This is a genomic window from Streptomyces sp. CB02959, from assembly GCF_002803155.1.
GTDB lineage: Bacteria > Actinomycetota > Actinomycetes > Streptomycetales > Streptomycetaceae > Streptomyces.
The window spans coordinates 746,178-788,354 of the sequence record NZ_NNBP01000001.1 but is presented as its reverse complement, the minus strand read 5'-3'; the positions used below and the strand labels follow the sequence as shown (position 1 = coordinate 788,354).

Annotated in this window: 38 protein-coding genes and 2 pseudogenes (1 of these 40 cut by a window edge); 23 read left to right on the top strand and 17 right to left on the bottom strand. The window is 72.5% G+C overall.

Annotated elements, in window-relative coordinates:
* From CG747_RS47770 to CG747_RS03245, 15 genes and pseudogenes are all read left to right on the top strand, one after another.
* Positions 1 to 531, top strand: a pseudogene (locus tag CG747_RS47770) (hypothetical protein); the annotation flags it as partial.
* Between the two features lie 81 nt (positions 532 to 612).
* A pseudogene (gene cpaB, locus CG747_RS03305) lies at positions 613 to 1,308 on the top strand (Flp pilus assembly protein CpaB); the annotation flags it as partial.
* A gap of 36 nt (positions 1,309 to 1,344) precedes the next feature.
* Positions 1,345 to 2,808, top strand: coding sequence for an AAA family ATPase (locus tag CG747_RS03300; RefSeq protein ID WP_257980192.1), 1,464 nt, complete (start codon positions 1,345 to 1,347; stop codon positions 2,806 to 2,808).
* A gap of 3 nt (positions 2,809 to 2,811) precedes the next feature.
* Positions 2,812 to 3,216 (top strand): TadE family protein, encoded by a 405-nt coding sequence (locus CG747_RS49095; protein ID WP_257980179.1) that lies wholly within the window; start codon positions 2,812 to 2,814, stop codon positions 3,214 to 3,216.
* Entirely contained in the window at positions 3,213 to 3,629 is a 417-nt protein-coding gene (locus tag CG747_RS03295; RefSeq protein ID WP_100600034.1) for a TadE/TadG family type IV pilus assembly protein, read from the top strand. The genes CG747_RS49095 and CG747_RS03295 overlap by 4 nt, the downstream gene beginning before the upstream one ends.
* Positions 3,626 to 4,966, top strand: coding sequence for a CpaF family protein (locus CG747_RS03290; protein WP_100600033.1), 1,341 nt, complete (start codon positions 3,626 to 3,628; stop codon positions 4,964 to 4,966). Before CG747_RS03295 ends, CG747_RS03290 begins: the two co-directional genes overlap by 4 nt.
* Positions 4,963 to 5,910 carry a type II secretion system F family protein gene (locus CG747_RS03285; RefSeq protein ID WP_100600032.1) on the top strand — a complete coding sequence of 316 codons (948 nt, stop codon included), beginning with the start codon at positions 4,963 to 4,965 and terminating at the stop codon, positions 5,908 to 5,910. The genes CG747_RS03290 and CG747_RS03285 overlap by 4 nt, the downstream gene beginning before the upstream one ends.
* 29 nt (positions 5,911 to 5,939) lie before the next feature.
* Positions 5,940 to 6,833: a DUF5936 domain-containing protein gene (locus CG747_RS03280; RefSeq protein WP_100600031.1), complete on the top strand. Its 894-nt coding sequence runs from the start codon at positions 5,940 to 5,942 to the stop codon at positions 6,831 to 6,833.
* Between the two features lie 2 nt (positions 6,834 to 6,835).
* On the top strand, positions 6,836 to 7,300 hold the full coding sequence (locus CG747_RS03275) for a hypothetical protein (protein ID WP_100600030.1): 465 nt from the start codon (positions 6,836 to 6,838) through the stop codon (positions 7,298 to 7,300).
* 373 nt (positions 7,301 to 7,673) lie between these two features.
* The gene (locus CG747_RS47765) at positions 7,674 to 7,838 is read left to right on the top strand and encodes a hypothetical protein (protein WP_016573405.1); all 165 of its coding nucleotides are present in this window, start codon (positions 7,674 to 7,676) and stop codon (positions 7,836 to 7,838) included.
* Between the two features lie 17 nt (positions 7,839 to 7,855).
* Entirely contained in the window at positions 7,856 to 8,545 is a 690-nt protein-coding gene (locus tag CG747_RS03265; protein ID WP_100600028.1) for a pilus assembly protein TadG-related protein, read from the top strand.
* A gap of 78 nt (positions 8,546 to 8,623) precedes the next feature.
* Positions 8,624 to 9,211: a hypothetical protein gene (locus CG747_RS03260; protein ID WP_100600027.1), complete on the top strand. Its 588-nt coding sequence runs from the start codon at positions 8,624 to 8,626 to the stop codon at positions 9,209 to 9,211.
* Between the two features lie 10 nt (positions 9,212 to 9,221).
* A complete protein-coding gene (locus tag CG747_RS03255) occupies positions 9,222 to 9,824 on the top strand; it encodes an OmpA family protein (RefSeq protein ID WP_100600026.1) in 603 nt (200 codons plus the stop codon).
* A gap of 59 nt (positions 9,825 to 9,883) precedes the next feature.
* A complete protein-coding gene (locus CG747_RS03250) occupies positions 9,884 to 10,468 on the top strand; it encodes a TetR/AcrR family transcriptional regulator (RefSeq protein WP_100600025.1) in 585 nt (194 codons plus the stop codon).
* A 218-nt stretch (positions 10,469 to 10,686) separates the two neighbouring features.
* Positions 10,687 to 11,952, top strand: a complete 1,266-nt coding sequence (locus CG747_RS03245) for a Cmx/CmrA family chloramphenicol efflux MFS transporter (RefSeq protein WP_100600024.1) — start codon at positions 10,687 to 10,689, stop codon at positions 11,950 to 11,952.
* Here CG747_RS03245 and CG747_RS03240 read toward each other — a convergent pair.
* Positions 11,936 to 12,325 carry a DUF192 domain-containing protein gene (locus CG747_RS03240; RefSeq protein ID WP_100600023.1) on the bottom strand — a complete coding sequence of 130 codons (390 nt, stop codon included), beginning with the start codon at positions 12,323 to 12,325 and terminating at the stop codon, positions 11,936 to 11,938. The genes CG747_RS03245 and CG747_RS03240 overlap by 17 nt on opposite strands.
* Positions 12,326 to 12,365: 40 nt before the next feature.
* Between CG747_RS03240 and CG747_RS03235 the strand changes: the two genes are divergently transcribed.
* Positions 12,366 to 13,103: an A24 family peptidase gene (locus CG747_RS03235; protein ID WP_100600022.1), complete on the top strand. Its 738-nt coding sequence runs from the start codon at positions 12,366 to 12,368 to the stop codon at positions 13,101 to 13,103.
* A gap of 224 nt (positions 13,104 to 13,327) precedes the next feature.
* Here CG747_RS03235 and mgrA read toward each other — a convergent pair whose 3' ends face one another.
* Entirely contained in the window at positions 13,328 to 14,362 is a 1,035-nt protein-coding gene (gene mgrA / locus CG747_RS03230) for an L-glyceraldehyde 3-phosphate reductase (protein WP_100600021.1), read from the bottom strand.
* 139 nt (positions 14,363 to 14,501) lie between these two features.
* On the opposite strand from mgrA, the gene CG747_RS03225 reads away from it, so the two are divergent.
* From CG747_RS03225 to CG747_RS03210, 4 genes are all read left to right on the top strand, one after another.
* Positions 14,502 to 15,281 carry an isoprenyl transferase gene (locus tag CG747_RS03225; protein WP_100600020.1) on the top strand — a complete coding sequence of 260 codons (780 nt, stop codon included), beginning with the start codon at positions 14,502 to 14,504 and terminating at the stop codon, positions 15,279 to 15,281.
* A 605-nt stretch (positions 15,282 to 15,886) separates the two neighbouring features.
* Complete coding sequence (locus tag CG747_RS03220; protein WP_100600019.1) at positions 15,887 to 17,224, top strand: PhoH family protein; 1,338 nt, start codon at positions 15,887 to 15,889, stop codon at positions 17,222 to 17,224.
* Between the two features lie 409 nt (positions 17,225 to 17,633).
* Positions 17,634 to 18,329: a transglycosylase SLT domain-containing protein gene (locus CG747_RS03215; RefSeq protein WP_100600018.1), complete on the top strand. Its 696-nt coding sequence runs from the start codon at positions 17,634 to 17,636 to the stop codon at positions 18,327 to 18,329.
* Positions 18,330 to 18,464: 135 nt separating this feature from the next.
* A complete protein-coding gene (locus CG747_RS03210) occupies positions 18,465 to 20,057 on the top strand; it encodes an AI-2E family transporter (RefSeq protein WP_180985358.1) in 1,593 nt (530 codons plus the stop codon).
* 127 nt (positions 20,058 to 20,184) lie between these two features.
* Here the strand turns inward: CG747_RS03210 and CG747_RS03205 are convergent, their stop codons facing one another.
* Both CG747_RS03205 and CG747_RS03200 read right to left on the bottom strand, forming a co-directional pair.
* Positions 20,185 to 20,718 carry an alkyl hydroperoxide reductase gene (locus CG747_RS03205; RefSeq protein ID WP_100600016.1) on the bottom strand — a complete coding sequence of 178 codons (534 nt, stop codon included), beginning with the start codon at positions 20,716 to 20,718 and terminating at the stop codon, positions 20,185 to 20,187.
* A 5-nt stretch (positions 20,719 to 20,723) separates the two neighbouring features.
* Positions 20,724 to 21,278, bottom strand: a complete 555-nt coding sequence (locus CG747_RS03200; RefSeq protein WP_100600015.1) for a peroxiredoxin — start codon at positions 21,276 to 21,278, stop codon at positions 20,724 to 20,726.
* A gap of 142 nt (positions 21,279 to 21,420) precedes the next feature.
* Between CG747_RS03200 and CG747_RS03195 the strand changes: the two genes are divergently transcribed.
* Entirely contained in the window at positions 21,421 to 22,380 is a 960-nt protein-coding gene (locus CG747_RS03195; RefSeq protein ID WP_100600014.1) for a hydrogen peroxide-inducible genes activator, read from the top strand.
* A gap of 3 nt (positions 22,381 to 22,383) precedes the next feature.
* Here CG747_RS03195 and CG747_RS03190 read toward each other — a convergent pair whose 3' ends face one another.
* From CG747_RS03190 to CG747_RS03155, 8 genes are all read right to left on the bottom strand, one after another.
* Positions 22,384 to 23,010 (bottom strand): Uma2 family endonuclease, encoded by a 627-nt coding sequence (locus CG747_RS03190; RefSeq protein WP_100600013.1) that lies wholly within the window; start codon positions 23,008 to 23,010, stop codon positions 22,384 to 22,386.
* A gap of 95 nt (positions 23,011 to 23,105) precedes the next feature.
* On the bottom strand, positions 23,106 to 25,523 hold the full coding sequence (locus CG747_RS03185; protein WP_100600012.1) for an FtsX-like permease family protein: 2,418 nt from the start codon (positions 25,521 to 25,523) through the stop codon (positions 23,106 to 23,108).
* Positions 25,520 to 26,206 carry an ABC transporter ATP-binding protein gene (locus tag CG747_RS03180; RefSeq protein WP_100600011.1) on the bottom strand — a complete coding sequence of 229 codons (687 nt, stop codon included), beginning with the start codon at positions 26,204 to 26,206 and terminating at the stop codon, positions 25,520 to 25,522. The genes CG747_RS03185 and CG747_RS03180 overlap by 4 nt, the downstream gene beginning before the upstream one ends.
* Positions 26,203 to 26,727: a PadR family transcriptional regulator gene (locus CG747_RS03175; protein WP_016570296.1), complete on the bottom strand. Its 525-nt coding sequence runs from the start codon at positions 26,725 to 26,727 to the stop codon at positions 26,203 to 26,205. Before CG747_RS03175 ends, CG747_RS03180 begins: the two co-directional genes overlap by 4 nt.
* A 143-nt stretch (positions 26,728 to 26,870) precedes the next feature.
* Positions 26,871 to 29,249 carry an FtsX-like permease family protein gene (locus CG747_RS03170; protein WP_100600010.1) on the bottom strand — a complete coding sequence of 793 codons (2,379 nt, stop codon included), beginning with the start codon at positions 29,247 to 29,249 and terminating at the stop codon, positions 26,871 to 26,873.
* Positions 29,246 to 29,932, bottom strand: a complete 687-nt coding sequence (locus CG747_RS03165) for an ABC transporter ATP-binding protein (RefSeq protein ID WP_100600009.1) — start codon at positions 29,930 to 29,932, stop codon at positions 29,246 to 29,248. Before CG747_RS03165 ends, CG747_RS03170 begins: the two co-directional genes overlap by 4 nt.
* 155 nt (positions 29,933 to 30,087) lie before the next feature.
* Complete coding sequence (locus tag CG747_RS03160; protein ID WP_180985357.1) at positions 30,088 to 30,420, bottom strand: hypothetical protein; 333 nt, start codon at positions 30,418 to 30,420, stop codon at positions 30,088 to 30,090.
* Positions 30,417 to 31,367, bottom strand: a complete 951-nt coding sequence (locus CG747_RS03155) for an SPFH domain-containing protein (RefSeq protein WP_100600008.1) — start codon at positions 31,365 to 31,367, stop codon at positions 30,417 to 30,419. The genes CG747_RS03160 and CG747_RS03155 overlap by 4 nt, the downstream gene beginning before the upstream one ends.
* Before the next feature lie 272 nt (positions 31,368 to 31,639).
* On the opposite strand from CG747_RS03155, the gene CG747_RS03150 reads away from it, so the two are divergent.
* Entirely contained in the window at positions 31,640 to 33,955 is a 2,316-nt protein-coding gene (locus tag CG747_RS03150; RefSeq protein ID WP_100600007.1) for a transglycosylase domain-containing protein, read from the top strand.
* 74 nt (positions 33,956 to 34,029) lie between these two features.
* Here the strand turns inward: CG747_RS03150 and CG747_RS03145 are convergent, their stop codons facing one another.
* The 5 genes from CG747_RS03145 to CG747_RS03125 form a co-directional block, all read right to left on the bottom strand.
* A complete protein-coding gene (locus CG747_RS03145; protein ID WP_100600006.1) occupies positions 34,030 to 35,493 on the bottom strand; it encodes a catalase in 1,464 nt (487 codons plus the stop codon).
* A gap of 212 nt (positions 35,494 to 35,705) precedes the next feature.
* A complete protein-coding gene (locus CG747_RS03140; RefSeq protein WP_100600005.1) occupies positions 35,706 to 38,219 on the bottom strand; it encodes a SpoIIE family protein phosphatase in 2,514 nt (837 codons plus the stop codon).
* 87 nt (positions 38,220 to 38,306) lie between these two features.
* The gene (locus tag CG747_RS03135; RefSeq protein ID WP_100600004.1) at positions 38,307 to 38,990 is read right to left on the bottom strand and encodes a class I SAM-dependent methyltransferase; all 684 of its coding nucleotides are present in this window, start codon (positions 38,988 to 38,990) and stop codon (positions 38,307 to 38,309) included.
* A 243-nt stretch (positions 38,991 to 39,233) separates the two neighbouring features.
* Complete coding sequence (locus CG747_RS03130) at positions 39,234 to 39,971, bottom strand: DUF402 domain-containing protein (protein ID WP_374701731.1); 738 nt, start codon at positions 39,969 to 39,971, stop codon at positions 39,234 to 39,236.
* 56 nt (positions 39,972 to 40,027) lie between these two features.
* Complete coding sequence (locus tag CG747_RS03125; RefSeq protein WP_100600002.1) at positions 40,028 to 41,422, bottom strand: aspartate ammonia-lyase; 1,395 nt, start codon at positions 41,420 to 41,422, stop codon at positions 40,028 to 40,030.
* A gap of 588 nt (positions 41,423 to 42,010) precedes the next feature.
* Between CG747_RS03125 and CG747_RS03120 the strand changes: the two genes are divergently transcribed.
* Positions 42,011 to 42,177, top strand: the 5' portion of a protein-coding gene (locus CG747_RS03120; RefSeq protein ID WP_100600001.1) for a hypothetical protein. Its footprint extends 37 nt past the window's final position; 167 of the gene's 204 nt are visible here — the first part of the coding sequence; the start codon lies at positions 42,011 to 42,013; its stop codon lies beyond the right edge, outside the window.

The window sequence follows — 42,177 nt, the reverse complement described above, 5'->3', positions numbered from 1 at the left end:
CCCGCCGCGCCCGACCCGGCCGGCTCGCCGCTGCGGCAGCGCGGCCTGTCACCCGTGGCGCCCGCCGGGGTCCCCGGGGTGGTCGGCATCACCGGCGTGCCGGTGCCGGACCCGGCCGACGCGCCCCACGTCACGGAACCACCCCAGAGCCCGGGCACCCCTCAGGGCACCGGCGTCCCCCACAGCACGGGCACACCACCCGCCCCCGGAACGCCCTACGGCTCGGGAGCACCCCACGTCCCCGGCGGCCCGTACGGCACGGGCGCACCCCACGGCGCGGGCGCGCCGCCCGGCACCGGCGCCCCCGGCGTCACGGGCCTCACCGGAGTCCGCGGCGGCGCCCCCGGCGGCCGCGGCGGACCCGGGCAACTCGACGTCCGCGGACCGGACCTGATGACGGGTCCGGCAGTGCGGCCGACCGGCCCCCAGCCACCCGGCCCGCGCGCCCTGCCCGGACTGCCCGGCCAACCGGACCACCCCGACCTCCGCACCCTCCCCGGCGCCGCGCGGGCGGTGGCCCACGTGCGCTGAACCGCCCGTGCGCCGCGGCCCGTTCCCGTCCACCACCCGCCCTGACCGCCCCGCCCCCGTCCCGAACGAGGTCCCCCGCCCATGAACTCACGCCAGCGCCGCGGAGTGATCCTGCTGCTCCTGTCCGTCCTGTGTGCGGTCGGCGCCTTCATCGGCGTGCTGTCGGTGATCCGGAACGTCGAGTCCAAGGTCGGACCGGAACGGACCGCCTACCGGCTCAAAACGGATGTCGCGGCCTATAAAACGCTGGATCCCGGGCAGTTCGAAGAGGTGAGGATCCCCGAGCGTTGGCTGCCGCCCACCGCCGTGACCGACCTGGACAGGGTCAGCGGCAAGATCGCGGTGACCCCGCTGAGGAAGGGCTCGCTGCTCCAGGACGACATGGTCGTCGACCGGCCGGCGCTCCAGCCCGGCCAGCAGGAGATCGCCATCATGATCGACGCCGCCACCGGCGTGGCCGGCAAGATCAACCCCGGCTCCCGCGTCAACATCTTCGCCACCTTCGACGGCCGCCGCCCCGAGGACAAGCCGGTCTCCAAGGTCATCGTCGCGGGCGCCCAGGTCATCGACGTCGGCAAGCTGTCCCCCCTGGAGGCCAAGGACCCCGGCAGCACCGGCGCCACCAGCCGCCAGCCCGGCCAGGCCGTCCCGATCACCTTCGCCCTGGACACCCAGGACGCCCAACGGGTCGCCTACGCCGAGTCGTTCGCCTCCCACGTACGGCTCGCCCTGCTCGCCCCCGGCACCCGTACCACCATCCCGCCGGGCGAGCGCACCTACACCCTCGAGGCGACAAGTGACCCGGAGGCCCAGGTGACCATCCGCATCCTCCCGGCAGTCGGCGACCCGGACGCCGCCCGGACCCTGGCCGCGCTCCTCGACCAGATGCCGGACGCCGAACCGGCGCCCGCCGTCGCCGACGCCACCGCGCTGCTCAACGCCCTCGCCGGCGCCGCCGGACAGCCCGGCGCGACACCGTCGGCACCCGCCGGACCCGCCGCCGGCGCACCGGCCGCCGCCGTCCGGGCACTCCCCGAGGTCGTCCTGGTCCACGAGCGGATCGGCCCGGTCCCGGCACTGGAACTGATCCGCGAAGTGGCGCTCCGCTTCCCGGCCGTCGGCGTCGTCCTGATCACCGCCGACGCCGGCCCCGCCCTCTTCTCCGCCGCGATGGACGCCGGCGCCCGCGGCATCGTCGCCCTGCCCCTGGGCTACGACGAACTGGCCGCCCGGGTGCAGGCCGCGGCCCAGTGGGCGGCCGGGGTCCGCGTCCACCTGGGGGGCAACCAGGACGCACTGCCCGCGCCGACCGGCACCCTGGTCACCGTCACCGGCGCCAAGGGCGGCGTCGGCACCACCGTCACCGCCGTCCACCTGGCGCTCGCCGCCAAGGCCGCCGGCCGCCGGGTCGCGCTGGTCGACCTCGATCTCCAGTCCGGCGACATCGGCTCCTACCTGGACGTCCAGTTCCGCCGCTCGGTCGTGGACCTCGCCGGGATCCAGGACATCTCCGCCCGGGTCCTCCAGGACGCGGTGCACGCCCACCACACCGGCCTCGGCCTGCTGCTCGCCCCGGAGGAGGGCGAACGCGGCGAGGAGGTCGACGATCGCGCGGCCCGCCAGATCGTCACCGCCCTGCGCTCCCGCTACGACGTGGTGATCGTGGACTGCGGCTCCCAGATGCAGTCCGCCAACGCCGCCGCCGTCGAACTCGCCGACGTGGCCCTGCTGGTGACCACCCCGGACGTGGTCTGCGTCCGCGCCGCCAAACGCCAGGTGCGGCTCTGGGACCGGCTCCGGATCCGCAAGGCCGAGGACACCACCACCGTCGTCAACCGCCTCACCCGCCACACCGAGATCCAGCCGTCGCTGGTCGCCAAGGCCACCGGCACCCATGTCGCCCGGACCCCGGTCCCCGCCGCGTTCAAGGAACTCCAGCCCTGCGTCGACGCGGGCCGCATGCAGGACCTGGACGCCCGCTCCACCGTCCGCGCCGCCCTGTGGGAACTCGCCGGCGAACTGGGCCTGGCCGGCGCACCGGCCGCCCGGCCCGGCCGCGGCGGCCACCGCAGCCGCCCCATGCTCACCGGGCGCAAACGCAAGGCCCTCACCACCGGGGCGGCCCCCGTCCCCGGGACGGGGCAGGGTACGGGCCCGGGGGCGGCACCGGGGTCCGGCACCGGCGCCGGCGGCCGGTTCGGCGCCCGGTTCGGCGCCCCGACCGGATCCGGCGGCACCGGCCCGTTCGACCCGGCCGGGCCCTACGAGGAGGGCTGAGCGATGCGGCGTCCCGCAGGGCCCGGCCGGGCACCGGGCGACCGCGACCGCGGCCAGGTCTCGGTCGAGTTCCTCGGACTCCTCCCGCTGATCCTCGTCGTCCTCGCCCTGCTCTGGCAGTGCGCGCTGACCGGCTACACCTACGCACTGGCCGCGCACGCCGCCGACCGGGGCGCGCGGGCCGCCACCGCCACCGAGGACGGCGGCGCCGGCGCCTGCCGCACCGCCGCCGCCCACCAGCTGCCCCGCGCCTGGCAGGGCGGCGCCACCACCGCCTGCACCACCGGCACGGGACTGTGGACGGCCACGGTCCGGATCAAGGTCCCGGTGCTCTTCCCCGGCGCCGGCGACCTCCCGTGGACGGTCACCGGCACCGCCGGCGCCGCCAAGGAGGCACGCGACCGATGACCCTGCGGCCCCCCACCCCCGGCCGGAACCGCCGGCGCGCCCGCGGCGCCGACCGCGGCTCCGCCTCCCTGGAGTTCCTCGGCATCCTCCCGGTCCTGCTGGTCGTCGCCCTCGCCGCCGTCCAACTGGGCCTGGCCGCCTACGCCGTCCAGCAGGCCGGCACCGCCGCCCGCGCCGCGGCCCGCACCGCCTCGATGGACCGCGCCGACCAGGAGACCGATCCGCAGACCGCCGGCCGGGCCGCGATCAGCGGCTGGGTCGCCGACCACGCCTCGATCACCGTCGGCGGCTCCGGCGACAGCGTCAGCGCCACCGCGACCGTGCAGATCCCCTCGATCGTCCCCGGCGCGGACTTCGGCTCCGCGCGCCGCAGCGCCACCATGCCCCGCCCCGAAGGAGCACCACCGCGATGAGCCTGAAAGCCCGGATCGTCGCACCCGAACCGGCCGGCGGGGACCGCCAGGACGGCCACCTGGTCGCCGTCTACCGCGCCAAGCTGCTGGAGGAGATCGACCTCGCCGAGATGTCCTCGCTGTCCGCCGCCGAGCGCCGCTCCCGGCTGGAACGCGTCCTGGGGCACATCATCAGCCGCGAGGGCCCGGTCCTGTCCACCGCCGAACGCGCCCAGCTCATCCGCCGGGTGGTCGACGAGGCGCTCGGTCTCGGCGTGCTCGAACCGCTCCTGGAGGACGCCTCGATCACCGAGATCATGGTCAACGGCCCCGACCAGGTCTACGTCGAACGGCACGGCCGGGTCGAGCTGGTGCCCGTCCGCTTCGCCTCCCACGAGCAGCTCATGCAGACCATCGAGCGGATCGTCTCCACCGTCAACCGCCGGGTGGACGAGTCCAACCCGATGGTCGACGCCCGCCTGCCCACCGGCGAACGCGTCAACGTCATCATCCCGCCGCTGGCCCTCAACGGCGCCACCCTCACCATCCGCCGCTTCCCGCGCGCCTACACCCTCGCCGAGCTCATCGGCATCGGCACCCTCGACGAGCAGATGCTGATGCTGCTGGCGGGGCTGGTGCGCGCCAAGTTCAACGTGGTGGTCTCCGGCGCCACCGGAGCCGGCAAGACCACCCTCCTCAACGCCCTCTCCGGGCTGATCCCGGACGGCGAGCGGATCATCACCGTCGAGGACGCCGCCGAACTCCAGCTCCAGCAGACCCACGTCATCCGGCTCGAATCCCGCCCGCCCAACGTCGAGGGCAAGGGCCGGATCACCATCCGCGACCTGGTCCGCAACTCCCTGCGGATGCGCCCCGACCGGATCATCGTCGGCGAGGTCCGCGGCGGCGAGACCCTCGACATGCTCCAGGCGATGTCCACCGGCCACGACGGCTCGCTCGCCACCGTCCACGCCAACAGCGCCGAGGACGCCCTGATGCGGCTCCAGACCCTCGCCTCCATGTCGGACGTCACCATCCCCTTCGAGGCGCTGCGCGACCAGATCAACAGCGCCGTCGACTGCCTCGTCCAACTCACCCGGCACGCCGACGGCACCCGCCGGATCAGCGAGATCGCCCTGCTGGACTCCCGCGGCCACGAGGACTACCGGATCGTGACGGTCTGCCGCTTCGAGGCCGAACCGATGGGCGCCGACCGCGTGGTGCACGGCGCCTTCCGCTACTTCCCGCTGCCCCGCCGGGTCGCCGAACGCCTCTTCATGACCGGCGAACCCACCCCGCCCGCCTTCGGCGTGGCAGCCACCGACGACCAACTCGCCACCCGGAAGGCCACGTCATGACCGGCGGCAGCACCCTCGCCCTGCTCGCCCTCGGCGCCACCGTCCTCTGCGGCGCGCTCGCCGTCGCCGGGGTCCGCACCTACGCCTCCGGGCGCGCCCAGCGCCAGGCCATCGTCGACCGGCTCGACGACGCCCGCGGACTGCCGGTGGCCGGCCGGCGGCGCCGCTTCCCGTCCATCGACCGCACCCTGCGCTCCACCCGCTTCGGCCGCCGCCTGGAACTGCGCCTGACCGCCACCGGACTCGACCTCACCCCCGGCGAGTTCTTCGTCTACATGGTCGCCACGGTGATCGGACTGTGGGTGGCCGCGCAGGCCGTCCTCGCCCCGTTCTTCGGGCCGATCGCCGCGGCGATCGCGGTCTGGGCGGCGTTCGCCTTCCTCAACTGGCAGCGGCAGAAGCGCATCGAACGGTTCATCAACCAACTCCCCGAACTCTCCCGGATCCTCGCCAACGCCACCCAGGCCGGCCTCGCCCTGCGCACCGCCCTGGCGATGGCCGCCGAGGAACTGGAGGCCCCGGCCGGCGAGGAACTGGCGAAGGTCTCCGACAAGCTCGCCGTCGGCCACTCCATCGACGACGCCCTCGGCGAGCTCGCCGCGCGCCTGCCCTCCCGCGAACTGGTCGTCCTGGTCAGCACCCTGGTCCTCGCCAACCGCGCCGGCGGCACCGTCGTCGGCTCGCTGCGCAACCTCACCAAGACCCTGGAGGAGCGCAAGGAGACCCGCCGCGAGGTCCGCACCCAGCTCTCCCAGGTCTTGGTGACCGCCTACGTGGTCCCGCTGCTCGGCATCGGCACCCTGCTGCTGATGAACCGCATCGCCCCGGGCGCCATCGACCGGATGACGTCGTCCTTCCTCGGCCAGCTCGCGGTCGTGGTGGCCTTCGCCCTCTACGCGCTCGGCTTCTTCCTCATCCGCCGGCTCTCCAAGATCGACGTCTAGGCGTCCGTCAGCTGCCCAAAGAAGGACTGATGGCAATCGGAATCGTGCTGGCCCTGGCCCTGGCCCTGTCGGTCGCCGGCATCTGCTGCGGGATCGCGCTCTACCGCCGCGAGGCCCGGCTCCCGCCCGACCTCGCACTGTCCCTGGAGGTCGGCGCGACCCGGACCACCGCCGTCGGCTCGGCCGTGGACCGCACCGGCATGCGCTACGCCCCGCTCGTCCTGCGGCTGATGGGCGAGAAGCGGGTGGCGCGGATCCGCCGCCGGATCGACCTGGCGGGCAACCCCGGGGGGCTCACCGTCGACCGCTACGCCGCCCGCCGCGCGGTCTACGGCGGCCTGGGCTTCTTCGGCGCGCTGGTGATGTTCCTGAAGGGGCAGCCCGTACTGGGCGTCCTGATGGTGCTGTTCGGCCTGTTCTGGACCGAGGTGGGCATCTGGGCGGCCGTCCGGCAGCGCAAGGACACCATCGAGCGCACGCTTCCGGACTTTCTCGACGTGCTGGCCGTCGTGGTGAGCGCCGGCCTGAGCTTCCGCCAGGCGCTGGACCGGGTCGCCGAGAAGTACGAGGGCCCCTGGGCCGACGAACTCCGCATCACCCTGCGCCAGATGGACATGGGCGTCAGCCGCCGCGCCGCCTTCGAGGAGCTGCGGAAACGCAACGACTCCGAACAGGTCGCGCAGTTCGTCACCGCCCTCCAGCAGGGCGAGGAACTGGGTTCGCCGATCGTCGAGACGCTCATCCAGATCGCGGACGACATGCGCCGCACGGATGCCCAGAACGCCCGGCGCCGGGCCGCCCGCGCGGTCCCCAAGGCCACCATGGTCGTCACCACGTTCATGGTCCCGGCCACGATGATCCTGCTCATCGCCGGTTTCTTCCTCGGCTCCGGCACCGACTTCGGCTCCCTGATGGACAGGTGAGCATGACCCGCCCCGCACCGTCCGCGCCGTCCGCCGCCTCCGTACCCGCCCCGGTCCGGCCCCCGGCGGCCTGGCGCCGCTGGACCGCCCTCGGCGTGCCCGGCCTCGTCGTCCTCGGTACCGCGCTCGCCCTCCTCCAGGGCACCGCCTTCGCCCACGACACCTTCCACGACTGCCACTACTTCGGCCCGTCCTTGCGGATGCACATCGCCGCATGGGCCGGTCTGGCCTGCGGGGTCGCCGCGCCGGTGCTGTACGCGGCGCTGGTCCGCGGCGCGGTCCGGCGGGGCTGGGACCGCGGCGCCACCCGGACCTCGGGACTCGCCCTGGCCGTCCTCGTCTTGGGCGTACTCCCCTTGCTGCTGGAGGCGTTCGGGGTCTGGGCGCTCTACGCGCCCGATCCCTCCGGCGGCTACGACTGCTCGGGCGCGGCGCCGGTGCACGGGCCCGGGCGACCGGCCGGATGAGGCCGGTCCGCGGTCGGCATTCCCGTCAAAGTCTTCGCAGGAGCAACGAGTTGTGCCACAGTGGTGGCGCCGGCCGGCCGCCGCACACCACGGTGCGGGCGACGACCGGACCGCATGGGCAGCAAGACCGCGACAACAGGCGGCACTCCGGGGAATCCCGGAGGGGGAGCGGGGGTGGCTGAGGTGGCGCGCGGTGGCCGAAACGTGTCGCCCGATCCCTCGTTGGTGGTTTCGGGCGAGGAGGAGGTTCGGAACCTCTGTTCCGGGAAGGCAACTCCGGCGTACTTTTCTCGTGTCGTGAGCGCGGACGAGCGCACCACGGGGACACCCCGGCCGGACCAGAGCGGAACGGCCGCCCATGGAGGGGAAGACGATGGCGAAGCGGATCGTGAGGAACGACCGGGGGCAGACCTCGATCGAGTACCTCGGCATCATCGCGGTGGTCGTGGCGATCGTCCTGGTCCTGTCGACCACCGACTTCGGCAGTCAGATCGCCAACGCCATCGCCAACAAGATTTCCGACGTCGTCGGGATCTAGGCCCCACCACCCCGCCCGTGCCGGCCACCACCGTCGCGCGACGCCGCCGGCGCGACGCCGGGCAGACCCTGCCGATCTACCTCGTCGCGATCGGGGGCCTGCTCTTCCTCGCGCTCGCCTTCTTCGCCGTCGGCCAGGCGGCGGCCACCCGCAACGGCGCCCAGACCGCCGCGGACGCCGCCGCGCTCGCCGCCGGCCAGAAGTACCGCGACGACCTCCGCAAGGGCTTCCTCGCCGGGCTCCGCGACGGCACCGACACCACCGACCCGGCAGCCTGGGAAGAGCTCCTCAACGGCCGCGGCGTCCCCTCCGACGCGGCCTGCGAGAACGCCGGCTGGTTCGCCGGCCGCAACGACGCCGCGGTCTCGTCCTGCACCCCGGACTCCTGGCCGACGTCGTTCGCCGTCACCGTCAAGACCCGCCACGCGGTGGGCGATTCGGTCATCCCGAGCACCGGGAGCACCCACGCCGCGGCCGTGGCGAAGGCGGTCGTCGCCCCCCGCTGCACCGTCGCCCCGCCCGCCGGCGGACCCACCGCCCGCCCCACCCCGACCCCGACCCCCACCCCCACCCCCGGCGGCGGCTCGCACCCCGGGCCCGCCCCCCGCATGCTGATCTGCGACGGCAAGGGCTGGACCCTCGACCCCGACCGGCCGCAGGACCTCCCCACGGCCGCCGACCTGTTCTCCGTGCGCCTGGCCCGGTGAGCGCCGCCCCACCCCCCGACCCCGCCGCCCCGTGACCCCCACCGACCTCCCGACCGCACTCAGCGAAGGAACGCATCCATGAGCATTCGGCGCACCACGAAGGCCGCCAGGGGAGCGGTCGCCACGGCGAGCGCGCTCGGCCTGGCCCTCCTCGTGGCCGGCTGCGGTGGTGGCGGCGACGACGGCGCGCAGACCCCGGACGGCAGGAAGCCGGCCGCCCACAGCGCCACCCCCGACGACGGCAGTGCCGGCTCCCCCGCGGCCGACGCCGACAAGGTCATCGGCGAGATGAAGGGCCCGGACGGCATCGAGGTCACCCTGCACTCCGCGGTCCGCGACTCCGGCGGCTTCGTCACCGTCGAAGGCACCGTCACCAACCGCGGCACCCGCGCCTTCAACGCCATCGACTGGCGCTCCAACGAGACCGAACTCAAGTCGCGTTCGTCCATCTCCGGCGCCACCCTGGTCGACAAGACGGGCAAGAAGCGGTACTTGGTCCTCCGCGACACCAACGGCGAATGCCTGTGTACGACGGGCCTGAGCGGACTGCTCCCGGGCCAGAGCCGGCCCGTCTTCGCGCAGTTCCCGGCCCCGCCCGCCAAGGTGACCGAGGTGGACTTCCAACTGCCGACGATGCCGCCGGCCACCGTCCGGATCACCGACTGAGCCGCCCGCGATGACCGCCTCCCGTACGGCTCTCACGGCCGCCGCCGCGCTCCTGCTGACCGTCGCCCTCACGGCCCCCGCCGCCCACGCCGACCCGCCGGGCATCACCGAGGACACCACCGCGCCGGTCCGCATCGACCCCGCCAACCCCAACCTGCGGATGGTCCAGGGCGCCAAGCTCGCCCCGCCCAAGGTCCTCAACATCAAGTCCATCGTGGAGACCGACGACGGCTCCGAGCGCCGCCAGGACACCAACGACAACATCACCTTCGCGCTCCAGGCCGAGGTCCTCTTCAGCAAGGACAGCGCCGAACTCTCGACCGACGCACTGGCCCGGATCAGCGCCATCGCCGACGAGGTCAGGAAGCAGCACGCCAAAGACCTCCGGGTCTTCGGCTTCACCGACAACCTCGGCTCCGCCGCGCACGGCTTGGTCCTCTCCAAACAGCGCGCCAACGCCGTACAGCGCGAACTCGCCGTCGACCTGGGCTCCTCGGTCGGCTTCCAGATCCGCGGCTACGGCGAGCAGTACCCGATCGCCGACAACAGCACCGAGGCCGGCCGCCGGAAGAACCGCCGCGTCGAGGTCAGCTTCCCGCGCAACGGCGGCTAGGGCCGGTCGGCCCGCCGCCGTATTGGACTGCCCGATCCAATAAGTGTTAGCGTTCCCGTATGGCCCGACCCAGGAAGTTCGACGAGGAGCGGGCGGTCGACGCCGCGATGGAGGCGTTCTGGGCCGCCGGCTACGAAGCCACGTCCACCCAGGACCTGTGCGACGCCACCGGCCTGGGCCGCAGCAGCGTCTACAACACCTTCAAGAGCAAGCACGACCTCTTCGAGCGCGCCCTGGCCCGCTACATGGAGCGCAAGAACGGCGAACTCGCCGAGCTGCTCGACAGCGACACCCGCACCGCCCGGCAGAAGCTCCGGGCCGTCCTCCAGCGCATCATCGACGAGGAGTTCATCCGCCACCCCGACGGCCGCGGCTGCCTCGTCGTCAACACCGCCATCGAGGTCTCGTCCCACGACCCCTCGGTGGCCACCACCCTGGAGCGGGACTACGGCGTGCGCCTGGAGATGATCCGCGCCGTGATCGAGTCCGGCCAGCGCGACGGCGACATCGCCCCCGACGGGGACGCCCGCACCCTCGCCCACCTCTTCATCGCCTCGATCGGCGGCATCCGCGTCTCGGCCCGCGCCGGCGTCGGCCGCACGGCCCTGGAGGGCGTGGCGGACGCCACCCTGACGGCCTTCTAGTCCCGCCCCGCCAGCGTCAGCGCCAGCGCCCGTGCGGAGCCGCGGGCGCCCCTTCCCCCCTCCATTACGGGTCGCCCTCGGCTCACCCTGCCCGCATTTTGAACTGATCCATCCAAAACGTGCCCGCACCACACCGCGACACCGCGACATCGCTACGCACCGGCTCCCCAGCTCCCCAGCTCCCCAGCTCCCCGGCCCCCCGACCCGAGAAGGACCCCATGCCCCTCGCCGTCCACCTCCTCGGCCTGGCGATCTTCGCCCAAGGCACCTCCGAGTTCATGCTCTCCGGCCTCCTCCCCGGCATCGCCACCGACCTCGGCGTCTCCATCCCCGACGCCGGACTGCTGGTCTCCGCCTTCGCCCTCGGCATGGTCCTCGGCGCCCCCGTCCTCGCCGTCGCCACCCTCCGGGTCCCGCGCCGCACCGCACTCGTCGCCTTCCAACTGGCCTTCGTCGCCGGCCATGTGATCGGCGCGCTGGCCCCCGGCTACGGCGTCCTCCTCGCCACCCGCATCCTCAGCGCCGTCGCCTACGCCGGCTTCTGGGCGGTGGCCGCGGCGACCGTGGTGGGCCTGGTGCCGCCGCAGGCGAAGGGCAGGGCGCTGTCCGTGGTCGGCACGGGACTCACCCTCGCCACCGTCGTGGGCGTGCCCGCCGGAACGGTCCTCGGCCAGCACGCCGGCTGGCGCGCGGCGTTCTGGGCCGTGGCCGGCCTCACCGTCCTCAGCGCCCTCTCCCTCCTCGCGGCCCTCCCCACCACCCGCCGCACCACCCCCGACACCACCCCCGACACCACCCCCGACACCGCGTCCGGCACGCCCCGAACCGCCTCCATACGCCGCGAGTTGACCGGCCTCGCCCGCCCGCAGCTCTGGCTCTCCTACCTCATCACCACACTGACCTTCGGCGCCGGCGTGGTGACCTTCAGCTACCTCGCCCCGCTCCTGACCGAGGTGACCGGACTCCCCGCGGGCTGGGTCCCCGCCGTGCTCTCGCTCTACGGCGTCGGCGGCCTGATCGGCGTCACCGTGGGCGGCCGCTTCGCCGACACCGCCCCCCTGCGCACCCTCGCCCTCGGCGTCACCGCCCTCACCCTGGCCTCCGCCGCGCTGGCCCGCACCGCCACCAACCTCCCCGCCACCCTCGCCCTGGTCCTCGCCCTCGGCTTCACCTCCTACGTCATCAACCCGGTGGTCCAGTCGCGGGTCTTCCGGCTCGCCCCCGACGCCCCCACCCTGGTCCCCGCCGTCAACACCTCGGCCTTCAACGTCGGCATCACCCTCACCCCGCTGCTCGGCGGCCTCACCATCGACGCCGGCCTCGGCTTCCCCTCCGTCGCCTGGGTCGGCGCCGCCACCGGCCTCCTCGGCCTCGCCGCCACGGCCTGGGCCGCCGCCCTCCAGCGCCGCGGCCGCCCCGCCGCCCCGCCCGTCACCGTCCCGCCGCGCATCCCGGCAAGTGCCGCCGCTACGAAGGACGGCTGACTCCCCATCGGCCGGGCCCCGGCAACCGCACCCGCACGCGGACCCGCGCCCCCCGGCGCACCCCCCACCGCGCCATCTCCCCGGCCTCCGCCTCCAGTACGTGCCGGGCCCGCAGCCGCGGACGGCCCAGCCGTCCCGGCCGCATGGTGCGGACGCCGAGCACCGTGAAGTCCCGGCTCAGATAGGCGACATCGATCGCGAAGCGCATCCCGAACGTGTGCACCCCGCTCGCCGGGGTCAGCAGCAGCGCCCCCACGATCCCGTCCCGGCCCAACAACCCCCGGGTCCGCGCCCGATAGGACGCCGCGACCTCCACCGGAACCTCGGTGTCCGCGCCCTCCAGAACACCCCGACCGTCCGTCCAACTCCCCATGCCCGCCGTTGTATCAACCCCCGCGCTCTAGGGTCGACCCGTGTCCGTCACGCTGATCGCCCTCGCCGCCGCCTACGGAGCGGCCGCCGGCCTCCTCGTACCGCGGCCCGCGCACCGGTTCTCCGTGCCACCCGAGGAGGACTGGCGCGCGCACTGCCCCGACGGCCATCCGCTCACCGGACCGGCGTCGGGCTGGCTGGGCCGTGGCCGCTGCCCGGACTGCCGGGCGCCGTACGGGCCGGCCACGCCGCCGACCGCGACGGCCACCGCACTGGTCTGCGCGGCGCTGGCCGCGGCCACGGGCGCCCGCCCGGAACTCGCGGTCTGGCTGCTGATGGCGCCGCTCGCGGTACTCCTGACGCTCATCGACCGGCGGGTGCAGCGCCTCCCCGACGTCCTGACGCTGCCACTGGCCGGGGCCGCGGCCGCCGCCCTCGGCGCCGTCGGCCGGCTCACCGGCGAGCCGGGCACCGCACTGCGCGCCCTCCTCGGCGGGCTGGCGCTGGCCGCGTGCTACCTGCTGCTCTTCCTCCTCAACCCCGCCGGCCTCGGCCTCGGCGACGTCAAGCTGGCCCTCGGGCTGGGGGTCGCCCTTGGGTGGTACGGCTGGTCCACGCTGGTCACCGGGGGCGCGGCGGGGATCCTGCTCGGCGCGCTCTACGCGGCGTTCCTCCTGGTGACGGGCCGCACGGGCCGCAAGGAGACCGTGCCGCTGGGCCCGTTCATGATCGTCGGAGCCTTCTGCGGCCTGCTGCTGGGCGCCGCCGCGGCCCGCTGATACCGCCGTTCAGGGGCCCGAGCCACGCCGGTCACCCCGCGATGCACGGAGCACCCCTCCCCCGGGGTTATGGTGGAAGCCCCCCCTCGGGCCGGTCCGTACCCCCCCCACGGACCGGCCCGCTTTTCGTTGCGCGGCGCGATCCCGCCCCGTCGGGGGTGTCCCCGAATCCCGCCGGCCCGGCTGGTTCCCCCCGCATGCCGGCACATGGGATGCGCCTCGGCTCAGCGGCGAGCCCAGATGTTGACGCCCTCCGTGGTCCGGGCGAACTCGTCGATCTCGGCCAGTTCCGCCTCGGTGATCGCGGGGGCGCCCAGGGCCGCGACATTGGCCTCCAGCTGGGCGACGCTGCTGGCGCCGATCAGGGCGGAGGTCATGCGGGTGTCCCGCAGGACCCAGTTCAGGGCGAGCTGGGCCAGCGACTGGCCGCGGCGGGCCGCGATCTCGTTGAGCCCGCGGAGGCGGCGGACGACCTCGCCGGTGAGCAGACCCGGGTCCAGGGACTTGCCCTGCGCGGCGCGCGAGCCCTCGGGGACGCCGTCGAGGTACTTGTCGGTGAGCATGCCCTGGGCCAGCGGCGCGAAGGCGATGCAGCCCATACCGGCCTCGTCCAGCGCGTCCAGCAGGCCGTCGTCCTCGGTCCAGCGGTTGATCATCGAGTACGAGGGCTGGTGAATCAGCGGGCGCACGCCCATCTCGCGCAGGATGCGGACCGCCTCGCGGGTCTGCTCCGCGTTGTAGGAGGAGACCCCGACGTACAGGGCCTTGCCCTGCTGGACGGCGGACGCCAGCGCGCCCATCGTCTCCTCCAGCGGGGTGTCCGGATCGAAGCGGTGCGAGTAGAAGATATCGACGTAATCGACACCCATCCGCTTCAGCGAGGCATCCAGCGAGGAGAGCAGGTATTTCCGGGAGCCCCATTCGCCGTAAGGGCCGGGGTGCATCAGATATCCGGCTTTTGTCGAGAGAATGAGCTCGTCGCGGTAGCCGCGGAAGTCCTCAGCGAAGATCTTTCCGAAGTTCAGCTCGGCGGACCCGGGCGGCGGACCGTAGTTGTTGGCCAGGTCGAAGTGGGTGATCCCCAGGTCGAAGGCGCGGCGAAGAATCGCCCGCTGGGAGCCGAGGGTGCGATCGTCCCCGAAGTTGTGCCAGAGTCCCAGGGAGATAGCGGGGAGTTTGAGGCCGCTGCGGCCGGTGCGCCGGTACTCCATGGAGTCATAGCGTGAATCCGCGGCGCGGTAGTCAGTGCCAGTGGTCATGGTCCTCTCCCTATCACGGACTTGTGACATACCTGATTGGGCTGTTGAGACAGCCGAGAAGTAAAGTTGGCCCCTTAGGCGACGGGGCGATGGCCATCGGTACGGAGGGGCTGGACCACACATGCTGCGATCTTCCGGGATGCGCATCCCGTATCCGCCTGCACTGCGCGATCTTGTCTACCGGCTGTACGCCCGCAGGGTGGAGGGCCGTCTGGACCACACCCAGGTGCCCAAGCACATCGGCGTCATCCTGGACGGCAACCGGCGCTGGGCGCGGGCCGACGGGCTGTCCACCGAGCAGGGCCACCTGGCGGGTGCGGCCAAGATCGACGAGCTGCTGGGCTGGTGCGCGGAGACGGATGTGGAGGTCGTCACACTCTGGCTGCTGTCGACCGACAACCTCGACCGGCCGGAGTCCGAGCTGACCCCGCTGCTGGGGATCATCGAGAACACCGTGCGCAATCTGGCCGCGGACGGCCGCTGGCGGGTCCACCACGTCGGCAACCGCGACCTGCTGCCCGACCAGACCCAGCAGGTGCTCAAGCAGGCCGAGCAGGACACCCTCGACAACAAGGGCGTCCTGGTGAACGTCGCGGTCGGCTACGGCGGCCGCCAGGAGATCGCGGACGCGGTGCGCTCGCTGCTGCTGGAGCACGCCGAGCGCGGCACGACCTTCGAGGAGCTGGCCGAGGTCGTCGACATCGACCTGATCTCGGAGCACCTCTACACCCGCGGCCAGCCGGACCCGGACCTGGTGATCCGCACCAGCGGCGAGCAGCGGCTGTCGGGCTTCATGCTCTGGCAGAGCGCGCATTCGGAGTACTACTTCTGCGAGGTCTTCTGGCCGGCGTTCCGGAAGGTCGACTTCCTGCGGGCGCTGCGCGACTACGCGGCCCGGCACCGGCGCTTCGGCGGCTAGGGCCTGCGGACACGCCCTAGGCCCTGCGGGCCGCCCGCGGGCGGTTCGGCGGGTGTTCCGACCCTCCGGCAGGGCGGGTTTCGGCCATGTGACCGGGATGGATTCGGCCATCTTTCGGGCGTGCATTCCGGTCACGGCGCGTCGGGTGGACCCGGGCGCCACCGGGGTTCGCGCCCTGCGGCGCGCCCCCTCCGCGGACTGACGTTGCTTCTTCTGACGCCCTCTCCGGCGCCCCTCCGCCAGGGGCGCTTCCGGGCGCCCCACCTGCGCCCGTGGGTGCTTCGCCCTTCTTTCCGCCGGTCAGCGGGCACCTGTAACCAAAGGTTCATCGAGCGTGTGTCATATGCCGTGGCATGGGCGCGGGGGTTGAAGGGAATATCCCTGGCAGGTCGGTGCCCGGAACAAACAAGCCAGTGGGCACCGGATCTCAGCGGACGGCATGGGGCCGTCCGCCCGGGAGGCCCTTTGCGCATCACGGACGCTCGTGCATCGAGCACGGACGACGCGGAGGGCCGGCGTTCGGCCCGCGCAGCGCGGTCAGAACCCGGTCCTGTCCCCGGCGACGTCGTCGCACCCCGACCTCATCCGAGGGGGTTCGTCCACCCGTGGTGAACAGCAAGAAACGCCGTGAGAGCGACCGGCGCACCTATGTCCTCGACACCAGCGTCCTGCTGGCGGATCCGGCCGCCATGTCCCGCTTCGACGAACACGAGGTGGTACTGCCGGTCGTCGTGGTCACCGAGTTGGAAGGCAAGCGGCACCATCCCGAACTCGGGTACTTCGCGCGGCAGGCGCTGCGCCGACTGGACGAGTACCGGGTGCAGTACGGGCGACTGGACGCCCCCATCCCCATCGGGGAGCTCGGCGGGACGCTCCGGGTCGAACTCAACCACTCCGACCCCGGACTCCTGCCGGCCGCCTTCCTCAACGGCCACAACCGCCTGGGAGACAACGACTCGCGGATCCTCGCGGTCGCCCGCAACCTCCAGGCCGAGGGGTTCGACGTCACCGTCGTCTCCAAGGACCTGCCGATGCGCATCAAGGCGTCCTCGGTGGGGCTGCTGGCCGAGGAGTACCGCGCCGAGCTGGCGATCACCGACTCGGGTTGGACGGGGATGGCCGAACTCGCCCTCTCCGCCGAGCAGGTGGACGACCTCTTCGCCGCCGAGACCGCGCACGTCCCGGACGCGGAGGAACTCCCGGTGCACACCGGGCTGGTCCTCCAGTCCGAGCGCGGCAAGGCCCTCGGCCGGGTCACCCCGGAGGGTGCGGTCCGGCTGGTGCGCGGCGACCGGGAGGCGTTCGGGATCCACGGCCGCAGCGCCGAGCAGCGGATCGCGCTGGACCTGCTGCTCGACCCCGAGGTCGGCATCGTGTCGCTGGGCGGCCGGGCCGGCACCGGCAAGTCGGCGCTGGCCCTGTGCGCCGGGCTGGAGGCGGTGCTGGAGCGCCGCCAGCACAGCAAGGTGATGGTGTTCCGGCCGCTGTACGCGGTCGGCGGCCAGGAACTGGGCTATCTGCCGGGCACCGAGGCGGAGAAGATGAGCCCCTGGGCGCAGGCCGTCTTCGACACGCTGTCCGCGGTGACCACCAAGGACGTCATCGAGGAGGTGGTCGCCCGCGGGATGCTGGAGGTGCTGCCGCTGACCCACATCCGCGGCCGGTCGCTGCACGACGCGTTCGTGATCGTGGACGAGGCCCAGTCGCTGGAACGGAACGTCCTGTTGACCGTTCTGTCCCGGATCGGGGCCAATTCCCGGGTCGTACTGACCCATGACGTCGCCCAGCGCGACAACCTCAGGGTCGGCCGGTACGACGGAGTGGTCGCCGTCGTCGAGAAACTGAAGGGGCATCCGCTCTTCGCGCACGTCACGCTGAACCGCTCGGAGCGGTCGCCGATCGCCGCGCTGGTGACCGAAATGCTGGAGGACGGCCGGATCTGACCGGTTGTGAAACGACGCGCCGCCCGGAGAAGCGCAGGAGCTTAGCCGGGCGGCGCTGGCATGCGCTCGAATATCCGGAAAATCTGGGGGGTAAACGAGGTGTGAGCTTTCACACCCGGCAGAGAATTGCTTACCTGTAGCCCGTTCGGGCAGAGTCTGGGTCCTGTCAGGCCCCGCATACGGCCCAGACGCACCCTCCGGGGTGTATGGACGAACCGAACTTCATAGCGAGTTGCCGTATGCCGCCCGAGCACCACGCGGACCCCCGAGGGGGACGTACCGGGCCCGTGCCTCCCGTGACCAGCCGGTGCCCACCGCTCAACAGGTGCCGGAACAAGGGGAGGCCAGCGCCAGGGGCACGATTGCGTCCGCGAGGTCACCTAAGCGGGCGATGCTGGAAGGAAAGCGTGTGAGCCGGATCTCGGTCCGGGGATTCGCAGTGGCCTCCGCCACCGCGGTCACCACCGTCGGCGCCGTCGTCGGCGTCGCATCGGGCAGCCAGGCAGCGGTGGGCAACACCGAGGCCACCGCGGCCGACGCGACGATTGCTGACATCCCCGCGGGCCAGCAGGCCCAGGTGCAGACCGCCTCGCTGACACAGCAGGCGGACACGGCGTCCACTCAGGCGGACACGGCTGCGCTGAAGTCCGCGCAGGAGTCGGCCCGTAAGGCAGCCGCGGACACCGCGCAGAGCAAGAAGGACGCGGCCGACAAGGCGAAGGCAGAGAAGGACGCCAAGGACCGCGAGAAGGCGCTGGCCGCCTCCCGCTCGGCCGTCCGCGACGCCAGCGACTTCGTCGCCAAGGCTTCCTACACGGTTGCCGAGACGCAGGCGATCGCCCGCCAGATGGTCCCGTCCGGCCAGTTCCAGTGCTTCAGCAACATCGTGAACCACGAGTCCACCTGGAACTACCAGGCGACCAACGCCTCCTCGGGCGCCTACGGTCTCGTGCAGGCGCTGCCCGGCTCCAAGATGTCCTCCGCGGGCTCCGACTGGCAGACCAACCCGGCCACCCAGATCAAGTGGGGCCTGAACTACATGAACAGCCGGTACGGCAGCCCCTGCGGTGCCTGGTCGTTCTGGCAGGCGAACAGCTGGTACTAGGCCGTTGCGCGGCCCCGGCGGCCGCGCCACCGTGCTCCGAAACCCCCGAACGCGTCGCGTTCGGGGGTTTCGTGCATCCGGCACGGGTAACGTCGGGGCGTCAGATGGCGGTAAGGGCGGGGAAGAGGAAGCAGAATGTCCAGATTGCCTCAGTGGGTCGGCGGCCTCGGCGCCGGTCTGACCCGGCTCTCGCAGCGGCTGGAGGAACAGCGCCGCCGCGCGGAGGCCGCCGCGGAGGCGGGTGACCCGGAAGGGCCGGGGCGTGCCGGGCGCGCGTCCGGCCTGGACGGGTACGGCCTGCGGGTCCCGGTGAACGGGGCGCCGGCGGAGAGCGTGCCGGGCGGCCGCGCCGCGACGGCCACCTGGGGGCCGGACGCCATGGCCGCCGCGGACGCCGCGGCGATCGTGGACGCCGCCGACACCCCGAAGGCGGCGCCGCGGCGCCGGCCGGAGGCGTCGGCGGAGCGGCCCCCGGCTCCCCTTGAGCCCGAGCTGCCGGAGGAGTCGGCCCCGGCCGCCGTTCGGCCGCCCGATTCGGTGCCCGCCCCGCCGACCTACGCACCGGCCGTCGCGGCCCCGCCGGATCCGGTGGCGGCGGTGCCCTGGGGAGTCCGGGTCGCGGCCGAGGCCGGCTGGCGGCTGCTGGTGCTGGCCGGAACGTTGTGGGTGCTGGCGAAGGTGATCACCACGATCTCGCTGGTGGTGCTGGCCTTCGTCGCGGCGCTGCTGATCACGGCGCTGCTCCAGCCCACGGTGGCGTGGCTGCGCCAGCGCAACGTGCCGCGCGGGCCGGCCACCGCGCTGACCTTCATCGGCGGCTTCGTGGTGATGGGCCTGGTCGGCTGGTTCGTCGTGTGGCAGGTTCAGGACAACATCGACTCGGTGTCCAGCCGCATCCAGGAGGGCATCACCGAGCTGAAGGGCTGGCTGCTCAAGAGTCCGTTCCACGTGACCGAGAGCCAGATCAACCACATCGCCAAGAACCTCCAGGACGCGGTCGGCGCCAACACCGAGGCGATCACCTCGGCCGGGCTGGAGGGCGTCACGGTCGTCCTGGAGATGTTCACCGGCATCCTGCTGGCGATGTTCACCACGCTGTTCCTGCTCTACGACGGCCGGCGGATCTGGGAGTGGATGCTCAAGCTCGTCCCGGGCCCGGCCCGCGAAGGGGTGGCGGGCGCCGGCCCGCGCGCCTGGCGGACGCTGACCGCCTACATCCGCGGAACGGTCCTGGTGGCCCTGATCGACGCGTTCTTCATCGGCACCGGGCTCTACTTCCTCGATGTGCCGCTGGCCGTCCCGCTCGCCGTCTTCATCTTCCTGTTCGCCTTCGTCCCGCTGATCGGCGCGGTGGTCTCGGGCGCGCTGGCGTGCGTGGTCGCGCTGGTCACCCAGGGCGTCTTCACGGCGCTGCTGGTGCTGGCGGTGGTGCTGGCGGTGAACCAGATCGAGAGCCATGTGCTCCAGCCGTTCATCCTGGGCCGGGCGGTCCGGGTGCATCCGCTGGCGGTGATCCTCTCGGTCGCCGCGGGCAGCCTGACCGCCGGTATCGGCGGTGCGGTGGTGGCGGTCCCGCTGGTGGCCGTCACCAACACCGTCGTCGGCTACCTCCGCTCGTACTCCCGGGAGCAGGCGCTGCGGATGACGGTGCCGCCGCGCGGCGCGACCGCGCTCGCGGTGGCACCGACCCGGCCGCCGCGGCGCGGCGAGCCCCCGGCGGAGGAATGACGGCCGGCGGCTCCGGTGGGTGTCCGCCGGAGCCGCCCGCCAACGCACCGAACCCCCGCGGACACGAGGTCCGCGGGGGTTCCGCGTTGCGTGGTGCGGGGGCGAACGCTGCCCGCCGTGCCCGGCCTTACTCGGCGAGGGCGGCCTCGGCGTCGAGGGTGGCGCCGACGGCCTGCAGGACGGACGCGATCTTCACGGCCTCCTGGATCGTCTCGCGCTCGACACCGGCCTTGCGCAGGACCTGCTCGTGCGAGTCCAGGCACATGCCGCAGCCGTTGATGGCGGAGACCGCGAGCGACCACAGCTCGAAGTCGACCTTGTCCACGCCCGGGTTGCCGATGACGTTCATCCGCAGACCGGCGCGCAGGGTGCCGTACTCCGGGTCGGAGAGCAGGTGGCGCGTCCGGTAGAAGACGTTGTTCATCGCCATGATGGCGGCGGCCGACTTGGCGGCGGTGTACGCCTCGGGGGAGAGGTTGGCCTTGGCCTCGGGCTCCAGCTCGCGCAGCACCTTGGGGGAGCGCGAGGCGATGGCGCAGGCGAGCACCGTGCCCCACAGCTGCTGCTGCGGCAGGTCGCTGTTGCCGATCACCGAACCGAGGTTCAGCTTCAGGTCCTTGGCGTAGTCCGGAACCGCGGACTTGAGGTCATCGAGAGCCATGGGTGTCACTCACCGGCCAGCAGGGCGACCGGGTCCAGGGTGTTCTCGCCCTTGCTCCAGTTGCAGGGGCACAGCTCGTCGGTCTGCAGGGCGTCCAGGACCCGCAGGACCTCCTTGGGGTTACGGCCGACGGAGCCGGCGGTCACCATGGTGAACTGGATCTCGTTGTTCTGGTCGACGATGAAGACGGCGCGCTGCGCGAAGCCGTCCTCGCCCTCGATGCCCAGGTCGCGCATGAGCTCGTGCTTGGAGTCCGCGAGCATCGGGAAGGGCAGGTCGGTCAGGTCCGGGTGGTCCTTGCGCCAGGCGTGGTGCACGAACTCGGAGTCGCCGGAGAAGCCGAGGACCTGGGCGTCGCGGTCGGCGAACTCCTCGTTCAGCTTGCCGAACGCGGCGATCTCGGTCGGGCACACGAAGGTGAAGTCCTTGGGCCAGGCGAAGACGATCTTCCACTTGCCTTCGTAGGTCTTGTGGTTGATCTGCTCGAACTCCTTGCCCTTCTCCAGCGAGACACAGGCGGTCAGGTCGAACTCGGGGAACTTGTCACCGACAGTGAGCACGCGCTCTCCTTGTTGCAAGAAAGTCCCTTTGTGGGGGCCTTTCGGGTCTTTCCTTGAGGCTTGGACGGGTGACACGGTGCCACAGGAGGCATTGATCAGGGAAATAGCTAGACTTGTGGCTGTTGATCGGAGGTGGTTATCAGTGGCTTCCCCTGTGAGCCCCGGCGGGCGGCCCCGCCAGCCCAGCCTGGCCCAGCTGCGGGCGTTCGCCGCGGTCGCCGAGCACCTGCACTTCCGCGAGGCGGCGGCCGAGATCGGCATGAGCCAGCCCGCGCTCTCCGGCGCGGTCTCCGCGCTGGAGGAAACCCTCGGTGTGCAGCTGCTGGAGCGTACGACCCGCAAGGTGCTGCTCTCGCCGGCGGGGGAGCGGGTGGCGGCCCGCGCCCGTGCGGTGCTGGACGCGGTCGGCGCGCTGATGGAGGAGGCGGAGGCGGCCCGCGCGCCGTTCACCGGCGTGCTCCGCCTCGGTGTCATCCCGACCGTCGCCCCGTATCTGCTGCCCGCCGTGCTGCGCCTGGTCCACGACACCTACCCGGAACTGGACCTCCAGGTCCACGAGGAGCAGACCGCCTCCCTGCTGGACGGTCTGGCGCACGGCCGGCTGGACCTGCTGCTGCTCGCGGTGCCGCTGGGCGCCCCGCAGGTCACCGAAATCCCGCTGTTCGACGAGGACTTCGTGCTGGTCGCCCCGAAGGAGCACTGGCTCGGCGGCCGCGGCGACATCCCCCGCGCGGCCCTGAAGGAGCTCGACCTGCTGCTCCTGGACGAAGGCCACTGCCTGCGGGACCAGGCCCTGGACATCTGCCGGGAGGCGGGCCGGGACGAGAACACACCGGTCACGACCAGCGCGGCGGGACTCTCCACGCTCGTCCAACTGGTCGCCGGCGGACTGGGCGTGACGCTGCTGCCGCGTACCGCACTGCGGGTGGAGACGGCGCGCAACGACCAGCTGGCCACGGGCTACTTCGCCGACCCGGCCCCGTCCCGGCGGATCGCGCTGGCGATGCGCGCCGGCTCGGCCCGGCAGCCCGAGTTCGAGGAGTTCGCGGCGGCCCTGCGGGGGGCGCTGCGGGGGCTGCCGGTGCGGATCGCGCGGGCGTGAGGGTCAGCGGCGAGGGGTGATGCGCCGGGAATCGTCCAGAACCCGCGTGACATCCAGAGTGACCTCAGCGCCGATCGACTCCGGGAGGGTGACCTTCGCCCCGGGGACATGGATGTGGTGCATGGCGTAGCCGTCCTCGATGGGCTCGGTGAGGACGTGGAGGCGCTCGTGCTTGCGGTCGACGATCACATACACGGGTACCTTCGCCGCGCCGTAGGCGGCCACCTTGGTGCGCAGGTCGTTGGCGTAGTTCCCGGACGTGATCTCTAGAACCATCCGGAAAGCGGCGGGGTCGACGCACTCGTACTCGGCGACGTGTTCCTCGGCATCGGCGTCCACTACGGCCAGGTCGGGGATGGCGAAGTTCTCCGGGCCGTCCGGCAGCCACAGCCCGACGGCTTCAAGGACCAGCGTCTCGCCGCGGTTCAATCCCGCCGAGGCAAAGGTGTCGCGGAGGCTGGACAGCCCCTTCGCATGGCCGAAGTCTGAGGGTGGGGTCACGGTGAGGTCGCCTCCGAGAATCTCGACGCGGTAGCCCGGAAGCTGCTCCATGAGCCGGTCGGCCTGCGCAAGGAGCATCGGCGGCTCGTGGGCAGGCCCGTGCGGACGCTCGACAGCTGCTGCGGACATTGCGTGCCTCCCATGGGCTGGTGTCGAGGTCATCATCGTAGGCAGAGGCGCTCGCACGCGTCTCGTACGACAAGCGTTCACCCGTTCGGTGACGCCTACTCCGTCCGCAGGCCGTCCGGGCGCATCATGCGCCACAGGGGCGGCAGGCTCAGGGCGGTGACGAAGAGGATCACGGCGCCGCCGATGGCGACCATGCCGGCGACCACCGGCCAGTCGACCACCACCCCGCTGCCGATGACGGCGAGCAGCAGCGAGCCCAGGGTCAGGCCGCAGGCCAGGGCCAGGCCCAGACCCAGCGCGACCGGCAGGGCGGTCTGCCACAGGACGGACCAGCCGAGGGTGGCGCGGCGGGTGCCGTACGCGTCGAGGGTGGAGAGCAGCCGGCGGCGTTCGTAGAGCTGCTCGACGGTGGAGATGATCAGGCCCGCGCCGATCAGCAGCAGGGTGATCACCGCGCCGATGAAGAGCGCGTTGCGGACGCTCGTGTACTGCCGGTCGTGCGGGTTGTCGATGGACGAGCCCTCGTGCATCGTCGGGTCGATCCGGGCCGCGGTGTTGCGGATGTGCTCGACGGCGTCGGGGGTGTCGCGGTCGAATCGGACCACGATCTCCATGTCGGGCCTGTTGAGCCGGGACGCGTCGAGGACCGAGGGGGTCAGGAGCAGGTCGTAGTAGATGCGGTGGCCGTCCTCGACCGGGAGGAGGCGGGCGGCGCGGGCGGACGGCGGGACCGGCCAGGGGTGGGGGGCGTTGCTGGGCTCGCCGTAGCCCTGCGCCGGGTTGAGGTCGATGGTGGCACCGGGGGTGATGCCGCTTTGCGCGCGCGAGGCGCGGGCGTCGGTGACGAAGGCGTCGCCGTCCCGGCAGGACGGCAGCTCGGCCACCCTGCGCAGCTCGGCGCAGGTGCCGATGGCGATGATGCCGGGGAGGTCGCGGCTGGTGTCGTGGCCCGGGGCGGGCATCCGGCCGGTGTTGGCGCTGACGAGGCCGCGGGCGGTGCTGACCCCGGGGGTGGCGCGCAGCGCGCCCAGCGCCCGTTCGGTCTGCTGCCAGCCGGTCGCGTAGCCCCAGAGGCTGACCTGCGGCACCTGCCCGGACTTGGCGTACGCGGCGGCGAAACCGGCCTGCGAGCCGGTCATCAGCATGTGGATGGCGATGGCGCCGGCCACCGCGACGGTGATGCCGCTGACCGCGCGGGTCGCCGGGCCGCTGCTCAACTGGAGCCGGCGGACCGCCAGCTGCCACGGGACCGGCCCGCCGCGCAGCCGGCCGACGACCCGCTCGACCAGCCACGGCAGCAGCGCCGTGACGCCGAACAGCAGCAGCGTCGAACCGGCCGCGAGCCGGGCGGCTTCGAGCGGGTTGTCGGTCGGGCGCGGCCGGAGGGCCATCGGGACCAGCAGGGCCGCGCCGACGAGCGGCAGCGCGACGCGCCACCACAGCCGGCGGCGGACCGGTGTGCGCTTGCGGATGATGCCGAGCGGTTCGATGGTGATGCCGCGCTGGGCGACCAGGGTGACCAGGACCGCGGCGGTCGGGACGAGGACGGCGATCAGCAGTGCGGCGAGAGGGGCGGGGCTGACGTCGGAGGAGAAGACGTTGATGTCCCACAGGGTGATGGAGGGGGCCAGCAGGCGGCCGAGCAGGAACAGCGCCCCGCCGCCCAGCAGTCCGAGCAGCGAGCCGAACAGCGCCTCGCCGGACGCGATCCGCCGGGTGGTGCGGACGTCGGCGCCGACCAGGCGGAGGGCGGCCAGCCGGAGTTCCCGGCGTTCGTTGCCGAAGCGCACGGAGGTGCCGATGAAGACCATCACCGGCGTCATCAGCGCCACGCACGTCATGGTCACCAGGACCAGGGCGGGCGTGCTCAGCGGCTGTGGGTCCCAGTTCTTTCCGAAGTGGTCGATGCGGTAGCCGCCGCGTTCGCCGAAGGAGGCGGTGTGTGCGAGGTAGGTGAGTTCCCGGGGGCCCTGCAGCCCCTGGTCGCCGATCACGCCGACGATCCGGTAGCTGCTCAGCCGCTCGCGCAGCAGTGCGCTGCCGGGGGCGGCCAGCAGCTCCTTCAGGGCCGGCGAGACCACCATCTCGCCCGGACCGGGGAGCTGCCGTACGCCGGGCGGCACCGGCGGATGCGCGCCGTCCGGGCGGACCAGCCGGCCGCGGATGTCGGTGCCCCGGAAGGTGGTGTCCACCGTGGCGTAGAGGAGGGTGCGGTCGCTGCGCGGCGGCGGGTGCGCCTGGCCGAGGTTCTCGCGGGCCTTCTCCCGGCCGTGCCAGGCGTTCATCAGGGTCGGTACGGAGGCGCCGAGCAGCAGGACCGCCACGCCGAGGGCGACCCCGGCGGCCGTCAGGGCGGTGCGGATCCACCCTTCCCGGCCGCCGCCGGCCGCGAACCGCATGCCCATGGCGAGGTCGCGGGCCCAGGTGACCGGTCCGTTGCGCGGGGGCGCGGGCGGCGGTGCGGGTACGGCGGTGTCCCGCTCGCCCTCGGGCTGCGAGCGGAGCATGGTCATATTCGGCCCGCCATGTCCTTCACGCGGCCGTCCCGGACGACGATCTCGCGGTCGGAGTAGGCGGCGACCCGGGCCTCGTGGGTGACCAGGACCACGGCCGCGTTGGTGTTCCGGGCGGCGTTGGTCAGCAGGCCCATCACCCGCTCGCCGTTGAGGGAGTCCAGGGCGCCGGTGGGTTCGTCGGCGAAGACCACCCGGGGCTGGGTGGCGAGGGCGCGGGCGACCGCGACCCGCTGGCCCTGGCCGCCGGAGATCTCACCGGGGCGCTGCTTGTCCACGCCCTCGACCTCCAGCTGCTCCAGCCAGTCGCGGGCCCGGCGTTCGGCTTCCTTGCGTTTGGTGCCGTTCAGGCGGAGGGGCAGGGCGACGTTCTCCAGGCAGGTCAACTCCGGGACGAGTTGGCCGAATTGGAAGACGAAGCCGAAGTCGGTGCGGCGCAGTGCGCTGCGCTGGGCGTCGCCCAGTTCGGTCAGGGTGTGTGTTCCGTAGCGGACGGTGCCGGAGTCGGGGCGGATGATCCCGGCGAGGCAGTGCAGCAGCGTCGACTTGCCGGAGCCGGAGGGGCCCATGACGGCGACCACTTCGCCGGGGTGGACGGAGAAGTCCGCGCCGTCGAGCGCGGGCGTCGGCCCGTACGCCTTGCGCAGACCCTCCGCGGCGAGCAGGGATCCCTCGGGGGTCATCCGCCGACCGCCTCCGCCAGCTTGTCCAGCCGGGCGGCGGTCAGCTCCAGCCAGCGCAGGTCGGCTTCGAGGTGGAACAGCGCGTGGTCGCAGATCAGCTGGTCGGCGAGGTCCCCGGTGCGCTTGCGCTCGGTCAGGCCGCGCATCAGGCGCAGGTGCTCGGCGCGCTGGGTGTCGAGGAGTTCGGCGGCGTCCCGGTCGGTCAGCAGAGCCAGTACGACCTTGGTGTAGAGCGTGGACTGGAGGTAGGGCTCGGGCTTCTCCGGCCGGGCCAGCCACTGCGCGACGTCGGTGATCCCGGCGTCTGTGATGGCGTACCGCTTACGCTCCGGGCCCGCCCCGGCCTCCACGCCGTCCACTTCGACCAGGCCGTTCTTCAGCAGCCGGGACATCGTGGAGTAGACCTGCCCGTAATGGAGCGGGCGGTCCTGCCCGAAGTGCTCGTCGAAGGCCCGCTTGAGGTCGTAGCCATGGCGGGGGCCGGACTCCAGGAGGCCCAGCAGCGTATGACCGATTGACATGCGGACCACCTTACTCGGGGGTGTAATGCCGGTGTATACGCGTGTTGTATACATCTGTCGGGCGAGAGGGGAACGCCCTGGTCGATGGCGGTGCGGGGCGGTGGCCGCGGTTTCCCGCCGGCCACCGCCCGCTTGGTGTGCGGTCATTCCGTGCGCAGCCCGTCCGGCCGCATCATCCGCCACAGCGGCGGCAGGCTGAGCAGCGTCACCACCAGCACCAGGGCGCCCCCGGCGGCGGTCAGCGGCCAGACCGCCGACCAGGCGAAGCCGGTCTTCCCGGCCATCCGCAGCAGCGCCAGGCCCAGCCCGATGCCGCCGGCCACCGCCAGGCCCAGCCCCAGGGTCACCGGGACGGCGGTCTGCCACAGCACCGACCAGGCCAGCGTGGCCCGCCGGGTGCCGAAGGCGACCAGGACGGACAGCAGCCGGCGGCGCTCGCGCAGCTGCTCCAGCATCGTCACCAGCATGCTGGCGGCGATCAGCACCAGGGTCGCGGTCGCGGCGACCAGCAGGCCGGTGCGCACGCTCGTGTACTGGTTGTCGCGCTCGACGTTCTGCAGGGCGCGCACGGAGGTCAGCGGGTCGATCCGGGCCGCGGTGTTCCGGGCGTGCTCGACGGCGTCGGGGAAGTGCGGGTCGATCTTGATCATGGCGCGGCCCTGCGGGTCGTCCAGCAGCTTCGCGTCCAGCGCGCCCGGAGTGGCGAAGATGCCGAACGACGACACGCCCATGGGGTCGGGACGCGACTCGACGGTGCGGGCGTTCTCCGGGAGGGTCCACAGCCGCGGGCGGGGCGGCGTCCGCCCGGCGCGGTCGGACCAGGCGAAGTCCACCGTGGCCCCGGGCCGCGCGGTCTTGCCGATGTAGGAGTCCTCGACCTGGCCGGTGTGGTCCCGGACGATGAAGACGTCGCCGTCCTTGCACGGACCGGTGCGCGCCAGTTCGCCCAGCGTGGCGCAGTCGCCGACGGTGACCGACGTGGACGGGACGAACGGCTCGCCCTTGCGGAGCGGGCCGGGCCGGTTCGCGCTGGCCTCGATGGTGGCGATGACACCGCGGACGCCCGGGGTCCGCCGGAACTCGGCGGTCATCTTCCGGATGGTGCCGATGTCGTGCGTCGGCAGCGAGACCTGCAGCTGCGCCCGCTTGGCGTCCTGCCCGGTGACCTTCATGAAGTCGCTCTGGATCGCGGTGAACAGCAGCTGGAGCGCGATCGCCCCGGCCACCGCCACGGTGATCCCGCTGACCGCGCGGGCGGCGGTGCCCCCGCTGAGCTGGAGCCGCCGCACGGCCAGCTGCCAGGGCACCGGCCCGCCGCGGAAGCGCGCCACCGCCGCGTCCACCGCCCACGGCAGCAGCAGGGTCACCCCGAGCAGGAACAGCGTCGCGCCGCCCGCGATGAGGTACGGGTTGACGGTGGAACTGCCGCCGCCGACCCGTCCGTTGGCGAACACCAGCGCCAGCCCGGCCGGCGGGAACGGCAGCCGCCACCACAGGCGGCGCCGGCGGCCCCTGGTGCTGCGCGCGACGCCCAGCGGTTCGATGCTGACCCGGCGCAGCGCCAGGAGCGTGACCACGACGGCGGAGAGCGGTACGGCGCACACGATCAGCGCCGCCAGCCACGGGTCCGGGGTCACGTCGGACGGGAAGGCGTTGACGTTCCAGAAGGTGATCCCGGCGGTGAGCTGCCGGCCGGCCAGGAACAGCGCGGCGCCCACCAGGAGCCCCAGCAGCGCCCCGAACAGCGCCTCGCCGGCCGCCGTCCGCCGCGTCATCCGGGCATCGGCGCCGATCAGCCGCAGCGCGGCCAGCCGGCGGTCCCGGCGCTCCCCGCCGAACCGGACGGCGGTCGCGATGAAGATGGCCACCGGCATCAGCAGCACCACACAGGCCACGATGATCAGCGCCAGCAGTACGGGGTCCAGCGGCTCGCTCTTGCCGGGCAGGCCGAATCCGGCGACCCGGTGCCCGCCGGTGTCCGGGGTCAGCGTGGCGCTGCCGAGGTAGTACGTCAGGTCGTCGGGGCCGATCAGGCCGGCCGGCCCGATCGTGCCGGCGTCCTTGTACGGCAGCCGTTCCCGCAGCAGTGCGCTCCCCGGGTCGGCGAGGAGCTCCCGCAGCGCGGGGGAGAGCACCATCTCGCCGGGTTTCGGCAGGGCGTCCACGCCGGGCGGGGTGGGCGCCTTGGGGCCGTCCGGCCGCAGCATCAGTCCGGTGAGGGGCCGGCCTCGGAAGAGCGTCCGCAGGTCGGCCGCGACCAGCGTCGCCTCCGTCGGCGGCAGCGCCCGGTCGCTGGACGTCACCGCCGCGGCCAGCCGGCGCTCCGCCCGGTGCGCCTGAATGGCCGGGAGAGACGAGGCGGCGAGCAGCAGCGCCACGCCCAGTCCCACGCCCAGTGCGGTGAGCAGGGTGCGGATCCACCCCTCGCGCCCTCCGCCGACCGCGAACCGGACCCCCAGGCCGAGGTCCCGGGCCCAGCCGCGCGGCCCGCCCCCGGTGGTCGTCGTGGTGCCGCCGCTCATGCCGCGCCCGCCGTCTCCCGGGCGATGCCGTCCCGTACGACGACCTCGCGGTCGGCGTACGCGGCGACCCGTACCTCGTGGGTGACCAGCACCACCGCGGCGTCGGTGTTCCGGGCGGCGTCGGTCAGCAGGCCCATCACCCGCTCGCCGTTGAGGGAGTCCAGGGCGCCGGTGGGTTCGTCGGCGAAGATCACCCGGGGCTCGGCGGCCAGTGCGCGGGCGACCGCGACCCGCTGGCCCTGGCCACCGGAGACCTCCCCGGGCTGCCGGGTCGCGATGCCGTCGACCTCCAGTTGCTCCAGCCAGTCGCGGGCCCGTCGTTCGGCTTCCTTGCGTTTGGTGCCGTTCAGGCGGAGGGGCAGGGCGACGTTTTCCAGGCAGGTCAACTCCGGTACGAGTTGGCCGAATTGGAAGACGAAACCGAAGTCGGTGCGGCGTAGTGCGCTGCGCTGGGCGTCGCCCAGTTCGGTCAGGGTGTGTGTTCCGTAGCGGACGGTGCCGGAGTCGGGGCGGATGATCCCGGCGAGGCAGTGCAGCAGCGTCGACTTGCCGGAGCCGGAGGGGCCCATGACGGCGACCACTTCGCCGGCGTGGAGGGTGAAGTCCGCGCCGTCGAGCGCGGGCGTGGGGCCGTACGCCTTGTGCAGCGCGCGGGCTTCGAGCAGGGGACCGGCCGGGGTCATACGAGGGCCTCCGGGAGTGCGGACGGGGCATGGCGAAGGTGGGGCGCGGTAAAGGCAGCGCCGACCCAGGGACATGCCCAGCACTCTACATGAGGTGTATACACACGGTGTATAGATGGAGTTTCTAGTGGCTCGATGTCACCCCTCGTCCGATGTCACCCGCCGTCCGACACCCCCTCGGCTGTCTCCGCCGACTTCTCCGTCGACCCCGCCGCCGGCCCCTCGGTCGGCTCCCGCCGCTTGGGCGGCCGCCCCCGGCGCGGCGGCGCGCCCGCTCCCCGCGGTAGGCGCCCCGCGTCGGCCAGTGCCTTGCGGAGCAGGAACTCGACCTGGGCGTTGGTGCTGCGCAGTTCGTCGTTGGCCCAGCGGCCGAGGGCGTCGTGGATCAGCGGGTCCAGCCGCAGCAGCACCTGCTTGCGCTGCTGCGGCCGGCGGCCGGCGGGCCCTTCGCGGTCCGCGCCGGACTCCTGGGGGGCGTCCGCACTCACTGGTAGAGCGAGCCCGTGTTCAGGACCGGCTGGGCGGCCCGGTCGCCGCACAGCACCACCATCAGATTGCTGACCATGGCGGCCTTGCGCTCCTCGTCCAGTTCGACGATGCCCTGCTCGTTGATCCGCTCCAGGGCCGACTCGACCATGCCCACCGCGCCCTCGACGATCTGCTGGCGGGCCGCGACGACCGCACCGGCCTGCTGTCGCTGGAGCATCGCGGAGGCGATCTCCGGGGCGTAGGCGAGGTGGCTGAAGCGGGTCTCGATGATCTGCACACCGGCGGCCTGGACCCGGGCGGTCAGCTCCACGGCCAGCTTCTCGGTGATCTCCTCGGCGTTGCCGCGCAGCGAGAGGCCGTCCACGTCGTGGGCGTCGTAGGGGTACTCGATGGCGATGTGCCGGACGGCCGCCTCGGTCTGGGTGGCGACGAACTCCAGGAAGTCGTCGACCTCGAAGAGTGCCTGGGCGGTGTCCTCGACCTTCCAGACCACGATCGAGGCCAGCTCGATCGGGTTGCCGTAGGCGTCGTTGACCTTGAGGACCGAGGTCTCGTGGTTGCGGACCCGGGTGGAGATCTTGCGGGCCGAGGTGAGCGGGTTGACCCAGCGCAGGCCGTCGGTGCGGATGGTGCCGACGTACCGCCCGAAGAGCTGGATCACCCGGGCCTCGCCGGGCGCGACCATCTTCACGCCGGTCATGCAGAAGACCGAGCCGGCCAGGACCAGGATCCCGGCGAGCACCACGGGCACGGCGAGGGCGTTGTTGCCGCTGTTGCCCGCGACGCCGCCGGCGATGATCGCGGCGATGCCGAGGGCGACGCCCAGGACGGTCAGCAGCAGGGCCAGCCCGCCCGGGATGCTGTGCGCGGCCCGCTCGCGGACCTGTGGCGCCGGCATCTCCGGGGCGTCCGCGGAGTCGGCGGCGGTGGTTGTCGTATCGGTCATGGGGTCCCCGTTTCGTGGCCGACGTGCGGCGCGGTGCGTGATGTGCGCCGCAGTGTGTGCTTTCGCTGGTCTAGCAAAGTGATATCACTTTAACGCGCTGGCCTGCTGCGGTCCAGAGTGGTGCGGTCCGATGCCGGGACGGTTGCGCAGATTTCCCGTGCTGTTTGTCACGTACGGAAAAGCCTTGATCGATGAGTATTTGTTGACAGATGCGGTGTTAGCTTCAACAGCTGAGTTATGCCGGAGGCTGAACGACTGGAGTTGCACGAGCGATGGGCCGAGCGGACGCGAGGCGGGCGCGGCAGGACGGCGCCCGCCGGGCCGGAAAGAACGAGAAGAAGTCCGGCATACGCCGCTTCTTCACCTGGAAGAAGGTCGTCGGGGCCTTCCTCGGCGTATGCCTCCTGGGGATCCTCGGCTTCGTCGGGCTCTACCTCTACGTGGACGTCCCGGCGGGCAACAAGGAAGCCAAGCTCCAGAGCAACGTCTTCAAGTACGCGGACGGCTCGGTCATGGCGCGGGTCGGCGCGGTCAACCGCGAGACGGTCCCGCTCAGCCGCATACCCAAGGAAGTCCAGCACACCTTCGTCGCCGCCGAGAACAAGACGTTCTACAACGACTCCGGCGTCGACCTGAAGGGCACCCTGCGCGGCGTCATCAACACCCTGAGCGGCAAGGGCAAGCAGGGCGGCTCGACGATCACCCAGCAGTACGTCAAGAACTACTACCTCAGCCAGGAGCAGACGGTCTCCCGCAAGCTCCAGGAGATCGTCATCTCCCTGAAGGTGGACCAGAAGTTCAGCAAGGACGACATCCTCGCCGGCTACATCAACACCAGCTACTACGGCCGCGGCGCCTACGGCATCCAGGCCGCCGCGCAGGCGTACTACGGCGTGGACTCCGACAAGCTCACCGTCGCGCAGGGCGCCTACCTCGCCTCGCTGCTCCAGGCGCCCAACCAGTACGACTGGGCCATCGCGTCCGACGCCGGCAAGCAGCGGGTCCAGGAGCGCTGGGCGTACACGCTCAACAACATGGTCGAGATGAAGTGGATCTCGCCCGAGGAGCGCGCCAAGCAGAAGTTCCCGGTGCCCAAGCCGCCCAAGCCGCTGCCCGGTCTGACCGGCCAGGCCAGCTACATCATCGCCGCGGCCAAGAAGGAACTCTTCGCCCAGGGCGTCGACGAGAGCGAGTTCGAGGCCGGCGGCTGGACCGTCACCCTCGGCATCGAGAAGAACCGGCAGAAGGCGCTGGAAGCGGCGGTCAAGCAGAAGCTCACCGACGACCTCTCGCCCGACCGCCGCTCGGTCGACCGCGACGTCCAGCTCGGCGCCACCTCGGTGGACCCCAAGACCGGCCACGTGGTGGCGCTGTACGGCGGCGCGGGCTACCCGCAGCACTACACCAACAACGCGACCCGCTCCGACTACCAGCCGGCCTCCACCTTCAAGCCGCTGATCCTGGCATCGGCCATGGAGAACCATGCGATGACCCAGGGCGGTGTCCCGATCACCCCCAACGCGATCTACGACGGCCGCAACCGCCGTCCGGTCGTCGGCGGCACCAAGCCCTTCGCGCCGCCGAACGAGGACGAGCACACCTACGGGAAGATCACCGTCCAGACGGCGACCAACAACTCCGTCAACGCGGTCTTCGCGCAGATGGGCGCCGACGTCGGCCTGGACCAGGCCAAGAAGACCGCGGTCGGCCTGGGCATGGACGGCTCCAAGATGGACGTCCAGCCGGCCATGACCCTGGGCACCATGGGCGCCAGCCCGCTCCAGATGGCCGGGGTGTACGCCACGTTCGACAACCACGGCGTCAAGGTCACCCCGACCATGGTCGTCAAGGCGGTCCAGAGCAAGGACGGCTCCGACAAGGAGGTCCCGCTCAAGAACCCGATCGGCGAGCAGGTGCTCTCCCGCCGCACGGCCGACACCGTCACCTCGGTCCTGACCGGCGTGGTCAACGACGGCACCGCCTCGGAGTCGGTCAAGAACACCTCCTACAAGGCGGCCGGCAAGACCGGCACCTCCGACGACAACAAGTCGGCCTGGTTCGTGGGCTACACGCCCAACCTGGTCACCGCGGTCGGCATGTTCGGCGAGTCGCCCACCGGCGGCAAGCAGGTCACCCTCAAGGGCGCCGGCGGCGGCGGCCGGGTCAACGGCGGCGGCTACCCGGCGCGGGTCTGGGCCGACTACACCCAGGCCGCGCTCGACGGCGGCACCGGCGGCGACTTCGACCTGGAGACCGACATGGGCGCCGCGGTGCCGCCGCCCGCCCCGCCGACGCCGACCCAGTCCGCGCCGGTCACCCCGACGCCGACCCCGACGCACTCCGCGCCGGCCAGCCCGACGCCGTCCACCACCCCGTCGGACAGCGTCTCCGGCCGTCCGAGCGGCCGTCCCACGCCGCCCGGCGGCGGCTCCACCCCGCCGGACGGCAGCACCGGCGGCGGCCCCGGCGGCTCCACCGGCACCGGCGGCGCCACGGGTACCGGCGGCGGCACCGGCGGCCCCGGCGGCCAGCCGGGCGGCACCAACGCCAACGGCGGCAACAACCTGCCGAACTTCGGCGGCGGCTGACCCGCCCGGTCACCCGGCACCACCGCGGCCCGCACCCCGGAAAGGGGTGCGGGCCGCCGTGCTCCCCGTACGGATCAGCCGCCGTTGACCTTCTTGGCGATCCGGTCGCCGAGCCGCTTGTCGATGTTCCGCCAGTACTGGAGCGCCCGGTCCAGCACCGGCCGGCTCACCCCGCTGCGCAGGTGCCCGGAGACGTTGCCGACCAGGCGGTCGCGGGCCGCGTCGTCCAGCACCTCGCGGACCATCGTGCCCGGCTGCCCGAAGTCGTCGTCGTCCTGGCGCAGCGTGTACGCCTCGCGCACCATCGCGCCGGTGCTCTCCCAGCCCGCCGGCTCCCCGTACCGCACGGTGTCGGCCGCCGGACCGCCGTAGGAGTTCGGGGCGTACGGCCGGGCCGTCCGCGCCGGGTCGAACCGCATCGGGCCGTCCTTGGCGTACGAGTGGGCCGGGACGTGCGGCCGGTTGGGCGGCAGCTGCGCGTAGTTCGGGCCGATCCGGTACCGGTGGGTGTCCGGGTACGAGAACAGCCGGCCGAGCAGCATCTTGTCCGGGGACGGGCCGATGCCCGGCACCATGTTGGACGGCTCGAACGCGGCCTGCTCGACGTGGATGAAGTAGTCCTCCGGGTTCCGGTTGAGCGTCATCCGGCCGACCTCGATCAGCGGGTAGTCGCCGTGCGGCCACACCTTGGTCAGGTCGAACGGGTTGAAGCGGTAGTCCGGGGCGTCCTCGAACGGCATGACCTGCACGTACAGCGTCCACGACGGGGCGTTGCCGGCCTCGACGGCCTCGTGGAGGTCCCGGCGGTGGTAGTCGGCGTCCTCGCCGGCCAGCCGGTCGGCGTCGGCCTGGGTGAGGAAGTCGATGCCCTGGTCGGTCTTGAAGTGGTACTTGATCCAGAACTTCTCGCCGCCCGCGTTGACCCACATGTAGGTGTGCGAGCCGTACCCGTTCATGTGCCGGTACGTCCTGGGGATGCCGCGGTCGCCCATCAGCCAGGTGACCTGGTGGGCCGACTCCGGCGACAGCGTCCAGAAGTCCCACTGCATGTCGTTGTCGCGCAGCCCGCTGTCGGAACGGCGCTTCTGCGAGCGGATGAAGTCCTGGAACTTGATCGTGTCCCGTACGAAGAAGACCGGGGTGTTGTTGCCCACCAGGTCGTAATTGCCCTGCTCGGTATAGAACTTGAGGGCGAAGCCGCGCGGGTCGCGCCAGGTGTCCGGGGAGCCCTGCTCACCGGCGACGGTCGAGAAGCGGGCCAGCATCTCGGTTTCCTTGCCGGGCTGGAAGAGGTCCGCCTTGGTGAACTGGCTGACGTCGTTGGTGACCTGGAAGAAGCCGTACGCGCCGCTGCCCTTGGCGTGCACCACCCGCTCGGGGACCCGTTCGCGGTTGAACTGGGCCATCTTCTCGATCAGATAGTGGTCGTGGAGCAGGATGGGGCCGTCCGGGCTCACGGTGAGCGAGTGCTCGTCGCTCTCCACCGGGACACCGGTGTTGGTCGTCGTGTGCGGGACGTGGTGCGCGGTGCTGGCCATGGGGGAGTGCCTCCCGTTCGATGACTGGCGGTGGGGTGGGCGGGGTCCGTCAGTCCCATCCGAGGGCAGCTGGTCCCGTTGATCCCTTTTGCCCCACCCAAGCAGCCAAGACGGCCGACGGCATGTCGGCAACGGCCCCGGGCGCCCGGTCGAGTCCGGACACGCGAAGGACCCCGCCCGGTCCCGGACGGGGTCCCCTCACACGCGGGGCCTCAGCGCCGCGCCCCCGGCGGCATCGACAGCTCGAACCAGACGACCTTGCCCATGCTCAACCGCGTCGCGCCCCAACGCCGGGCCATCCGGTTGACCAGGTACAGCCCCCGCCCGCCCTCGTCGGACGGCCGGGCCTGCCGCAGCCGCGGCAACTGCGGCACGTCGTCACCGACCTCGCAGCGCAGCACGTCGGTCCGCAGCAGGCGCAGCGTCACCGGCCGCTCGGCGTACCGCACCGCATTGGTCACCACCTCGCTGACCAGCAACTCCAGCTGGTCCGACAGCTCCTCCAGGCCCCAGCGGGCGAGCGCCCGCCGGGCCAGCCGGCGCGCCTGCCCCGCGGTCTGCGCCTTCGGGTCGAGGTACCAGTACGCGACGTCGCTCGGCGCGATGCCGTCGAACCGGGCCGCGAGCAGCGCGATGTCGTCATCGCGGTCGCCCGGCCCCAGCATGTCCAGCACCTCGTCGCACAGCGGCTCCAGCGGCGGCGGATTGGGCCCGGTCAGCCGGGCCGTCTCGGCCAGCCGCTCGCGCAGCTGCTCGATGCCGGTCCACACGTCCCGGATCCGCGACTCCACCAGACCGTCGGTGTACAGCACCAGCGTGGCGCCCGCCGGGGCGTCCAGCTCCACCGCCTCGAAGTCCACCCCGCCGACGCCGATCGGCGCGCCCGGCGGCACCCGCAGCACCTCCGCGCGCCCGCCGCGGTGCAGCATCACCGGCGGCGGATGCCCGGCGTTGGCCACCATGATCCGGTGCGCCACCGGGTCGTAGACGGCGTACAGGCAGGTCGCCATCCGGTCCGAGCCCAGCCGCTGGGCCTGCTCGTCGAGGTGGTGCAGCACCTCCTGCGGCGGCAGGTCCAGCCCCGCCAGGGTCTGCGCGGTGGTCCGCAGCTGCCCCATGATCGCCGCCGAGGTCATCGAGTGGCCCATCACGTCGCCGACGACCAGCGCCACCCGGCTGCCCGGCAGCGGGATCGCGTCGTACCAGTCGCCGCCCACCCGGGCGGTCTCCGCGGCCGGCAGGTAGCGGCTGGCCAGCCGCACACCGGTGGGCTGCGGCAACGAGTCCGGCAGCATGGTGCGCTGCAGCGCGTCGGCGATGTACGCCTCGCGGCCGTAGAGCACCGCCTTGTCCACGCCCAGCGCGGTGTGCGTCGCCAACTGGGCCGCCACCAGCAGATCGTCCGGCTCGAACGCCGGCCGGTCCGGGCGGCGCAGGAACACCGCCGCGCCGATCACCCGCCGGCGCCCGCGCAACGGCGCCAGGATCACCCGGTGGCCGCCCGGCAGCCGGGTGTCCGGCCCCAGCAGCTCCGGCAGCGCGGTCCGCGCCGCCTGCGCCTCCCCGAACAGCGGCCGCACCCCGCGCAGCACCTCGGCCAGCGGCCCGCCCGGGCGCACCTCCGACAGCTCCGCGGCGCTGCCGCCCATCGCCGGCCCCAGATCCGGCTGCGCCGGCAGCACCGGCAGCCGCAGCCCGTTGGTGTCCGGCTCCTCCGGGATCCGGTCGGTGCGGCGCAGCCGCAGCACCACCGGGCCGGTCGGCCGCTCGTCGCCCACCGGCAGCGGATCGCGCAGATACACCAGGATCGCGTCGGCGAAGGTCGGCACCGTCGCCCGGCACAGCCCCAGCACGATCTCGTCCAGGTCTATCCCGCGGGCGATCCGCCGGGTCGCCGCCCCGATGAAGCGCAGCCGGTCACCGCTCGCCTGCCGGGCCGCGGCCGCCTCCCGGCTCTCGCCGTTCTCGCCCGGATGCGCCGACCGGGCGGGCGGCACCGCGGGCGGCTGCGGCGGCCCCGCCGGAGGCGGCAGCTCCGCCCCGGCCGCACCGGACGGTCCGCCGCCCCGTACGCCCGGCGGCGGCCCCGGCGGCAGCCCGCCCGGGCCCGACCCTCCGCCGTGCGTCCAGGACGACGGGCCGCCTTCCCGCGGCCGCCCGATGCCCTCGCCGCCGGGCCGCGGCTGCGCATGCCCCGGCTCCTCACCCGGCTCCGGCGCCCCGGCGCGGTCCACCGCGCCCTGCGCCACCGGCCGGCCCGTGCGGACCGCGGCGCGCTCCGCGCCCGGCTCCCCGTCCGGCCGCCTCTCCGCGGGCATGGCCACCTCCCCGTACGGGTCGTACGAGCCCTCGTACGACCCGGTGTATCCGCCGTAGGAACTGTCGCGGGATGCGCGGGCGGCGCCGTACGCCCGCGCCCCGTCGCCGGCCGGGCCGTGGTCGGCGGCCGGCTCGGCGTCGCCCTGCCCGGCCGGCGGTCCCGCGGAGGCCGTGGCGGTGGGCTCACCGGCCTCGCCGCCGAGGCCGCTGTCGTCACCCCCGCGCACCGCGAACCCCGTCCCCGTCCCCGGCTCGTGACCGGTGCCGGCGGGCTGCTGGAGGGCGCTGCGCGGGTCGGGGACGCCGCCGAGCGGCGCCGTCCCGGCCGTCCCCGAAGCAGGGGATGCCGAGGACGCGGCGGTCGGGGCCGACTGCCGCGTTTCGTGGGAGGTGGGATGCTCCGTCACGCGTGGGGTTCCATCCGTCCGGGGCTGGCGCAGGCGCGCCGCGTTCGGTGCGCGTCGCCCGAGCGGACGCGCCTGACGCGGTGCGTCTCAAGCGCGTCGCAGGTGCAGAAAGAGCTGGATTTCGGGTGGTACATCCGTACTCGACGGGGCATACGCATACGAGTCCTCCCCGACGATGTCGAAACCCGCGTCGCGCACGACCCGGCGCAGGTCGTCCCGCAGATATCCCGATACCCGGATCGTGCTGCCGAGGAACGGAATGGGGAAGTCGTCGATATCGCCCTCGACCATTGCCAGGGCCATCAACCCGCCGGGTCGCAGGAGGTCGTGCAGCATGCCCAGGGCGCACGGGATTTCCGCACGGGGCATCATCAACAGGGAGAAATAGGCGGTGATTCCGTCGAAGGAACCGGGACCGCCCAGCCGGCCACCGCGCAGATCGGCGATGTCCAGCCGGTGGAATTCGCCGCCCGGGACGTTGCCCTGGGCGAGTGCGACCATCCCGGGGGAGAGGTCGATTCCCACGACCCGGTGCCCGGCGTCGTGGAGTTGACGGGCGGTCGGCAGTCCGGTGCCGCACCCGGCGTCGAGGACCCGGGCACCGGCCGGCAGTTCCCCGCTCAGCCATGCGCCCGAGGCGATCTGACCTTCCTTATGCGGAAAAGCCGTTTCGTACTGGTCACCGATCGCGTCGAACGCTTCGGCCTGTCCGGCCCGGTCGAGTGCTAACCGGTTCAGGCCCTCGTACGCGTCGTAGCTTGTCGCGCTCACGACTTCGCCCCTCCTGCGACCGCTGTCAAGTTCGTTTTCTCGTTCTGGAGTTGCGCCTGTGCAGTCTTGCGGAGGACGATCCTACGTTTGAAGGCCCAGGGCGCAGCAAGGGGGCTGGCTACGGCTTCCCGCCCGGCGGGAACCCCCGGGGAACGCGGCTGGAAACAGCTTTGCCCATAGGCGCACCTTTCCACCGTTCGCCCCCTTCACTCTCTTCATTCTCTTCTTTTCACGTTTGCTGTCTCACTGCAGCAAACGATCAGGCAGGTGGTCCCAGTTCTCCGGAAGCGCGGGAACGTCCCAGGCGGGATCGGGCCGCCAGTCCTCCCAGCCGTCGGCGAACGGCCCTTCCCACGCCGCGATCTGTGCGACCGCGGCGCGTCCGGCGGACCTGACGTCGTCCGCCTGGGCGTCCGTCACCAGACCGTCCCGCCGGGCCTGCGCGAACTCGTCCTCGTCCCGCCACTCCCAGCGCCGGTCCGGATAGACGCAGATGTCGAGGAAATGATCGAGTGAGTCGATTCCGCCGGACCAACGGCGGCGCGGCTCCTCCAGATTGACGTACCAGTTCTTGAAGTGCCAGCCGCTCTCCCAGAACAGCCAGACCGACCACGGATCTCCCGGCCGGGCCAGCTTCAGCACACCGGTGCCGAACCACTGGTCGCGCAAGGTCCGCCGCGGTTTGGTGTAGCGGGTGGCGAGCGGCTCGCGGTGCACCGGCGTGCCGTCGGCGAGCACCGGCTTGACGCACGGGGTGCCCGGCGCCATCCACACCGCGAGCAGCTCCTCGGTGTCCTGGACAACGGTCATCGGACGACAGATGTGGAACCGGCGGGGATCGGCGTTGTCGCGGTAGCGCCACAGGATGTGGTCCCCGGGGGCCCAGCGCCCCGGCTCCGCCGCCGTCCGCCCCGCCCCGGCCGCCGGTGCGGGCCCGTCGGCCGTCTCGCCTTCCGTCGTCTCCACCATGTCCGCTGTCATGCGCAGATCTTAGGGGCGTCGCGTTACGCGTGCGGTGACATGCGCCGCGCCGGTGGTTACGGACGGGTCATGCGCAACACGTCCAGCGCCTCGTCGAGCTGTTCCTCCGTCAGCAGCCCGCGCTCGACGTAACCGCCCTCGACCACCACCTCCCGGATGGTCTTCCGCTCCGCGAGCGACTGCTTGGCGACCTTCGCCGCCTCCTCGTAACCGAGGTACTTGTTCAGCGGAGTCACCACCGACGGCGACGATTCGGCGTAGGCGCGGGCCCGCGCCACATTCGCGGTGATGCCGTCCACCGTGCGGTCGGCCAGCAGCCTCGAGACATTGGCCAGCAGCCGCACCGACTCCAGTACGTTGCGCGCGATCACCGGCAGCATCACGTTCAGTTCGAAATTGCCGGCCGCGCCGGCCGTCGCCACCGTCGCGTCATTGCCGGTGACCTGCGCGGCGACCATCAGCACCGCCTCCGGAATAACGGGATTGACCTTCCCCGGCATGATCGACGAGCCCGGCTGGAGATCCGGCAGAGCGATCTCCGCGAGCCCGGTCCGCGGCCCCGAAGCCATCCACCGCAGATCGTTCGCGATCTTCGTCAGCCCGACCGCGAGGGTCCGCAGCTGCCCGCTCGTCTCGACGATGCCGTCCCGCGCCCCCTGCGCCTCGAAGTGATTGCGCGCCTCCGTCAGCGGCAGCCCCGTCGCCCGCGCCACCTCCGCGATCACCGCCGCCGAGAACCCCGGGGGAGTGTTGATCCCCGTCCCCACCGCCGTGCCGCCCAGCGGGAGTTCGGCCAGTCGCGGCAGTGAGGCCTGCAACCGCTCGATCCCGTACCGCACCTGCGCGGCGTACCCCCCGAACTCCTGCCCCAGTGTCACCGGGGTCGCGTCCATCAGATGCGTCCGCCCCGACTTCACCACCTCGGCGAACTCCGCCGCCTTCCGCTCCAGCGCCGCCGCCAGGTGCTCCAGCGCCGGAATCAGGTCGCCCAGGACCGCCGACGTCGCCGCGATGTGGATCGACGACGGGAACACGTCGTTCGACGACTGGCTCGCGTTGACGTGGTCGTTGGGGTGCACCTCCCGCCCCAGCCGCTCACTGGCGAGGGTCGCGATCACCTCGTTGGCGTTCATGTTCGACGACGTCCCGGACCCGGTCTGGAACACGTCGACCGGGAAGTCCTCGTCCCACCGCCCCTCGGCCACCTCGGCGGCCGACTCCGCGATGGCCTCCGCGACATCCTTGCCCAGCACGCCCAACTCGGCGTTGACCTTGGCGGCCGCTCCCTTGATCCGCGCCAGCGCCTCGATGTGCGCCCGCTCCAGCCGCTGCCCGGAGATGGGGAAGTTCTCCACCGCCCGCTGGGTCTGGGCCCGCCACTTGGCGTGCGCGGGCACCCGCACCTCGCCCATCGAGTCGTGCTCGATCCTGAATGCGCTGTTTTCGCTCATGCCTATGACAGTGCCCGCGGGCCCGGATCTGTTCCCGGCCCGCGGCGTATGTCACCTGGCTGCGCCCCCGCCGCCCGGCCGGCCCGCGCGTCGGCCCGCCGGCCCGCGCCGAACGCGGTCCGGGCGCCCGGTGGGAAACCCCGCACCGGTCCCTCCGGCTCCCCGCCGGCCCGCCCGGGGCCGACCCCGGACCGACCGCCGGCCGCCTCGCCGCGGTCGCCACCGGCCCGAGCGCGGCAGCCGGACCCGCGGCGGGTCGCGCGGCGGGCCGGCGGCCGCGCGTGGCTGCGCCAACTGCCCCCGGAACAGGGCGCTTCGGCGTCCGGACGGAGCTTCCGCGGCCGCGTCCCGAACGGCGCCACACCGGATGACGCCACGTCAATGTCCTTGGCCACAGCCTCACTTCCCATTCTTACGCCTGTAGGAATCAGCTCTCACTCCTTCCCAAGGTTACGGCGGAGGGTGACGATGGGAACACGGAACGTAGTGATCCGCTGGAAGTCCAGGGGATCCCACGACGAAACCGGGGAGCCGCCCTCGCCACTAACGGGACAACGCCAACACCGCCCACCGAACAGGAGTGTCACCATGGCCACGAGCGCCGGCCACACCTCACCGGGCCCGCGATCCCGGCAATCGCTGATGACCCTGCGCGTCTACACCGCGACGCCCGACGGAGCCGTCACCCAGGAACGCGCCCAGATCCACGTCGTCGCCGGCGACCGCTTCGACCTCTACGGCCTCTCCCAGGCGTG

Bases quoted from the DNA above. Each gene is read 5' to 3' on its own strand.
- CG747_RS49095 (WP_257980179.1), top strand. From the start codon at position 2,812: ATGCGGCGTCCCGCAGGGCCCGGCCGGGCACCGGGCGACCGCGACCGC.
- CG747_RS03295 (WP_100600034.1), top strand. From the start codon at position 3,213: ATGACCCTGCGGCCCCCCACCCCCGGCCGGAACCGCCGGCGCGCCCGC.
- CG747_RS03290 (WP_100600033.1), top strand. From the start codon at position 3,626: ATGAGCCTGAAAGCCCGGATCGTCGCACCCGAACCGGCCGGCGGGGAC.
- CG747_RS03285 (WP_100600032.1), top strand. From the start codon at position 4,963: ATGACCGGCGGCAGCACCCTCGCCCTGCTCGCCCTCGGCGCCACCGTC.
- CG747_RS03280 (WP_100600031.1), top strand. From the start codon at position 5,940: ATGGCAATCGGAATCGTGCTGGCCCTGGCCCTGGCCCTGTCGGTCGCC.
- CG747_RS03275 (WP_100600030.1), top strand. From the start codon at position 6,836: ATGACCCGCCCCGCACCGTCCGCGCCGTCCGCCGCCTCCGTACCCGCC.
- CG747_RS47765 (WP_016573405.1), top strand. From the start codon at position 7,674: ATGGCGAAGCGGATCGTGAGGAACGACCGGGGGCAGACCTCGATCGAG.
- CG747_RS03260 (WP_100600027.1), top strand. From the start codon at position 8,624: ATGAGCATTCGGCGCACCACGAAGGCCGCCAGGGGAGCGGTCGCCACG.
- CG747_RS03255 (WP_100600026.1), top strand. From the start codon at position 9,222: ATGACCGCCTCCCGTACGGCTCTCACGGCCGCCGCCGCGCTCCTGCTG.
- CG747_RS03250 (WP_100600025.1), top strand. From the start codon at position 9,884: ATGGCCCGACCCAGGAAGTTCGACGAGGAGCGGGCGGTCGACGCCGCG.
- CG747_RS03245 (WP_100600024.1), top strand. From the start codon at position 10,687: ATGCCCCTCGCCGTCCACCTCCTCGGCCTGGCGATCTTCGCCCAAGGC.
- CG747_RS03240 (WP_100600023.1), bottom strand. From the start codon at position 12,325: ATGGGGAGTTGGACGGACGGTCGGGGTGTTCTGGAGGGCGCGGACACC.
- mgrA (WP_100600021.1), bottom strand. From the start codon at position 14,362: ATGACCACTGGCACTGACTACCGCGCCGCGGATTCACGCTATGACTCC.
- CG747_RS03225 (WP_100600020.1), top strand. From the start codon at position 14,502: ATGCGCATCCCGTATCCGCCTGCACTGCGCGATCTTGTCTACCGGCTG.
- CG747_RS03210 (WP_180985358.1), top strand. From the start codon at position 18,465: ATGTCCAGATTGCCTCAGTGGGTCGGCGGCCTCGGCGCCGGTCTGACC.
- CG747_RS03205 (WP_100600016.1), bottom strand. From the start codon at position 20,718: ATGGCTCTCGATGACCTCAAGTCCGCGGTTCCGGACTACGCCAAGGAC.
- CG747_RS03190 (WP_100600013.1), bottom strand. From the start codon at position 23,010: ATGTCCGCAGCAGCTGTCGAGCGTCCGCACGGGCCTGCCCACGAGCCG.
- CG747_RS03185 (WP_100600012.1), bottom strand. From the start codon at position 25,523: ATGACCATGCTCCGCTCGCAGCCCGAGGGCGAGCGGGACACCGCCGTA.
- CG747_RS03180 (WP_100600011.1), bottom strand. From the start codon at position 26,206: ATGACCCCCGAGGGATCCCTGCTCGCCGCGGAGGGTCTGCGCAAGGCG.
- CG747_RS03175 (WP_016570296.1), bottom strand. From the start codon at position 26,727: ATGTCAATCGGTCATACGCTGCTGGGCCTCCTGGAGTCCGGCCCCCGC.
- CG747_RS03170 (WP_100600010.1), bottom strand. From the start codon at position 29,249: ATGAGCGGCGGCACCACGACGACCACCGGGGGCGGGCCGCGCGGCTGG.
- CG747_RS03165 (WP_100600009.1), bottom strand. From the start codon at position 29,932: ATGACCCCGGCCGGTCCCCTGCTCGAAGCCCGCGCGCTGCACAAGGCG.
- CG747_RS03155 (WP_100600008.1), bottom strand. From the start codon at position 31,367: ATGACCGATACGACAACCACCGCCGCCGACTCCGCGGACGCCCCGGAG.
- CG747_RS03150 (WP_100600007.1), top strand. From the start codon at position 31,640: ATGGGCCGAGCGGACGCGAGGCGGGCGCGGCAGGACGGCGCCCGCCGG.
- CG747_RS03145 (WP_100600006.1), bottom strand. From the start codon at position 35,493: ATGGCCAGCACCGCGCACCACGTCCCGCACACGACGACCAACACCGGT.
- CG747_RS03130 (WP_374701731.1), bottom strand. From the start codon at position 39,971: ATGACAGCGGACATGGTGGAGACGACGGAAGGCGAGACGGCCGACGGG.
- CG747_RS03125 (WP_100600002.1), bottom strand. From the start codon at position 41,422: ATGAGCGAAAACAGCGCATTCAGGATCGAGCACGACTCGATGGGCGAG.